Genomic DNA, 54561 nt, shown 5'->3' on the forward strand with positions numbered 1-54561 from the left:
CGCGTGGTCGACGGCCGGGCCCAGCTGCTGGGTGCCACGAGCCTGATCGAGGCGGCCGCGCTGGACAAGTACGCGTTCCTGCGCGATTCGTACCTGCAGCGCCGGGAATACCTGATCCACGACGGCAATCCGCCGTCGCAGGATGACGAGGACGCGCCGCAGCAACCCCAGCCGAAGGCGCCCCAGGAGCAGGACGGCGGCAGCAAGCCCGCGCCGGCCGGAGCCGATACCAAAGAGGGCTGAGGCGCCGTGGGCAGCACGAAGGTCTGCCCGCCAGCCTTGTCCCGACAGTGCCTGGGCCGCCTGTGAGCGCGCTGTGAGGCCTGAAACAAAGTGTATGAAAGTGGCGTTCCATGCATGTGCAGGTACCATGCCCGGCTGACGCCTGTGTTTCAATGATTTCCGATGGCGGTGCGTTGTTGCCCTGTCGGATGGGCGCGAACCTGCCGATACCCTGCAGGTGACGTCCCCGGAAAGAAAGGAAAAAATTCACATGATCAAGCGACTGCTGCTTCCCTTCCTCACTGTTGTTGCCTTTGCCGGCGCTGGCGCCGCGCACGCGCAGCAGGCCGACGCCTCGACGCCGGACGGCCTGGTCAAGGCCGTGGTGAACGACGTGATGTCCACCGTGCAGTCCGACAAGGACATGCAGGCCGGCAATATCGGCAAGATTACCCAGCTCGTCGAGCAGAAGATCCTGCCGCACGCCAACTTCACGCGCACCACGCAGATCGCCATGGGCCGCAACTGGTCGAAGGCCACGCCGGAACAGCAGAAGGTGATTACCGACGAGTTCAAGACGCTGCTGATCCGCACGTACGCCGGCGCCATCGCCCAGATCCGCGACCAGAAGGTGCAGTTCCGTCCCTATCGCGGCACGGCTGACGACACCGACGCCACGATCCGCACCCAGGTCATCAACAAGGGCGAGCCGATCCAGATGGATTACCGCCTGGAAAAGACGGCCGAGGGCTGGAAGGTCTATGACATCAACGTGCTGGGCGCCTGGCTGACCGAGGCGTACAAGGGCAGCTTCAACACCATCGCCAACCAGCAGGGCGTGGACGGCGTCATCAAGACGCTGCAGGACCGCAACCGCCAGCTGGCCAACGCCAAGGGCTGAGCGGCCGATCCGCGCGATTCTGGTTGCGCCGCAGCACGGCGCGGCCAAACTGGTCTACAATGGCCAGACGCTCCCGCCTCCGGGCGGGAGTTTTCATTTCGACAAGCCCGTTTCACGTTTCCAGCTCCCATCCATCCATGCCTGCCCTTGGCGCCTCGCTGACCAACCGCAACGCCGCCGTCGTGCTGCGTGACGGCCTGTCGCGCGTGCAGCAGGGCGACGTGACGGTGGATTGCAGCGCGCTGACGCAGGTGGATTCCTCCGCCGTCGCCGTGCTGCTGGCCTGGCAACGGGCTGCCGCCGAGCGCGGCCAGTCGTTGACTGTCGCCGGTGCGTCGCCGCAGCTGCGGTCGCTGGCCACCCTCTATGGGGTCGAAGGCCTGCTGGGCCTGGCTACCGCCACCGCTACCCACCCGGAACACCACCACCACCGACATTGAACCGGCATCCGTCGCCGCGCGTGCCATTGCGTGCGGCCATGCGATGCCACGGCGTCGGGCCGATGGCCTGGCGCCGCGCCGGGCAGAGCGGGGGAACCCCCTCATCCCCTATAATTCCGGGTTGTTCGTCCCCAAGTCGCCCCCAAGTGTCCTGACACGATCCACAGGTGCTGCGCGGCTAACCTCAGGGGCGCCCCCCCAATCCAGGTAAGGCTGACCGCCAAGCGGCCCCATCCCAAGACATTCGGCCATGAAAGCCATCGAAATTACCGATGTCCGCAAGCGTTACCGCAACCTGCAGGCGCTCAAGGGTGTCAGTTTCAGCGTCGAGCGCGGGGAATTCTTCGGCCTGCTCGGCCCCAACGGCGCGGGCAAGACCACGCTGATATCCATTCTGGCCGGGCTGAACCGCGCCGATTCGGGTACGGTCAGCGTGCTGGGCCACGATGTGGTGGACGACTACCGCATGGCGCGCCGCATGCTGGGCGTGGTGCCCCAGGAGCTGGTTTTCGATCCGTTCTTCACGGTGCGCGAGACCCTGCGGCTGCAGTCGGGCTATTTCGGCCTGTCGCGCAATGACGACTGGATCGACGAGATCATGGCCAACCTCGATCTCACCAACAAGGCCGACAGCAACATGCGCCAGCTTTCGGGCGGCATGAAGCGCCGCGTGCTGGTGGCCCAGGCGCTGGTGCACCGTCCGCCCGTGATCGTGCTGGACGAACCCACCGCCGGCGTAGACGTGGAGCTGCGCCAGACCCTGTGGAAATTCATTTCGCGGCTGAACCGCGAAGGCCACACGATCATCCTGACCACCCACTACCTGGAAGAAGCCGAGGCACTGTGCGACCGCATCGCCATGCTCAAGTTCGGCGAGGTGGTGGCGCTGGACCGCACCAGCAGCCTGCTGAACCAGTTCGCGGGCCTGCAACTGGTTCTGACGCTGTCGAAGGGGTCGCTGCCGGCCGAACTGGACGCACTGCGCACGCCGGGCAACCCGGGCGAGCGCGCGCATCGCCTGCGGCTGTCGGGCTACGAGGCCGTGGAACCCATCCTGGCCGCGCTGCGCGCCGCCGGCTGTGAAATCGAAGACATGGAAATCAGCAAGGCCGACCTGGAGGATGTGTTCGTGCAGATCATGCGCCGCGAGGGCGAGATGCCCGGCAGCACGCCGAACGCCGCCATGGAGGCCGCGGCATGAAGAATCCCGCCGAGATCAATGTGGCCCAGCGCGAGGAACGGCGTCTGGCATCGATGAAAGTCGGCGGCCTGGTCGGCTTCCGCACGCTGCTCTACAAGGAAGTGCTGCGCTTCTGGAAGGTATCGTTCCAGACCGTGGCCGCGCCGGTGCTGACCGCCGTGCTGTACCTGCTGATCTTTGGCCATGTGCTCGAAGACCGCGTGCGCGTCTACGACCAGATCAGCTATACCGCCTTCCTGGTGCCGGGCCTGGTGATGATGAGCGTGCTGCAGAATGCGTTCGCCAACAGTTCGTCGTCGCTGATCCAGTCCAAGATTACCGGCAACCTGGTGTTCATCCTGCTGCCGCCGCTGTCGCATTGGGAAATGTTCGGCGCCTATGTGGCGGCGTCGATCATCCGCGGGCTCTGCGTGGGCCTGGGCGTGCTGCTGGTGACCGCCTGGTTTGCACACCTGCATTTTGCGCATCCGCTCTGGATCCTGGTGTTCGGGCTGGCCGGCGCGGGCATCCTGGGCACGCTGGGCCTGATCGCCGGCATCTGGGCCGAGAAGTTCGACCAGCTGGCCGCTTTCCAGAACTTTCTGATCATGCCGGCCACGTTCCTGTCCGGCGTGTTCTATTCGATTCATTCCTTGCCGCCGTTCTGGCAGGCCGTGTCGCACGCCAACCCGTTCTTCTACATGATCGACGGCTTCCGCTTCGGCTTCTTCGGCGTGTCCGACGTGCCGCCGCTGCACAGCCTGGCCGTGGTGGTCGTGGCGTTCGTGGTGCTGGCCGCGCTGGCGCTGCGCCTGCTGCGCAAGGGTTACAAGCTGCGGCACTGATTTGCCGCAAATCACCGAATTCACAGAGACAGACATGCTGCCTACTCCGGAACAAGTCAGGGATTACATTGCCCAAGGATTGCCCTGCGAACATCTGCACGTGGAGGGCGACGGCCAGCACTTCTTCGCCACGATCGTGAGCGGGGAATTCGAGGGCAAGCGCCTGATCCAGCGGCACCAGCGCGTCTACGCGGCGCTGGGCGACCGCATGCGCGCCGAGATCCATGCGCTGTCGATGAAGACGCTGACGCCGGCCGAATGGCAGGCCGACGGCGCCAAGTAAGGCGTCGATCCCTCACAAGACAACATACCGGCGGGTCCGACGCCGCCGGCTGACAAGACAGAAACATGGACAAATTCCAGATCCAGGGCAACGGGCCGCTCAAGGGCGAAGTCCGCGTCTCGGGCGCCAAGAACGCCGCCCTGCCCATCCTGTGTGCCGGCCTGCTGACCGCCGATACCGTATCGCTTTCCAACGTGCCCGACCTGCAGGACACGCGCACCATGCTCAAGCTGCTGCGCCAGATGGGCATGCAGGCCGACATGGTCAATGGCGTGGCCACGCTGAACGGCGCCGACATCAATTCGCCTGAAGCTTCCTACGACCTCGTGAAGACCATGCGCGCGTCGATCCTGGTGCTGGGCCCGCTGGTGGCCCGCTTCGGCGAGGCCCGCGTGTCGTTGCCGGGCGGCTGCGGCATTGGCGCACGCCCCGTGGACCAGCACATCAAGGGCCTGCAGGCCATGGGTGCGGAAATCACCATCGAGCACGGCTTCATCCACGCCCGCGCCAGCCGCCTGAAGGGCGCCCGCGTGGTGACGGACATGATCACCGTGACCGGCACCGAGAACCTGCTGATGGCCGCCACGCTGGCCGAAGGCGAGACCGTGCTGGAAAACGCCGCCCGCGAGCCCGAGGTGACCGATCTGGCCGAACTGCTGGTCAAGATGGGCGCGAAAATCGAGGGCATCGGCACCGACCGCCTGATCGTGCAGGGCGTGGACAAGCTCCACGGCGCGCAGCACAGCGTGGTGGCCGACCGTATCGAGGCCGGCACGTTCCTGTGCGCGGCCGCCGCGTCGCTGGGCGACATCGTCGTGCGCGACGTCCCGCCGCTGATCCTGGACGCCGTGCTGATCAAGCTGCGCGAGACCGGTGCCACGGTCGAGACCGGCGACGACTGGATCCGCCTGGCCATGCCGCAACGGCCGCAGGCCGTGAGCTTCCGGACGTCGGAATACCCGGCCTTCCCGACCGACATGCAGGCCCAGTTCATGGCCCTGAACGCGGTGGCCGAAGGCACGGCGCGCATCACCGAGACGATCTTCGAAAACCGCTTCATGCACGTGCAGGAGCTGAACCGTCTGGGCGCGAACATCACGGCCGAGGGCAACACCGCGGTGGTGACCGGCGTGCCGCGCCTGTCGGGCGCCAACGTGATGGCCACCGACCTGCGTGCATCGGCCAGTCTCGTCATTGCCGGCCTGGTGGCCGATGGCGAAACGACGATCGACCGCATCTACCACCTGGATCGCGGCTACGACCGCATGGAAGACAAGCTGTCGGCCGTCGGCGCGAAGATCCGCCGGATCGCCTGAACCAGAAGCCGCCGCCCCAAGCCGCCCCGAACCTTGAAGAACTGACGATGAGTCCCGCTTTCAACGCCTCGCCCAACCAGCTGACGCTGGCACTGTCCAAGGGCCGCATCTTTACCGAAACGCTGCCGCTGCTGGCCGCGGCCGGCATTCAGGTGACCGAGGACCCCGAGACCTCGCGCAAGCTGATCCTGCCCACGTCGGACCCGGCCGTGCGCGTGATCATCGTGCGCGCGTCGGACGTGCCGACCTACGTGCAGTATGGCGCGGCCGACTTCGGCGTGGCCGGCAAGGACGTGCTGATGGAGCACGGCATGACCGGCCTGTACGCGCCGATCGACCTGAACATCGCGCGCTGCCGCATGTCGGTGGCGGTGCCTGCCGGGTTCGACTACGCCAACGCGGTGCGGCAGGGCGCGCGCCTGGCCGTGGCCACCAAGTACGTGCAGACCGCCCGCGAGCACTTCGCCAAGAAGGGCGTGCACGTGGACCTGATAAAGCTGTACGGCTCGATGGAGCTGGGCCCGCTGGTGGGGCTGTCCGATGCCATCGTCGACCTGGTCAGCACCGGCGGCACGCTGCGCGCGAACAACCTGGTCGAAGTGGAGGAGATCGTGCAGATCTCGTCTCGCCTGGTGGTCAACCAGGCGGCGCTGAAGCTCAAACGGGAACGGTTGGCGCCGATCCTGGAAGCATTCGAACGGGCCTCGGCGGCGCTCGCCTGAGGTACGCACAAGTTGAACCCGACCGGGAATCCGTCAGGGATTCCCCGAGGACAAGCAGTCATGAACGACACCGATATGGAAAACCTGTCGATCCGCCGGCTCGACTCGACCGAGCCCGGCTTTGCCGATGCCCTGCGCCAGGTGCTGGCGTTCGAGGCGTCGGAAGACGAGGCCATCGATCGCGCCGCTGCCGATATCCTGGCTGACGTGCGCCGCCGCGGCGACGAGGCCGTGCTCGAATACACGCGCCGTTTCGACCGCCTGGAAGCCCCCTCGATGGGCGCGCTGGAGCTGTCGCAATCCCAACTGGAAGCGGCGCTGGAAGACCTGGAGCCGAAGCGCCGCGCCGCGCTGGAGGCCGCCGCCGCCCGCGTGCGCGCCTACCACGAGAAGCAGAAGATCGAATGCGGCAGCCATAGCTGGGAATACACCGAGGCCGACGGCACCATGCTGGGCCAGAAGGTGACCCCGCTGGACCGCGTGGGCCTGTACGTGCCCGGCGGCAAGGCCGCTTACCCGTCGTCGGTGCTGATGAATGCGATCCCCGCGCGCGTGGCTGGCGTCAAGGAAGTGATCATGGTCGTGCCCACGCCCGGTGGCGTGCGCAACGAACTGGTGCTGGCCGCCGCGCAGATCGCCGGCGTGGACCGGGTGTTCACGATCGGCGGCGCGCAGGCCGTGGGCGCGCTGGCGTTCGGTACCGCCACGCTGCCGCAGGTGGACAAGATCGTCGGCCCGGGCAATGCCTATGTGGCCGCCGCCAAGCGCCGCGTGTTCGGCACGGTCGGCATCGACATGATCGCCGGCCCGTCGGAAATCCTGGTGATCTGCGACGGCACGACCGATCCGGACTGGGTGGCCATGGACCTGTTCTCGCAGGCCGAGCACGACGAACTGGCGCAGTCGATCCTGCTGTGTCCGGACGAGGCCTACCTGAACCGCGTGGAAGAGAGCATCCAGCGCCAGTTGCCGACGATGCCGCGCCGCGAAGTCATCGCCGCCTCGCTGGCCGGGCGCGGTGCCCTGGTCAAGGTGCGCGACATGGAAGAAGCCTGCGAGATCGCCAACGCCATCGCGCCCGAGCACCTGGAGATTTCGGCCGAACACCCGCGCCAGTGGAGCGAGAAGATCCGCCATGCGGGCGCCATCTTCCTGGGCCGCTATACCAGCGAGTCGCTGGGCGACTACTGCGCGGGCCCGAACCACGTGCTGCCCACCTCGCGCACCGCGCGCTTCTCGTCGCCGCTGGGCGTGTACGACTTCCAGAAGCGTTCGAGCCTGATCGAGGTCAGCGAGGGCGGGGCGCAGATGCTGGGCCAGATCGCCGCCGAACTGGCCTATGGCGAGGGGCTGCAGGCCCACGCGCGCAGCGCCGAGTACCGATTCAAGCGTTAAGACATGCCGCAAGGCACGAAACCATAGGACCATCATGCCAGCCGTAGACCCATCCCTGATCGAACGCATCATCCGTGACGACGTGCGCGCCATGGGCGCCTATCATGTCGCCGACTCGCACGGACTGGTGAAGCTCGACGCGATGGAGAACCCGTACCGGCTGCCGCCCGACCTGCGCGGCCAACTGGCCGCGCGGCTGGGCGAGGTGGCCCTGAACCGCTACCCGGTGCCCAGCAGCGAGGCGCTGCGCGCGCAGCTCAAGTCGGTCATGAAGGTGCCAGCCGGCATGGACGTGATGCTGGGCAACGGTTCGGACGAACTGATCAGCATCATTTCGCTGGCCGCATCGAAGCCGGGTGCCAAGGTGCTGGCGCCGGTGCCTGGCTTCGTCATGTATGCGATGTCGGCTCAGTTTGCGGGCCTCGGGTTTGTCGGCGTGCCGTTGCGTGCGGATTTCACGCTGGACCGCGCCGCCATGCTGGCCGCGATGGCCGAGCACAAGCCCGCCATCATCTATCTGGCCTACCCGAACAACCCCACCGGCAACCTGTTCGACGCCGCCGACATGGAAGCGATCGTGCGCGCCGCGCAGGGCGAGGTATGCCAGAGCCTGGTGGTGGTGGACGAGGCCTACCAGCCGTTCGCCCAGGAAAGCTGGATGCCGCGCCTGACCGGGTTCGGCAACCTGCTGGTGATGCGCACGGTGTCGAAGCTGGGGCTCGCCGGTATCCGCCTGGGCTACATGGCGGGGTCGCCGGAATGGCTGTCGCAACTGGACAAGGTGCGCCCGCCGTACAACGTCAACGTGCTGACCGAAGCCACCGCGCTGTTCGCGCTGGAACATGTGGATGTGCTGGACGACCAGGCCGCCCAGCTGCGTGCCGAGCGCGCGAAGCTGGCCGACGCCATGGCGGCCATGCCGGGCGTGACGGTCTACCCGAGCGCCGCCAACTTCCTGCTGGTGCGCGTGCCGGATGCGGCACAGACGTTCGAGCGCGTGCTGGCGCGGAAGGTATTGATCAAGAACGTGAGTAAAATGCACGCATTGCTGGCCAACTGTCTGCGCGTGACGGTCAGCACCCCCGAAGAAAACGCGCAGTTTCTTGAGGCATTCCGTGCCTCATTGCAGGATTAACCCCACCATGCGTGTTGCAGAGGTCACCCGCAATACCTCGGAAACGCAAATCCGCGTTTCGCTGAACCTTGATGGCACCGGCCGCCAGAAGCTGGCTTCCGGCGTGCCATTCCTCGACCACATGCTGGACCAGATTGCCCGGCATGGCATGTTCGACCTGGAGGTGGAGGCCACGGGCGACACCCATATCGACGACCACCACACGGTGGAAGACGTCGGCATTACGCTGGGCCAGGCCGTGGCGCGCGCCATCGGCGACAAGAAGGGCATCACCCGCTACGGCCACAGCTATGTGCCGCTGGACGAGTGCCTGTCGCGCGTGGTGATCGACTTCTCGGGCCGCCCGGGGCTGGAATTCCACGTGCCGTTCACGCGCGCCCGGGTGGGCAGCTTCGACGTCGACCTGACGATCGAGTTCTTCCGCGGCTTCGTCAACCACGCCGGGGTGACGCTCCATATCGACAACCTGCGCGGCATCAACGCCCACCACCAGTGCGAAACGGTGTTCAAGGCCTTTGGCCGTGCGTTGCGCATGGCGGTGGAGCTGGATCCGCGTGCGGCCAACCAGATTCCATCGACCAAGGGTACGCTCTGACCCATACTGGTGTCTGACCTGAAACACTGACCTGCGCCCCCATATAGCAGGCGTGCCGGCTGGTTGCGGCGACGCTGACAACCCCGGACACACCCGCATCCGATGGATACGCTCAAGTCTTTCATCTCGCTGCTGGCGCTGATCAATCCGATCGGGGCGATCCCGTTCTTCATCAGCCTGACCAGCCAGCAGACCGAGGCGGAGAAGCTGAAGACGATCAAGACGGCGTCGATTGCCGTGGCGATCGTGGTGGGCTTGTCGGCGTTGCTGGGCCAGCAGATCATCGAGTTCTTCAATATCTCGGTGGCGTCGCTGCAGGTGGGCGGCGGGCTGATCATGATCATGATGGCCATGAACATGCTCAACGCCCAGACGGGCCGGACCAAGGCCACGCCCGAGGAAGAGGACGAGGCCGAGGCCAAGACCAGTATCGCGGTGGTGCCGCTGGCGCTGCCGTTGCTGACCGGGCCGGGATCGATCAGCACCGTGATCGTGTATGCGGGCAAGACGAATCACTGGTACGAGCTGCTGATCCTGGTCGGGATCGGCGTGCTGCTGGGGCTGGTGGTGTATGGCACGTTCCGTGCGGCGGACCCCATCGCACGGGTGGTTGGCAGGACCGGGATCAATATCGGCACGCGCCTGATGGGATTGATCCTGTCGGCGCTGGCCGTTGAATTCATTGTGGACGGGCTGAAGACATTGTTGCCTGTTTTGAAATCATGACTACCATAGCAATTGTGGATTACGGCATGGGCAACCTGCGCTCGGTGGCGCAGGCTCTGCGTGCCGCGGCACCGGAAGCGGACGTGCAGGTTGTGGACCGCCCCGAGGCGATCCGCGCGGCGGACCGCGTGGTGCTGCCGGGGCAGGGTGCGATGCCCGACTGCATGGGCGCCCTGGGAGATTCGGGGCTGCAGCAGGCCGTGCTGGAGGCCGCGGCGTCGAAGCCGATGCTGGGTGTGTGCGTTGGCGAACAGATGCTGTTCGAACGCAGCAGTGAAGTCAGGTCGGGCGCGGCCAGCACGCCAGCCCTGGGCCTGATGCCGGGCGAGGTGATCCGCTTTGAACTGGAAGGGATGATGCAGCCGGATGGCTCGCGCTTCAAGGTGCCGCAGATGGGCTGGAACCGCGTGCGGCAGGCAATGGCGCACCCGATGTGGCAGGGCATCCCGGACAACAGCTGGTTTTACTTCGTGCACAGCTATTATGTGCAGGCGCAGGAGCCCGCGCATATTGCCGGCGAGACGGACTATGGCGTCGTGTTTACCAGCGCGGTGGCACGCGATAATATTTTCGCCACGCAGTTCCACCCGGAGAAGAGCGCCGCGATGGGTTTGCAGCTATACCGGAATTTCGTGCACTGGAATCCGTAAAGCGTCAGAAGCACCTGTTACCAGAAGCGCCACAAGATCAACAGCGATACCTGCCGTTCAGAGCCACCGACCCAGACTGCATCCACTGCAAAACTGACATGACCTGAGCGCCCGCGCAGCCCGCGCTGGCATCGCTGCCCTTTTCCTTTACACAACCACCACGCTCGTTACGCTATGTTGCTCATTCCGGCCATCGACCTGAAGGACGGTCAGTGTGTACGCCTCAAACAAGGCGATATGGACCAGGCTACCGTCTTTTCCGAAGATCCCGCCGCCATGGCACGTCACTGGGTGAACCAGGGTGCGCGTCGCCTGCATCTGGTCGACCTGAACGGCGCCTTTGTTGGCAAGCCCCGCAACGAGGCAGCCATCAAGGCCATCATCGCGGAAGTCGGCGACGAGATTCCGGTCCAGCTCGGCGGGGGTATCCGCGATCTGAACACGATCGAACGCTGGCTCGACGACGGCCTGTCGTACGTGATCATCGGCACCGCGGCCGTGAAGAACCCCGGATTCCTGAAGGACGCCTGCTCGGCGTTCGGCGGCCACATCATCGTCGGGCTCGATGCCAAGGACGGCAAGGTGGCCACCGATGGCTGGAGCAAGCTGACGGGCCATGAAGTGGCGGATCTGGCACGCAAGTACGAAGACTACGGCGTGGAAGCCATCATCTACACCGACATCGGCCGCGACGGCATGCTGCAGGGCATCAACATCGACGCCACGGTCAAGCTGGCCCAGTCGATGTCGATCCCGGTGATCGCCAGCGGCGGCCTGTCGAACATGGCCGACATCGACCAGCTCTGCGCCGTGGAAGGCGAGGGCGTGGAAGGTGTGATCTGCGGCCGCGCGATCTATTCGGGCGACCTGGTCTTTGCCGACGCCCAGGCGCACGCGGACAAGCTGACGGCCGAGTAACCGGCGGCCGCGTCACGCCACCAGGCAGGACGCCACAACCAGCCGTGCCCCGGGCGGGCGCGGCAGGCAAGGAACCACATGCTAGCCAAACGTATCATCCCCTGCCTCGACGTCACCAACGGGCGGGTGGTCAAGGGTGTCAACTTCGTCGAACTGCGCGATGCTGGCGACCCCGTGGAAATCGCTCGCCGCTATGACGAGCAGGGTGCCGATGAAATCACTTTTCTCGACATCACCGCGACCAGCGACGGTCGCGACCTGATCCTTCATATCATCGAGGCCGTGGCTTCGCAGGTGTTCATCCCGCTGACCGTGGGCGGCGGCGTGCGCGCCGTGGAAGACGTGCGCCGGCTGCTCAATGCCGGGGCGGACAAGATCAGCGTGAATTCGTCGGCCATCGCCAATCCGCAACTGGTTTCAGATGCGACCGGCAAGTACGGCTCGCAGTGCATCGTGGTGGCCATCGATGCCAAGCGCAGTTCGGCGCCGGGCGAGCCGGCCCGCTGGGAAGTCTTTACCCACGGCGGACGCAAGGCGACCGGCCTGGACGCCGTGGAGTGGGCCCGCGAGATGGCGCGCCGCGGCGCCGGCGAAATCCTGCTGACCAGCATGGACCGCGACGGCACCAAGAGCGGATTCGACCTGGAACTGACGCGCGCGGTCAGCGACGCCGTGCCGGTACCCGTTATTGCATCAGGTGGCGTGGGCGGCCTGCAGGATCTGGCCGATGGCATCAAGCTCGGTCACGCGGATGCGGTGCTGGCGGCCAGCATCTTCCACTACGGCCAGCACACCGTTGGCGAAGCAAAGGCATTCATGGCCCGCGAGGGCATCCCCGTCCGGATCTGATCATGGCAAAGAAGTGGTTGAACAAGGTGAAGTGGGACGACAACGGCCTGGTGCCGGTGATCGTCCAGGAGACGGGGTCCAATGACGTGCTGATGTTCGCGTTCATGAACCGCGAGGCGCTGCAGCGCACGGTTGAGTTGGGCGAGGCCGTGTTCTGGTCGCGCTCGCGCAAGCGCCTGTGGCACAAGGGCGAGGAGTCGGGCCACGTGCAGAAGGTGCACGAAATCCGGCTGGATTGCGACGAGGACGTGGTCCTGCTGAAGGTCACCCAGATCGACAGCATTGCCTGCCATACCGGCCGGCACTCGTGTTTCTTCCAGAAGTTCGAAGGCGACGTCGAGTCGGGCGACTGGCATACCGTCGAGCCGGTGATCAAGGACCCTTCGGCGATCTACGCGGCCAAGCCATGAGCCAGGACACGCAAACGACTGGCTCGGCCGACTCGGCAGACGTGCTGGCCCGCGTGGCCGCCACGCTGGAATCGCGCAAGCCCGAAAACGGCGGCGACCCCGACAAATCCTATGTGGCCAAGCTGTTCAGGAAGGGCGACGACGCCATCCTGAAGAAGATCGGCGAGGAAGCCACCGAGACCGTAATGGCGGCCAAGGACGCCCGCGCGGCCGGCCTGGCCGACGAAGCCGTGGGCAAGGTGGTCTACGAAGTGGCCGATCTCTGGTTCCACACGATGGTGCTGCTCTCGCATATCGGCGCCACGCCGGCCGACGTGGTCAACGAACTGGCGCGCCGCGAGGGGCTGTCGGGGCTGGTCGAGAAAGCCAGTCGCAAGGAGTAGCATTGAGCCTATGGCCGCCCGGAATGTTCCGGACACGGCATAACGCGGTGCAACGCTGGAGGGCACGATGGCGACGGACTACACCACGCAGGTGACGACAACCGCTGATGCGGACAAGCTCGACGGATTGCGCAAGCTGACGCACATCCTTTATGCGCTGTATGCGATCCACTGGTTTACGGGCGGCATTACGGCGCTGATCGCCATCATCGTCAACTACGTAAAGCGCGATGACACCCGGGGAACGGTGTATGCCTCGCACTTTGCGTGGCAGATCCGCACGTTCTGGTGGTCGATCGTCTGGTACGTGGCGGGCGGCATCATGTTCGTGACGGTGTTGCTGTTCCCCGTGGCAATCGCCGTTTTCTGCATTTTGTCACTGTGGATACTGTATCGTATCGTCAAGGGCTGGCTGTACCTGAACGACCGCAGGCCGATGTATCCGGGCGAGCCGTTCTGAAGCCAGACCGGCAAGATCGCGACAAAAGTGGCAGCAGGACGGCACAATTTGGTGCAGTGTGCTGACAAGCTGCAACAAGAACTTCATGAAATCCCAGGACAATTGCATTTTCTGCAAGATCGTGGCCGGTCAGATCCCGTCCAGCAAGCTGTACGAGGACGACGATCTGCTGGCGTTTCACGATATCCATCCCAAGGCGCCGGTACACTTTCTGGTCATTCCGAAATCGCATGTCGATTCGCTGGCTGACTGCGGGTCCGGCGATGCGGATGTGCTTGCTAGAATAATGCTCAAGGTGCCCGAACTGGCACGCCTTGCCGGCTGCAACAACGGCTTCCGTACGGTGATCAACACCGGCACGGACGGCGGACAGGAGGTGTTCCATCTCCATCTGCACGTACTCGGCGGCCCGCGCGACCAGTGGAAGTCACCGGCGTTCTGAACGCAGGTTCGGGAAGCCTGGCATGAGAAGGGGCTGGGGCAGCGATGTCCCGGCCAGATGTTGCGTCGGGTACCGTCGCCCCGACGCGGCCTTTGAAGGACGGAACTACGGGGCCGGGCGATCATATTCCGACGCCCGCGGCTTTATCAGGAGCAAGAAATGGGTTCGTTTAGCATTTGGCACTGGCTGATCGTGCTGGTGATCGTCATGCTCGTCTTCGGTACCAAGAAGCTGCGCAATATCGGCCAGGACCTGGGTGGCGCGGTGAAGGGCTTCAAGGATGGCATGAAGGACGGCAACGCCGAGGAACCTGGCGCCAAGCCCGCCGCCGCGGCCAAGGAACTGCGCGACGCCACCACGATCGACGTGGAAGCCAAGGAAAAGCAGCGCCAGGAATAATCCGCCGGCCGTTTTTTTCTTGTCAGCCATCCTCCCGGCGGCCGCGCACGGCGCGGCCCGCCAATCCTGTGTCTCAGTTCCGGTTTTCGCATGATCGATCTCGGCATTTCCAAGCTGGCACTGATCGGCGCCGTGGCGCTGATCGTGATCGGCCCCGAGCGTCTGCCAAAGGTGGCGCGCACGGTCGGCGCCCTAGTCGGTCGCGCACAACGCTATATCAATGACGTCAAGGCCGAGGTCAGCCGCGAGGTCGAACTCGAGGAACTGCGCAAGATGCGCACGGAATTCGAGAACGCCGCGCGCGACGTCGAGCAGACCATCCACAAGGAAGTCAACGAACACACCCAGGCGCTGAACGAGGCACTGGGCGGTGTGGAGGCTTCCGGCACGGGCGGATCCGACGCCAGCGGCGTCAGCGCCGGCTATGTGCCCAGCTGGGACAGCGCGCACAAATCCCATAACGGCCGCAAGAGCTGGCGCGTCAAGCAGGGCGCGCGGCCGATCTGGTTCAAGCGCCAGCAGAACGTGCGCGTGTGGGTGCAGTCCGGCGCGGCCCGCGTCAAGCGTCATCGCACGGCCAGCGGCCGTAACCGTTCCTTCTTCGAGTAAGCATGGCGGGCACCCAAGACCCCAACGACTCCCACGATCCCAACGACGAGTCCCAGCAAGAGACCTTCATTTCCCACCTGATCGAGCTGCGCGAGCGGCTGGTGAAGGCGGTGGCGGGGGTCATCATCGTCTTTCTTGGCCTGGTCTACTGGGCGGCGGAAATCTTCAACCTGTTCTCGGCGCCGCTGACGCAGTCGCTGCCCAAGAACGGCCGCATGATCGTGACCGATGTCACCGGTTCGTTTTTCGTGCCGATGAAGGTCACGATGCTGGTGTCGTTCCTGATCGCGCTGCCATGGGTGCTCTACCAGATCTGGCGCTTTGTCGCGCCGGGGCTGTACCAGCATGAGAAGAAGCTGATCCTGCCGCTGGTGAGCAGCAGCTACGTGCTGTTCCTGTGCGGCGTGGCCTTCGCATACTTTCTGGTGTTCCCGACGGTGTTCCACTTCATGGCGCACTACAACGCGCCGCTCGGGGCCGAGATGTCGACCGACATCGACAAGTACCTGAGCTTTGCCATGACGACCTTCCTGGCATTCGGCATCACCTTCGAGGTGCCGGTGGTGGTGATCGTGCTGGTGAAGTTCGGCGTGGTGGAACTGGAAAAACTCAAGCAGATCCGTCCGTACGTGATTGTTGGCGCATTCATCATCGCCGCCGTGGTCACGCCGCCTGATGTGATGTCACAACTGTTGCTCGCCGTTCCGCTAGTGGCACTGTACGAGCTGGGCCTGTTGATGGCCCGTTTTGTGACAAGGCAGCCGCTTGGCGCCCCTGCCGAAGGTGAAACGCAGGCAGACTGAGTTCCGGGACAGTTGTTAACGGGCTGTATCCGGATAGTCTGAATGCTGTGTTTTGCACCAAATTGGTGAAATCCCCCGTGTTTGCTGTTGCTTCGTCACAACAAGAAGCGTCGGTAAACCGTGTTTACGGCGAAAAAGACTTCTGACGCGCTGGGGGGGTGACACATAATACGACGCAGACGTGAAGGTTAATGCGTCGCCCAAGCACTTGGGCAACCAAGATTTCCCAATCAGTTGACAAGGAAAGTGTCGATATGAAGATGAAACTGTTTGCAGCTGCCGTTGCCGCTCTGGCCGCCGGCGGTGCCTATGCCCAGTCGAGCGTGACCCTGTACGGTGTGGTTGACGCTGGCGTTGAGTACGCTAACCACCAGCCGGGCGTGACCGGTAGCCACGACGTAGTTCGCCTGACCTCGGGCAACATGTCCGGCAGCCGTTGGGGCCTGCGCGGCGTGGAAGACCTGGGCGGTGGCCTGAAGGGCGTCTTCGTGCTGGAAAGCGGTTTCAACCTGGACACCGGCACGTCGGGTCAAGGTGGCCGTCTGTTCGGTCGTCAAGCTTTCGTGGGTCTGCAAAGCCAGTACGGTACGCTGAGCCTGGGCCGTCATCAGACGCCGTTCTATGACTTCGGTCTGGCCTTCGATCCGATGGCCATCTCGACGAACTACTCGATCACCGCTCAAGACGCTGGCTTCTCGAGCCGCGCTGACAACTCGATCAAGTACACCGGCACGTTCGGTGGCCTGACCGGCTCGCTGCTGTACAGCACCGGCGCCAACACCGTTGGTACGGCCAACGCCTTCCAAGGCGTTTCGGGAGAAATCCCGGGTAACTACCACACCGGTCGTGAGTACAGCGCCAGCCTGATTTACAACGGCGGCCCGTTCTCGATCGGCGCGATCTTCGACGAAACCAACCTGGGCGCTCCGGTGGCCGGTGCGGGTACGAACCCGAACGCCAAGATCCAGCGCGCTTCGGTGGCTGGTACGTATGCCTTCGGCCCGGCCAAGGTGTTCGCTGGTTATCGTTACGCCCACGCTCTGTCGGGCGCGATCCTGCCGGGTGGCGTGACCACCAACAACGGTACGCTGTCGAACGCTACGGTGTCGAACCTGTACTGGCTGGGTGCTGGCTACCAGCTGACCCCGGCTCTGTCGCTGACGGGCGCCGCTTACTACCAAGACTTCCGCAACACCAAGGCTGATCCGTGGTCGTTCGTGGTGTCGACGGACTACGCCTTCTCGAAGCGCACCGACGCGTACCTGAACCTGTCGTACGCCAAGAACAAGGACGGTTCGACCCTGGGCGTGTCGTCGGGTCAAACCGGCAACCAAGGTGGTTCGGGCTTCGGTACGACGCAAGGTTCGTACAACCAGTTCGGCGCTGTGGTTGGTGTTCGCCACAAGTTCTAATTTGATGCGGGTGTAAGCCCGCTTCAGATTCGGCTTGATCAAAACGCCGGTATCCGAAAGGATGCCGGCGTTTTGTTTTTGGCGCGGCGAATAGCTCTGCGCGTCACGGTTCACGGCTCACGTATGGGTGCGGTGGCTGGCGAGGCGAAATGCGGCGTGGGCCCGTATCGTGACGCCGGGGCGGCCCCCATCGACACCCCGCGCGCGCGGTTGCCCCAGCTGATCATTCCCGAGGGCATCTGTACAGCATCAAGGCGGTAGGAATGGTGCGCGCGTAATTCGATCTCGTGTAGCGTTCCTGTCCTGCGCCCTTGCCGCAGGTCTCACGCTACAAGATGCACACCTGGCACGAGGGGAGAGCGATCGCCGCAACTGTTTCCGGCGCGCTTCATCGGCTCGCAGCCCACATCGCATGTCATATCGACTGCCGCTGGACACCTGCCAGAATACAAAAAGCCCCGGCCATCACTGGCAGGGGCTTTCGCTTTGAAGCCGTAACGCTAAGGGTTCGGCTGAGCGTCAGCTAGAGCTAGCCGTAGGGCGGCAGCGAAACCGCCTGCTACCCATCACTCTTCCTCGTCCAGCGGCATGGCGCGGCGCGGCGGCGGCGGGCGCTTGCCGATCATCACCGCGATGTCGGCCGGCTTGCCACGGCGAATCACCTTCATCTTGACTTCGGCACCCGGCTTGAGCTGCGCGATGGCATTGAGCAGCGCAGTCGTATCCGAAATCACCTGGTTGTCGACCGATACCAGTACGTCGCCAGGCTTCACGCCGGCCTTGTCGGCTGGCCCGCCCTGGACTACTGCGGCGATCAGCGCACCTTCCTTCGCATCCAGGCCAAACGATTCGGCGATCTCCGGCGTCAGGTCCTGGGGCTCCACGCCGATCCAGCCGCGCGTCACGCTGCCGGTCGAGATGATCGATTCCATCACCTGCTTGGCCGTCGATACGGGAATAGCGAAACCGATACCCAGCGAGCCGCCGGAGCGTGAATAGATCGCGGTGTTGATACCCAGCAGGTTGCCCTGCGCATCCACCAGCGCGCCGCCCGAGTTGCCCGGGTTGATGGCTGCGTCGGTCTGGATGAAGTTTTCGAAGGTATTGATGCCAAGGTGGCTGCGTCCCAGCGCCGAGACGATACCCATCGTCACGGTCTGGCCGACGCCGAACGGATTGCCGATGGCCAGCACCACATCGCCCACCTTCACGTTCTCGATGCGGCCCAGCGTGATCGCGGGCAGATCCTTGAGCGTGATCTTCAGGACGGCCAGATCGGTCTCGGGATCGGAACCCACGACCTTCGCGTTGGCCTTGCGACCGTCGGTCAGCGCCACCTCGATTTCATCGGCGCCATCCACCACATGGTGGTTGGTTAGAATGTAACCCTCGGCGCTGACGATCACGCCTGAACCCAGGCTGGACACCGGCTCCTGGCGTTCCGGCAGCCGATCGCCAAAGAAGAACCGGAACCACGGATCCTCCGCCTGGGGGTTGGGCGACCGTTTCGTGCCGTTCTTGCTGGTGAAGATGTTGACCACCGCAGGCATCGCTTCCTTGGCGGCATCGCTATAGGAACCCTGCGCTGCAGAGCCGGCCACGCTGGGCACGACTTCCTTCAGTGCCACGATAGGCGACCCCGACTGCACGGCCACCCGCCCGCGTTGCAGCCATTCGGGTTTGAGCGTGGCTATCACAAACCACACGGCCAGCACGACCGTGACGGCCTGAGCAAAGAACAGCCAGAATCGGCGCAACATATCGGAGTTTTGACCAGAAAATGAAAACCAAAGAGCTGGAATTGTACTTGAACGACCTGCTGGAAGTTTCCCGCTTCAAGGACTATTGCCCGAATGGGCTCCAAGTGCAAGGTCGCCCCGAAGTCACCCACATCGTGACGGGCGTCACCGCCAGCCTGGCGCTGATCGACGCTGCCATCGAGGCCGGCGCCGACGCCATCCTGGTGCATCACGGTTACTTCTGGAAGAACGAAGATGCACGTGTCATCGGTCAAAAACACGCGAGATTGAAGAAACTCCTAGCGGCCGACATCAACCTGATGGCCTTCCACCTGCCGCTGGATAATCACGCGGAACTGGGCAACAACGCGCAACTGGGCCTGCAACTGGGCATCGCACCGAACGGTCGTTTCAGCGACGACCAACTGGGCTGGACGGGCACGTTGCCGCAGCCGATGCCGCTGCACGCCTTCGCCGCCCACGTGGGCGGCGTGCTCGACCGCGAACCGCTCACCCTTGGCGATCCGGATCAGATGGTTCGCAGCGTGGGTTGGTGCACCGGCGGCGCGCAGGGGTATTTCGCGGCAGCCGTCGCGGCGGGCGTGGATGTTTACCTGAGCGGGGAAGTGTCGGAGCCCACCACGCATCTGGCGCGAGAGAGCGGGGTAGCCTATATCGCAGCCGGCCACCACGCCACGGAACGGTATGGCATCCGGGCCGTGGGCGAACATCTGGTGCAACGTTTCGACCTGCGCCACACCTTTATCGATATTCCGAACCCGGTCTGAGCAGCCGGGCCCCGGAATTTTCGGCCAGATCGGACCCGCTCGGGCGCAATCAGGCGCGCGGGGCCTTCAGGCTGTCGCGAATTTCACGCAGCAGCTTGATGTCCTCGGGCGTTTCGGCCGGCTTCGGCGCTTCCTGCTCCTTCTCGCGCATCTTGTTGAACGCCCGGACCATCAGGAAGATGATGAACGCGAGGATGACAAAGTTGACCACAATGGTCAGGAAATTGCCGTAGGCGAACACCGGCACGCCTGCCTTCTTCAAGGCATCGAGGGTGTGCGGCACACCCGGCGGCGGCTCGGCCAGCATGACGAACATGTTCGAAAAATCGAGCTTGCCCACGACGCGGCCCACCAGCGGCATGATCAGGTCGTTGACGACAGAATCGACGATCTTCCCGAACGCAGCGCCGATGATCACACCCACAGCCAGGTCGATCACGTTGCCGCGCATCGCGAAAGTTCGGAACTCGCTCATCATTCCCATCGGTTTTTCTCCAATTTGTTGTTCCAGATTAACGTTTGTATTTGACAAAGCCTGCATCATCGCAACCTCGAGTGCAAGTCTGGATGCCGCATTAGAACGCTTTCCGCTGCGATTCCCCATCCGATCCCATGAACGATTATCGGCGCCACGGCTATCAGTAGTTCGCCTATCGTCGCCAGATGTGCCTCAGGTATAATTTTTTGTTGACGCAGGATTCAATTGATGACATCCCCTGGGGTTTGGAATGAGTGACCAGCAAGACGTGAAGAACGTAGACAAAGGTCGCCGCAATTGGTTGATCGCGACCTCAGTCGCGGGCGGCGTAGGAGGCGTTGCAGTAGCAGTACCGTTCGTCAGCACCTTTGCACCGTCGGAAAAGGCCAAGGCCGCCGGGGCGCCCGTCGAAGCCGACGTGGGCGGCCTGAAACCCGGCGAAATGATGACGGTTGAATGGCGCGGCAAACCGGTCTGGATCCTGCGCCGTACCCCCGAAATGCTTGCCTCGCTCAAGAAGACCGACGCAGAGGTAGCGGACCCCGGTTCGGACGTTCCCTTCACCATGAAGACGCCGGACTATTGCAAGAACGAGACCCGTTCGCGCGCCGAACACAAGGACCTGCTGGTCGTGGTCGGCATCTGCTCCCATCTTGGCTGTTCGCCCTCGGGCCCGTTTGCCTCGGGCGCCAACCCGCAGCTTGGCGCGGACCCCGGCTTCCTGTGCCCCTGCCACGGTTCCACCTTCGATCTGGCAGGCCGCGTGTTCAAGAACAAGCCTGCCCCGCAGAATCTTGACGTACCCCCGTACCAGTTCCTGTCCGACACCAAGATCGTGATCGGCAAGGACGAGAAAGGAGAAGCGTGATCATGGCGGCCGAAAAAGAAGTCAAGACTACCGGGCTGCTGGGCTGGATCGACGCCCGTTTCCCCGCGACGCAGCTTTGGGAAGACCACCTCTCCAAGTATTACGCACCGAAGAACTTCAACTTCTGGTACTTCTTCGGATCGCTGGCGCTGCTGGTGCTGGTCATCCAGATCGTCACCGGCATCTTCCTGGTGATGAACTACAAGCCAGACGGCACGCTCAACGCGGCCGGCATTCCCGTGGCGTTCGCCAGCGTGGAGTTCATCATGCGCGAGGTCCCGTGGGGCTGGCTGGTGCGCTACATGCATTCCACCGGCGCCTCGGCGTTCTTCGTCGTGGTGTACCTGCACATGTTCCGCGGGCTGCTGTACGGCTCGTACCGCAAGCCGCGCGAGCTGGTCTGGATCTTCGGCTGCCTGATCTTCCTGTGCCTGATGGCCGAAGCGTTCATGGGCTACCTGCTGCCGTGGGGCCAGATGTCGTACTGGGGCGCGCAGGTGATCGTGAACCTGTTCTCGGCGATCCCGGTGATCGGCCAGGACCTGTCGCTGTTCATCCGCGGCGACTACGTGGTGAGCGATGCCACGCTGAACCGCTTCTTCTCGTTCCACGTCATTGCCGTGCCGCTGGTGCTGCTGGGCCTGGTAGTGGCGCACATCATCGCGCTGCATGAAGTGGGTTCGAACAACCCGGACGGCGTGGAGATCAAGGCGAAGAAAGACGAGAACGGCATCCCGCTGGACGGTATCCCGTTCCACCCGTACTACTCGGTGCATGACCTGCTGGGCGTGACCGGCTTCCTGATCATCTTCTCGGCCGTGATCTTCTTCTTCCCGGAAGTTGGCGGCTACTTCCTGGAAGCCAACAACTTCTTCCCGGCCGATCCGCTGAAGACGCCGCCGCACATTGCGCCGGTGTGGTACTTCACGCCGTTCTACTCGATGCTGCGCGCCACGACGTCGAACTTCCTGCCGATCCTGTGGCTGTTCTTCGCGGTCGTGCTGGGCATGGTGTTCCTGCGCACGAAGGACGCACGCATCCGCATCGGCTCGATCGCCGTGCTGGTGGTGCTGGCCGTCGGCTTCTATTTCATCGACGCCAAGTTCTGGGGCGTGCTGGTGATGGGCGGCTCGGTCATCGTGCTGTTCTTCATGCCGTGGCTCGACTGCTCGCCGGTCAAGTCCATCCGCTATCGTCCCGCTTTCCACAAGTCGATCCTGATCGTCTTCGTGGTGGTGTTCCTGGTCCTCGGCTACCTCGGCGTCCAACCGCCGTCGCCGGTGGGCGAGAAGGTGTCGCAACTCGGTACGCTGCTGTACTTCGCCTTCTTCCTGACCATGCCGCTGTGGAGCCGTGCCGGCACGTTCAAGCCGGTGCCGGAGCGCGTCACGTTCCATCCGCACTAAGACGCTGCGACCCTACAAGAGGACAAGGACACAAGATGAAAAAGTTGCTTTCGATCTTCGCACTGGTCGGCGCATGCCTTGCCGCGCTGCCCGCGATGGCCTCAGAAGGCGGTTATCCGCTGGAACCGGCCCCGCTGGACACGAGCGACGTATCGTCGCTGCAGCGTGGCGCCAAGCTGTTCGTCAACTACTGCCTGAACTGCCACGGCGCGTCGATGATGCGCTACAACCGGCTCAAGGACTTGGACCTGACGGACGATCAGATCCGCCAGAACCTGCTGTTCTCGGCCGACAAGGTTGGCGAAACGATGACGATCGCCATGCCGCCGAAGGATGCCAAGGCCTTCTTCGGCGCCATTCCGCCGGACCTGTCGGTTATCGCGCGTGCCCGCGGCAACGACTGGCTCTACACGTACCTGCGCACCTTCTACCGAGACGACGCGCGCGCCACGGGCTGGAACAACCTGGTCTTCCCGAGCGTGGGCATGCCGCATGTGCTGTGGGAACTGCAGGGTCAGCGCGCGCCCAAGTACACCGAGGTGGAAGAACACGGCGAAAAGGTGCACAAACTGGCCGGATGGGAGCAGATCACGCCGGGCAAGATGAGCACGCAGGAATACGACCAGGCCGTGGCCGATCTGGTGAACTACCTGAACTGGATGGCCGAGCCGGCCCAGAGCCACCGCAAGCGCCTGGGCGTCTGGGTACTGCTGTTCCTGGGCGTGCTCACCGTGTTCGCTTGGCGCCTGAACGCCGCGTACTGGAAAGATGTGAAGTAAGCCCGCGCGCGCGAGGGCCGGCAGTTGTAACGCAATATGTAACAACGCAGGACTCGCCACCCAAAGGGCCGGCGCGGAAGTTGCAGCAGTGCAGCACCGCGCCGGCCCTTTCGTTTTGCGCTATCCGGGTCGAAAGCGTCGCAGAAGACACCTGCAAGCCCGATCGGCTATTTGTAACTAATTTGCTTTTCAATGGGCCGTTCTGACAGAATGTTTGCCCTGTCCAGAGTTAGCACCGCCAAGTTCGTCAAATTTCAATAGATTTGGCGCACTTCACACCCAAGGAATTCAACCATGATGGTGTTGTATTCGGGTACCACTTGCCCGTTTTCCCAACGTTGCCGCCTTGTCCTGTTCGAAAAGGGCATGGATTTCGAGATTCGCGACGTTGACCTGTTCAACAAGCCGGAAGACATTTCGGTGATGAACCCGTACGGCCAGGTGCCGATCCTCGTCGAGCGCGACCTGATCCTGTACGAATCGAACATCATCAACGAGTACATCGACGAGCGATTCCCGCACCCGCAGCTGATGCCGGCCGACCCGGTGCAGCGTGCGCGCGCTCGCCTGTTCCTGTTCAACTTCGAAAAGGAACTGTTCACCCACGTCTACGTGCTGGAGAACGAAAAGGGCAAGGCCGCCGAGAAGAACCACGAGCGTGCCCGCGCCGCCATCCGCGACCGCCTGACGCAGCTTGCACCAATCTTCGTCAAGAACAAGTACATGCTGGGCGAAGAGTTCTCGATGCTCGACGTGGCCATCGCCCCGCTGCTGTGGCGCCTCGACCATTACGGCATCGAACTGTCGAAGAACGCCGCGCCGCTGCTGAAGTACGCGGAACGCATCTTCAGCCGCCCGGCCTACATCGAAGCACTGACCCCGTCTGAAAAGGTCATGCGTCGCTAAGACGGACCCGACGCCACCGCACAAGCGTAATGCCAGAAACTTCCACCAAGCCCTACCTGATCCGCGCCATTTACGAATGGTGTACCGATAACGGCTTCACGCCGTATATCGCAGTCTTTGTCGACGGCAACACCAACGTGCCGCGCGAGTTCGTAAAGAACAACGAAATCGTGCTGAACGTGAGCTTCGACGCGACCAGCGGCCTGGACATGGGCAACGAGTGGATTACCTTCAGCGCACGCTTCGGTGGCGTTTCGCGCAAGATCGACGTGCCCGTGGAAAACGTGCTGGCGATCTATGCGCGCGAAAACGGCCAGGGCATGGCATTCCCGGTGGAACGCAGCGTCCCCGAAACCCAGGCCGCCACGGAACGCGAAAACAACCCGCCCCCGAAACTGGCCCCGGTAGACGCCGACACGCCAGCACCGGTCACGGCGGAAGAGGGCGCAGAGGGCTCGGACGACGACCCGAACCCGCCGCCCGTACCCCGCATCGGCGGCAAGAAGCCGTCCCTGAAGGTGGTCAAATAAGCCATCGCCAAGACACACCGCATGCAGTAGAATCGCGGTCTGCACCAAACATGCCGGCTTAGCTCATCAGGTAGAGCAGTTGATTTGTAATCATCAGGTGGCGGGTTCGAGTCCTGCAGCCGGCACCAAAGAATTCAAGGGGTTACGCAAGTTTTGCGTAACCCCTTTGTTTTTGGAGTGACCGGAAGTAAAAGGGTCAGTACAGTGTTGAGGTTCTTGATGCTGTTTGACGACTGCGACGCGTGCGCCGTTGGAACCGAGGCCGGTCCGTGACCACAAGTCCTGCTCCTGTAGCTATATCCTCCAAAGCCTCCACTACTCGGGGAATCACTGCTTACATTGGCGACCATCTGATAAAGTCGGGGGCATTGGTTTGCCACGTTTGCAGCGGTGCTCATCTGTCACGCGCTTCGTCTGAGAAGCCCACAGCATCCGCAGCGCAGAAGCGCTGCGCCAGACGCCAATGTTGCCGACTTCGCATGCCTTTGCCATGGTCTAGGCCACAAAATACGCGGAAAATCGACCGGGGCTCCATGACCATATTTCTGCGGCGCCGCGTTTTGCAAGTCGCGTCCTCTTATATCTGCCCACTTGTTATTTTGGGCTGTTGATCTCCGCTATTACCCTGAATGGCTCCCACCCACAACATATCGGGGGAGATTTAAAAATACCTGTAGAGGCAATCGCCATGATCCTGGCAGCACAGCCAATGCTGCTAACCGGCGGGAAGACCCCAGTAGGACTGCGGGCGCATGATAGATTAGAGGACTGAAATTCCAAGGTCCTGATTTATGGCAACGGCAACCATCGTTCCCTCACTCTCCTCTTGTGTTGGCAAAATGTGGCCGGGTGAGAGGCGTCTTGCGGAGCGACTCGAGCAGAAGCTCGATGACGATTACAAGATCTGGTACGACGTACGGATCGCCTCGCTCGAGAAATATCCGGATTTTGTAATCCTGCACCCATTACATGGTCTGCTTGTGCTCGAAGTGAAGGACTGGAAGCCGAGCACCATTGCTCGGGCGACGCTCGGAGATTGGACTATCCAAGGTGATTATGGCCTCAAGGATGTCACTAATCCGCTTGAGCAGGCCAGACGTTACACCACGGATATCATTCACGCCCTCGAACGTGATCCGCAGCTTGTGAATCCGCCAGGACACCCGTATCAAGGAAAGTTGCGGTTTCCCTGGACGTACGGTGTAGTGTTTCCGTTCATGACGCGCAAGCAGTTCACGGATGGGCATTTGGATAATGCAATTCCGCCTGCTCGCGTGATCTGCTCCGATGAGATGACCGAATCGGTGGATGCGGAGCGTTTCCAGGAGCGCCTGTGGAACATGTTCCCGTACCGGTTTCGAGATAAGCTGACCGTGCCGCAAATTGACCGGATTCGCTGGATTCTTTTTCCGGAGGTCCGCATATCAGCCAAGCAGCAAGAACTGTTTGGCAATGAGCCCGAGTTGCCGGACATCATGGCGGTGATGGATATTCAGCAGGAGCAGCTTGCACGAAGCTTGGGTGATGGCCATCGCGTCATCCATGGCGTCGCCGGCTCGGGCAAGACGATGATCCTGGGCTACCGTGCCGAGTACCTTGCCGGCACGTCGGAGAAGCCAGTCTTGATTTTGTGCTTCAGCGAACCGCTGTCGAAGCGGCTGAAAAGCTGGATGGAGGCCAAGGGCCTGTCGGAGAAAGTCTCCGTCCGCCACTTCCACGGATGGTGCTTCGATCAGCTGAAGACCTACAACCAACCTCGTCCCAATGCGGAGGGCGAGGCCTTCTTTCCGGCGTTGGTCCAGCGTGTGATCGACAGTGTTGATCGTGGCCATATCCCGAAAAATCAGTACGGAGCGGTGCTGATTGATGAGGGGCACGATTTTGAGCCGGGCTGGTTCAAGCTCGTGGTGCAGATGGTATCGCCCGAGAGCAATCACCTGCTGGTCCTGTATGACGATGCGCAATCGATCTTCAAGCGGTCAAGCCATCGCGGCTTCAGCTTCAAGAGTGTCGGCGTGCAGGCGCAAGGTCGCACGACGATTCTCAAGATCAACTACCGCAACACCCGGCAGATCCTCGAATTGGCAGCGCTGATCGCCAAGGACATCCTTGACCCGAAGGCCACCGATGACGACGGCGTGCCGCTGATCCGACCGGTCAGCTGCGGCCGTGACGGACCACCTCCGCAGCTGATCAAGCTGCCGTCCATCAAAGACGAGGCGGCTGAGATCGCTCGCCGTATGGCGCAGGCCCATCAACAAGGGGTTGCGTGGCAGGACATGGCGATCGTTTATCGCACCTGGTCGGTGGGGCAAACCTGCGTTGATGCATTGGCTCGAGCCAAGATCCCTCACCAATGGCAGCAGCGTGACAAGAAGTCCTATTCACCGACTGCTGACGCTGTGACAGTGCTGACGATGCATGCCAGCAAGGGGCTGGAGTACCCCTTTGTCGCGATTCCTGGGGCGGGGTTGCTGTCTGCTGAGGAAGCAGACCTCGAACAGGAGGCACGATTGTTCTATATCGCCGCCACACGGGCTACGCATCAATTGGTGGTGACGGGCAGTGGCGATTCCTTGTTCATGACGAAGCTGTTTCCAGCGGCGGCATAGGGTGTTATCCCATAAGTGCAAGGGCACGCACGCGTTGTGCTGGGCTGTCATAGCGTAGCGGCCCGCAGGGAACGTCCGCCAGCCGCATTGAAAGATCGTGAAGATCAAGCGCACCGTGCTGATCACGCCATACCTGTGCCAGGAACGTGAACTCATTGAGCATGCCCACTACGCTTCGGTTGGTGGTCTTAGCGATTTCGCATTCCCGCATGTGCCATATTTCCGGTTCAATCTGCATGTCGCCCCAACCGTGCGATCGGAATGCGGCCGCCAGTGAGGCCGGAAAGCGTGTCGTCAGTGTTGCGGCGGGTGCCAGGGGCATCAGCACCGGTAGGAGGGTGTGCTCGTTAACAAATAGCGCTGCCTGTGGCCGCCAAAACAATGCCGTTGCATACCAGTTTCCCAGTGTTGACGCTGCCGCATCGCCGGTTGTATCGACAGGCTTCTGGTTCAACCGGTTCAGTAGCTTGCGTGTGCAGTGAAGATGGAACATGGCTGGGGCCGTTCTTGTTGGTTGAGATCCTATGGTGCTCTGACGATTCGCCGCGAGTTGCGCTTGACCTGCCACTGTCGGCAACCAGTCGATTCGATGACCGATACGCCCACCGATGACAGTGCGATGCTTCTGCTTGGCGGTAGCCGTGGCGGGATTGTAAGAGCCAGCCATCAGGATAGCCGCGTCCGGCGCCTCGTCATTGCCCTCGGCCTGCTGCTCGATTTCCAGAATGTGTCCGTTTAGCTACTGAACGACTGCTCATTCAGCCCCTGACAGCCGTTACGCGCCCCCCTTCGAAGAATGCTCCAGTTTCCATGCGCGCATCCGATATCGCTAAAGCAGGCAAGCCCCAACGGGGATTGCGGAGTCCGGTGCCATCGCTGAGGCGGTCAACCTCAAGGCGATGGCATCGGCGCTTGTCTCGCGCATAATCGGCGTCACGCCAGATTGACCCTTTCCAAAAAGGGCAAGACATCAGTGGTAGTGCTTTGTTGGGTACAACAGGAGAGGTCAAACATGCATAGCAAACTGGCAGGCCGTCGCCCGGTGCGTCTGGCCCTGGCAAGTCTCGTCGCCACGCTGGCCGCTTGCGGCGGGGGTGGGGACGATAGTGGCGGATCGGTGGTGCGCGTGTCCGAGGCGTCCACGCTTTCCAGGCAGGCCGTCAGCAGCAATGTCACCGCCAATGTCACGGCCAGTCCCACGCGGTGGATGCCCTCGCTCACCGACACGTGGCAGCTTCAGCTGCAAGGCGCGATCAACACCAGCTACAACGTCGCGGTGTACGACATCGACCTGTTCGATACACCGCAAGCCACTGTCGATGCGCTGAAGGCGCAGGGCAAGCGGGTGGTGTGCTATTTCTCTGCGGGCAGCAGCGAGGACTGGCGCCCCGACTACGCGAAGTTCAAGCCCGCGGACATGGGCAACGCGCTCGATGGCTGGGCGGGCGAACGCTGGCTCGATACGCGCTCGGCCAACGTACGCGCCATCATGCAGGCGCGCATGGACCTGGCGATATCGAAGGGCTGCGATGGTATCGACGCCGACAACGTCGATGGCTATACCAACAACCCGGGCCTGCCGCTCACCGCCGCCACGCAGCTCGACTACAACCGCTTCCTGGCCGATCAGGCGCATGCCCGGGGCCTGGCCATTGGCCTGAAGAACGCCGTCGCGCAGTTGAGCGACCTGGCGCCGTCGTTCGATTTCGCGGTCAACGAGCAGTGCTTCCAGTACAACGAGTGCAGCGGCTATTCGGCCTTCACCGTGCAGGGCAAGCCCGTGTTCAACGTCGAATACCAGTCGAAGTGGAAAGATGCCGCCACGCGGCAGAAGCTCTGTGCCAAGGCCCAGGCGCTGAACCTGCACACGCTGGTGCTGCCGCTCGCGCTGAACGACAGGTTCCGCTACAGCTGCGACTGAGGATCTGAAATTTGAAGAATCGACTGCGAGCAGTAGTCGGCGGACTCACGGGCGGGCAGCTTCGCGGCTGTCCGCCTTGTCCGTTTCCCGCCACGCCAGGAACAGGCGCGTATCGAATTCCAGCTGGTGATACTGCGGTTCCATATGCTCGCAGAGCCGATAGAACGCCTTGTTGTGGTCCGATTCCTTCAGGTGCGCCAGTTCGTGCACCACGATCATCCGTAGAAATTCGGGCGGCGCCTCCTTGAATAGCGACGCCACGCGGATTTCCTTCTTCGCCTTCAGCTTGCCGCCCTGCACGCGCGAGATGGCCGTGTGCAGGCCCAGCGCGTGCTGCGCGGTGTCGAGCCGCGCGTCGTAGCCCACCTTGTGCAGCGGCGGGGCGCTGCGCAGGTATTCCTGCTTGATCTCGGCCGTGTATTCGTAGAGCGCGCGGTCGGTCTGGATCGTGTGACGCCCGGGGTAGCGGCGCGCGATGTGGTCGCCCAGCGTGCCGGCCGCCATCGCGGCGCGCACTTGGTCGAGCACGTTGGGCGGATAGCCGCCCAGGAATCGCATCGGGTCTTTCACGCCCGGCCGCCAGCCTTCGGTCATGTCAGTGGTGGTGATGGTGGTGATGCATCCAGCTGTTATCCATCGAATGCACGAACGACTCCACGGCATCCTTGTCGCCCAGGGCGTGGCGCATCATCTCGCCGCACTTGCAGAAGCCCTGGTACGGGGTGATGTGCGAGCACGCCGACGTCTTCTGCAGATACAGCGTGACGGGTTTTGCGCACTTCTTGCACTTGAACTTGAGGGTCAGGGCGGGTTTGCTCATGGGAATCGGGGTAAAAACTGCGTCGATGCGAAACCCGCCATTGTACCGGCCGCGGCCATCGGCCGCCGGGCCGGGCGAGTAGCGGCCGATGGGGGGCCGATGGGGGCCGGTCCGTTTGCTACACTCCCGCCATTCCCCGCATTCCAACCGAATCCAACCGAACACGCTCCATGGCACAGTACGTTTTCACCATGAACCGCGTGGGCAAGATCGTTCCGCCCAAGCGTCACATTCTCAAGGACATCTCGCTGTCCTTCTTCCCCGGTGCCAAGATCGGCGTGCTGGGCCTGAACGGCTCGGGCAAGTCCACGCTGCTGAAGATCATGGCCGGTCTCGACAAGGAGATCGAAGGCGAGGCCACGCCGATGCCGAACCTGAACATCGGCTACCTGCCGCAGGAACCGCAGCTCGACCCCGAGCAGACCGTCCGCGAATCGGTGGAAGAAGCCCTGGGCGGCGTGTTCGAGGCCCGCAAGAAGCTTGACGAGATCTACGCCGCGTACGCCGAGCCGGACGCAGACTTCGACGCGCTGGCCGCCGACCAGGCCAAGTACGAGGCGATCCTGGCCGCCAGCGACGGCAACAACGTCGAACTTCAGCTCGAAATTGCCGCCGACGCGCTGCGCCTGCCGCCGTGGGACGCCAGGATCGGCCATCTGTCCGGTGGCGAGAAGCGCCGCGTGGCGCTGTGCCGCCTGCTGCTGTCGCGCCCCGACATGCTGCTGCTCGACGAACCGACCAACCACCTGGACGCCGAATCGGTGGACTGGCTCGAACAGTTCCTGACGCGCTTCCCGGGCACCGTGGTGGCCGTCACCCACGATCGCTACTTCCTGGACAACGCCGCCGAGTGGATTCTGGAACTGGACCGCGGCCACGGCATCCCCTGGAAGGGCAATTACAGCTCGTGGCTGGAGCAGAAGGAAGACCGCCTGAAGCAGGAAGAGGCCACCGAGTCGGCCCGCCAGAAGGCGCTGAACAAGGAACTGGAGTGGGTGCGCCAGAACCCGAAGGGCCGCCAGGCCAAGTCCAAGGCGCGTCTGGCCCGTTTCGACGAACTGAACAGCCAGGAATACCAGAAGCGCAACGAAACCCAGGAAATCTTCATCCCCGTGGGCGAGCGCCTGGGTAACGAGGTCATCGAGTTCGACAACGTCAGCAAGGGCTTTGGCGACCGCATGCTGATCGAGAACCTGAGCTTCAAGGTGCCGCCGGGCGCCATCGTCGGCATCATCGGCCCGAACGGCGCCGGCAAGTCGACGTTCTTCAAGATGCTGACCGGCAAGGAACAGCCCGACAGCGGCGAGATCAAGATCGGGCCGACCGTGAAGATGGCATTCGTCGACCAGAGCCGCGACGCGCTGGATGGCAGCAAGACCGTGTTCGAGGAAATCTCGGGCGGGTCGGACATCCTGACCGTGGGCCGCTACGAAACGCCGTCGCGCGCGTACATCGGCCGCTTCAACTTCAAGGGCGGCGACCAGCAGAAGACCGTCGGCACGCTGTCGGGTGGTGAACGCGGCAGGCTGCACATGGCCAAGACGCTGATCGCGGGCGGCAACGTGCTGCTGCTCGATGAACCGTCGAACGACCTCGATGTGGAAACGCTGCGTGCGCTGGAAGACGCGCTGCTGGAATTCGCCGGCTGCGTCATGGTGATCTCCCACGACCGCTGGTTCCTGGACCGCATCGCCACCCACATCCTCGCCTTCGAAGGCGATTCGCATGTGGAATTCTTCCCGGGCAACTACCAGGAATACGAAGCCGACAAGAAGAAGCGCCTGGGCGAAGAAGCCGCCAAGCCGAAGCGCATCCGCTACAAGCCGATTACGCGCTGATCGGCGACAGGTTCGGTTTTCTCCCCTCTCCCGCACGCGGGAGAGGGGAGACCCCCCAAGCCTCAAGCCCGAACGAGTCTCACCAGCGTGATCTCCGACGGCGCGCCAAACCGCTTTGGCGGTCCCCAGTAGCCCGTTCCGCGGCTCACGTAGATCCACATGTTTTCATGCCGGTTCAGCCCATGCACATAGGGCTGCTGCATCGGCACGAACAGGTTCCACGGCCAGAACTGGCCGCCATGGGTGTGTCCGGACAGTTGCAGGTCGAATCCGGCCGCGGCGGCCGCTGGGGCCGAGCGGGGTTGGTGGGCCAGCAGCACGCGTGCCGCGGCGTTGGCCGGTGCCCCGTGCAGCGCGCGTGCGGGGTCGCTGCGATGGCTCTCGATAAAGCCGCCGGCCGTGAAATCGGTCACGCCGCCCAGCACCAGCGATGCCCCACCGCGCGCCACCACCACGTGCTCGTTCATCAGCACGCGCAGGCCCAGCCGGGTCAGTTCCTCGATCCACGGCTCCGCGCCCGAGTAATACTCGTGGTTGCCCGTCACCACGTAGGCGCCATGCGGCGCCGACAGCCGCGCAAACGGTGCCGTGTGGGCCGACAGCTCCCGCACCGAACCATCCACGAGGTCGCCGGTAACGGCGATGGCGTCGGGCTTCAGCGCGTTCACGCTGTCGACGATGCGGTTCAGGTAGGGCGCCTTGATGGTCGGCCCCACGTGAATATCGCTGATCTGCGCGATCGTAAAACCTTCAAATTCCTGCGGCAGGTTGGCGATCGGCACATCGACCCGCTTCACCCGCGCCAGGCCGCGCGCATTGAAGTAGCCGATTACCGACACCGCCACCGCCAGCCCCACCACCGTCGACGCGCTGTAAAACGCCAGCCCGGCCGGCTGCCAGCGGGCCAGCATCGCCACCAGCAGGAAGATGTCGCGCGCAAAGGTCAGCACCAGCAGCGATGAGAAGAATCCCATCGCGAGCATGCCGAACCAACTCAGCCGATCGGCCCAGTCGCCGGCCAGGCGCCGCGCCATCAGCGCGGCCGGAATCAGCAATGTCGAAGCGATCAGCCACAGCACGGCCAGCATATGGACAACGGCCGGCAGCGGCAGGGCGGGCAGCAGCCGCGCGCCGATATAGGCGTGCAGCGCGGCAACGATCGCAGTGGGAACCAGCAGGGAACGGCGGGAGCGCCTGGTACTCATGGCAGGGGCGTCAGAGTCGGATTCGAGTGTAGGTGAGGCTGTGCAGGCTCTGCTTCAAGGGCGGGCTTCCAATGAAAAATGCCCCGTGCACCACTTTGAGGCGCCCATGTGATCTGTCCGGTTTGCGCAGGGCCGATGAATGTTTTTGCCGCACATTGTTCCGGCCACCGCACTAATTTAGATTCATCTGACGCCGAATGTTGGAGATTCCATGTCCTGTGCGAAGCCCGCCCGTCTGGGCCTGACCTTGCTTGCCGTGGCGCTGTTGGCCGCCCTGCCGCCGGCGGGGGTGTCCGCCAAGTCCGCGTCCGCAGCCAGTGCCGCGCAAAAGCTGGCGCCGCTGACCTGGCCGCGCAATTTCGAGGTGGCTGGCGACCACGTGGAGCTCTACCAGCCCGACCTCGAGAAATGGGACGGCAACCGGCTGTCGGGCCGGGCCGCCGTGGCCATCGGCGCCAGGGAGGGCACGCCGGTCTATGGCGTGGCGCGCTTCTCGGCGCAGGCCGATATCGACAAGCCGTCATCGCTGGTGCAACTGACGAATATCCAGATCGACAGCGTTGACGTGCCCACCCGCCCCGACGCCGCCGACAAGGTGCGGCAGGCGCTGATCGGCCGGCTGTCGCCCCAGGGGCTGACCGTGCCGCTCGAAGAGCTGCAGGCCAGCTACGCGGTGTCGCAGCAGCTGGCAAAGGCGCAGCGCGTGCCGGTAAGGAACGACGCGCCGGAGATCCTGTTTGCCACCACGCCCACGCTGATGGTCCATGTCGATGGCGACCCGGCCTGGCGCCAGGTGGCCGGCACATCGTACGAGCGGGCCATCAACAGCCGCGCGCTGCTGCTGCGCGATACCGGCGGCGAACTCTGGCTGCAGGCGGCCGGCTACTGGTATCGGTCGGACTCGGCCGGCGGCACCTGGGAGCCCGTGCCCAGCCCGCCTGCCGCGCTGCTGGGGGCAGCCAGCAAGATCGGCGCATCGAAGGACGAGCCGAAGCCCGACCCGATGATGCCCGCCGACGGCAAGAAACCGCCGCGTGCCCCGGTGGTGCTGATGGCCACGCGGCCGGCCGAACTGATCCAGACGTCGGGCGAACCGCAGATGACGCCCGTGGGCGGCACCAGCCTGCTGACGATGTCGAACGCCGACCATGCGGTGCTTATCGATCCGTCGAGCAACCAGACCTACGTGCTGATCTCGGGCCGCTGGTTCCGCGCGGCGATGCTCAATGGCCCGTGGCAATACGTGCCGGGCGCCCAATTGCCGGCCGAGTTCGCGAAGATCTCGCCCCAGGACCCGAAGGCCAATGTGCTGGTGTCGGTGCCTGGCACGCCGCAGGCCCGCGAGGCCGAGATCGCGGCGACGATTCCGCAGACGGCGTCGGTATCGCGCACCAAGGCCGCAACGGCCGTGGTCTACGACGGCACGCCGAAGTTCGAGTCGATCACCGGCACGTCGCTGCGCTATGCCGTCAACACGGCCACGCCCGTGATCGAGGTCGATTCGTCGCACTACTTCGCGGTGGTCAACGGCGTCTGGTTCACGGCCGGCACGCCGGGCGGCCCCTGGCAGGTGGCCACCGAGGTGCCATCGGCCATCTACACGATCCCGCCCAGCTCACCGCTGTACTACGTGACCTACGTCCGCATCTACTCGGTCACGCCGACCACGGTGGTGGTCGGCTACACGCCGGGCTACCTGGGCGTGGTGGTGAACCCGGACGGCACGGTGGTCTACGGCACCGGCTATGTCTATCCGCCGTATGTCGGCGCGTACTACTACGGCTACCCGGTGACCTACGGCTATGGCGCGGGATTCGGCATCGGCGTGGCCGAAGGATTCGCCTTCGGCTTCGCGGCCGGCGCGATCTGGGGCGCGGCGGCGCCGTACTGGGGCCCGTACTGGTATGGGGGCGGCAGCTTCGTCAATATCAACCAGGCGAACTTCTACGGCCGCTGGGGGCAGGGCACCGTGACCCATGCCGAAGGCTGGAACGCCTGGACGGGCACGCAGTGGCGCGGCACGGCCGGCGCCGGTTACAACCCGGCCACGGGCGCGCGCTTCCAGGGCAGTCAGGGCGCCGCGTTCAATCCATACTCGGGCAACTACGCGGCGGGGCGGCAGGGATCGTTCGCCAACCCGTCAACGGGACGCGAGGGTGCCGGGCGCGGCGGCGTGGCCGGCAACGAATACACGGGCAACTATGCGGCGGGCCGGCAGGCGGCCGGATACAACGCCCAGACCGGCCGCATCGGCGCCGGCGAAGCCGGCATCGCCGGCAACACGCAGACCGGCCAGTACACAGCGGGCAGCCGTGGCTTTGTCGCCAATCCGGGCAAGGACAACGCCGTGGTCTGGAACAACGGCAACGTCTACGCAGGCCATGACGGCAACGTCTACCAGCACACCGACGACGGCTGGCAGAAGCACACCACCAATGGCTGGGAACCGATGCAGCAGAACAGCGAAATGCAGGGCCGGCTCGATCAGCAGCGCCAGGCGCGGCAGGCCGGGCAGCAACGCTTCAACACCGCGGCGGCCCAGCAGTGGCAGGGACGTTTTGCCGGCGGCGGCGGAAGATTCGGCGGCGGCGGCGGCCGCTTCCATGGCGGGTTCCGGCGATAGCTACTGCACGCGCGAGCGCCTTTCGCCCCTCTCCCGCCCAGCGGGAGAGGGGCCGGGGGAGAGGGCAAAGTGGCGCAAATGTCAGAGGAAAGAGTAAAAGCCAAGAGCCTCGGCAACACCGCTGTCTGTCTCCCCTCTCCCGCCCGGCGGGAGAGGGGCCGGGGGAGAGGGCAAAGCGGCGCAAATGTCAGAGGAAAAAGAAAATGCCAAGAGCCTCGGCAACACCGCTGTCTTTCTCCCCTCTCCCGCCTAGCGGGAGAGGGGCCGGGGGAGAGGGCAAAGCGCTGCAAATCGAGACCCCCGCAGCCAGAGCCCCCGCCCCCCAAGTCGAAAGCCCACCCGTCATCCATTACGCGGCGACCACTCCCCCTTGCGCACCCCCATCGCCGTGACCAGCCCATAAGCGGTAATCCCCAGCGCAACGCCCAGGAAATGGCCGTCGAGGCCCATCCCGGCCACGTTGGCCAGTACCCAGCCGCCGCCCGCGGCCAGGCCGATCCGGCTCAGGCCGGCGATGATTGGCCAGCGCATGCGCGCGGCGCCCAGCGACGCGAAGTACAGCGCCATGCCCAGCCCGAATCCGCCGAATGCCGGGCCGACCCACGACAGCGCCCGCGCCGCGATGGCGGCCACCTCCACATCCTTGGTGAACAGGGCGGCGAACTGCGCTGGCGCCAGCCCCACGGCGGCGCCGACGCTGCCCGCCAGCAGCAGTGCCAGCAGCGCGCCCACCCAGGCGGTACGGCGCGCCGTGTGCCAGTCGCCAGCGCCCACCGAGCGGCCCACCAGCGCCGTGAGCGCCGATCCCACGCCGAATGCCAGCGGAATCATCAGGAATTCCAGCCGCGCCGAAATGCCATAGGCCGCCACGGCCGTGGTGCCGTAGTGACGCAGCTGCGCCGTGACCAGGATCGTCGTCAGGTTGGCCACCGATGCCAGCGCGCAGGCAATCAGTCCAACCGCCAGAATGCGATGGAACAGCGCACCCGACAGCTTCACGCGCAGCGTCGGCACAAAGCCGGCGCCGCCGCGCATCACCACCCAGGCCATCATCAGCGCCGCCGCCCACGATGCCGCCGCCAGCCCCGCGCCAATACCAGCCAGTCCCATGCCCAGTCCTTCGGCAAACCACCACGCCAGCACGGGAAACACGATCCACATGCCGGCCAACACGCGCGCGGCCAGCGCATGGCGTCCGCCACCGCGCAGCACCGACGCCAGCGTATTGGCCAGCCACGCCGGCACCGCACCCAGGCCGAACAGCCAGATCGCATAGGTCGCGGCCGCTTCGGCCGCCGTGCTGCCGCCAACGGCGCCAAACACCTGATGCGGGAAGCCGGCCAGCGCAATGGCGAAGACCAGGCCCGCTGTCAGCGCGATGATCATCGCGTGCATGACCAGCGACGACGCATCGTCGCGCTTGCCGGCACCGAGCGCGCGGGCGATGGCCGACACCACGCCGCCGCCCATCGCACCGGTCGACATCTGCTGCAGCAGCAGCGCGAACGGCAGCACTACCGCCCAGCCGGCCAGCGCCTCCGTGCCCTGGCGCGCGGCGAGCCATGTTTCGATCAATTGGGAACCGGCCTGCAGGAAGGCCACCAGGCTGGTGGGCGCGGCCAGCACGGCAATGCGCCGGGCGATCTCGCCGTTGGAGACCGGCTCCGCGGCGGCGGCCCGGCCGTCCAGCGTCAATGCGTCAGGCTTGCTCATCGGCGGCCTCCGTGGTGGGTTGCGTGCCAAAGCGTTCGCGCAGATACCGGCCGGCGCCGGGGCCGGGCCGCACACGCAGGTCATCGACGGTGATCGTGCTGCCATCGGCACGGGTCAGGCACCCGGCCACGATCTCGCCGCCGTCGCGCTTGTCTTCCAGCACGGTCAGCGGCCCCTTGTCGTCGGCCAGCCAGCGGTCGGCCCAGGCCTTGAGCGACACGTAGACGGGGAAGAAGTCGCGCCCCATCTCGGTCAGCTGGTACACCTGCCGCGCGCCGCCGCCAGGTGCCGGCACCTTTTCCAGCAGCCCATGCTCGACCAGCGTCTTGAGCCGCGCGCTCAGGATGTTGGGCGCAATGCCCAGGTGCTTCTCGAAATCGTCAAATCGCGAGCTGCCGTAGTAGGCCTCCCGCATCAGCAGGATCGCCCATCGCTCGCCCAGCACCGCCATCGACCGCGCCACCGGGCACGGCATATTGGCAAAGTCCGTATGTGCCATCGTCTCCTCGTTTTACTTTTGATATGCAAGTAAAGGAGATAATAGCTTGCGATTTGAAAGTCGACAGGCGATTTTTGTCAGGCTTGTGCGAATACCGGCAACCCCGTCACCGCCTCGCGCAGGAGCCCGATCAACGCCCGCGTGGCCATCGACAGATGCGGGTTTGGCGTGGTGATGATGTACAGGCGGTTGCCAAGGCCTTCGGGCTTCCAGTCGGGCAGCACCGGCACCAGCGTGCCCCGGCGCACATCTTCCCAGCCCATGTAGACCGGCAGCAGGCTGATGCCATGGCCCTGGCGCACGGCGTTCATCAGGAACGGAAAGTGTTCGGATTGCAGGTAGGGCGTGATCTCCACATCGTGCCGCTCCGGCCCGCACGCGGAATCGCGGCCCAGCGTCAATAGGAAACGTCTCGAAGTGTAGGGCGGGCAAACGAACCGGCACGCCGACAGATCGGACGGCTTTTGCAACGGTGGGGTGCGCGCCAGATATTCCGGCGACGCGCACAGCTGCCAGCGGATGGCGCAGACCTCGCGCGCCACGGTGTCCAGCGGCGGCAGCGACGTCACTTTCAGCGCCACATCGATCTCGGCGGCGATCAGGTCGGTCACGCGATTGGCAAAGAACACGCGCAGCGAGATGCCCGGGTGCAGTTCGGCAAAACGCAGCAGCAGCGGGGCGATAAACGCGTCGCCCAGCCCGGTGGGCACGCTCACGCGCACATGGCCGCGCAGCGTCTTGCCCAGACTGTCGATCTCGGCCTGCGCGGCGGCCATCTCCTGCAGGATGCGCAGCCCGTGCTCGTAGAGCGACTGGCCCGCATCGGTCATCTCCAGGTGGCGCGTGGTCCGGCGCAGCAGCATGGCACCAGCCTGTTCTTCCAGCTGCCCAAGCTGCCGGCTGATCTGCGACCGCGTGACGCCGCGCCGGCGTCCCGCTTCGGCCAGGTTGCCCGCTTCGACGATATCCACGAAGGCCTGCACAAGGTTGAGGTCCATGCGACGACTCTGAAAGCAATGTCAAGTTTGACGCAACATTGTGATTCGGTCAGATGGGATTGTCGATGCTGGCGTGCATCGCTAAAGTGGCCAGTCATCGGCAGACATTCGCGATTCCATCGCCGCCGGCAGCCAATACAAGGAGACCCCGCATGCCCGCAGACCTCTGGTTCGAATCGTTGCAGCGCCCCGGCGCGGAGGTGCTGGACCGCGGCATGCGGCTGGCCGGCGGGCTGAGGCGGCTCGGGCTGGAAGAGGGCAACGTGGTGGCGGTGCTGCTGCGCAATGACCCGGTATTCGCCGACGTGGTGTTCGCGTGCCGCGCGGCAGGCACCTATTACTGCCCGATCAACTGGCATTTCATGGCCGAGGAAGTGCGTTACCTGCTGGAAGACAGCGGTGCACGCGCGCTGATCGTCCATGCCGATCTGCTGCCGGCCGTGCGGGCGGTGGTACCTGATGGCGTTGCGGTGCTGGTGGTGGGCGGCGCGCATCCCGATGCGATCGAATACGAGCCGTGGCTGGCCGCGCAGACCGCCTACGACGGGCCGCGCGTGGCGCCGCGCGGGCACCTGGCTTACACGTCGGGCACCACCGGCCGGCCCAAGGGCGTGTTGCGCCAGGCGATGCCGCTGGCGGACCTGGACGCGCAGCAGGACCGCCTGCGATCGCTGATCCGGCAGGCTTACGGCATCGTGCCCGGCTGCCGTGCGCTGATGACGGCGCCGCTCTATCACAGCGCGCCGAGCGTGTACGTGCAGAACGCGCTGCAGATGGCCGAGCGGCTGGTGCTGGCGCCGCGCTTCGATGCCGAGCAGGTGCTGGCGCTGGTGGAAAAGCACCGCATCGACGTGCTCTACCTGGTGCCGATCATGTACGTGCGGCTGCTGAAGCTGCCGCCCGAAGTGCGCGCGAAGTACGACCTGTCGTCGATCCGCTTTGTCGCGTCCACCGGCTCGCCGTGCTCGCCGGAGGTGAAGCGTGCGATGCTTGACTGGTTCGGGCCGGTGATCCACGAAACCTACGCGTCGAGCGAGGCTGGCCTGGTCACCGTGGCCACGCCAGAGGATGCCGCGGCCCGCCCCGGTACGGCCGGGCGCCCCGTGGGCGACGCCAGCGTGCGCATCATCGACGAGAACGGCCGGCCGTGCGCGCCGGGCGAGGTGGGGCTGGTGTACGTGCGGCAGCCCGCCTACCCCGACTTCACCTACCTGAACAACGACAAGGCGCGCCGTGCGATCGACATCGACGGGCGCGTCACGCTGGGCGACATGGGCTACGTCGATGCCGACGGCTATCTGTTCATCTGCGACCGGGCGTCGGACATGGTCATCTCGGGCGGCGTGAACATCTATCCGGCCGAGATCGAGCATGAACTGGTGCGCTATCCGGGCGTGGCGGACTGCGTGGTGTTCGGCGTGCCGGACGACGAGTACGGCGAACGCCTGCACGGCGTGATCGAGCCGGTGGCGGGCGCCGACGTGGAGTCCGCTGCGGTGATCGAATGGCTGCGCGGCCGGCTGTCGGGCTTCAAGGTGCCGCGCTCGATCGAGGTCGTCCAGCGGCTGCCGCGCGACGAAACCGGCAAGCTGGCCAAGCGCCGGCTGCGGGACCAGCACTGGGCTGGCCGCCAGCGGCGGGTCTGATCACGACTTGCCCCACGGTTCTTGCCCTTCTCCCGCTCGGCGGGAGAAGGGCGGGGGAGAGGGCAGGCGCGGCACCGCGATTCGATTCCTATAAAGCAGGAGACAACCATGCACCGTATTTCCCTCACCCTCTGCGCCGCCTTGTTGGGGGTCGCGTTCACTGCGCCCACCCTGGCCGCCTATCCCGACCGACCGGTCAAGCTCGTCGTCCCATACACGCCGGGCGGCTCGACCGACCAGTTTGGCCGCGCGATGGCCGAAGGCATGGCGCGCGAGCTGAAGCAGCCCGTGGTGGTGGAGAACCGCCCCGGCGCCAATACGATGGTGGGCACGCAGGGCGTGGCACGGGCGCAGCCGGATGGCTATACGGTGCTGATGGGCAGCAGCGCCAGCATGGTGCTGAACCCGATGCTCTACAAGAAGACCGGCTACGACCCGAAGGACTTCAAGGTCATCCTGATCGGCATCGAGGTGCCGTTGGTGGTGGTCACCAACAACCAGGTGCCGGCCAGCAACATCAAGGACTTCGCCGCATACGCCAGGGCCGCGGGTGGCAAGCTCAACTATTCGTCGGTGGGGCTTGGCAATCCGCTGCAACTGGCCACGGAAATGCTGAAGTCGGAGCTGGGCATCGAGATGACGCACGTGCCGTACAACGGCAGCGCGCCGGCGCTGGCGTCGCTGCTGGCCAACGACACGCAGCTGATGGTGGATGTGGTCAGCACCTCGCTGCCGCATATCAAGGCCGGCAAGCTCAAGGCGCTGGCCGTGACGGGCCGCTCGCGGCTCGATGTCCTGCCCAATGTGCCGACGGTGGCCGAAAGCGGATACCCCAACTTCCATGCGGCGACATGGTTCGGCCTGGCCGTGCCGGCCCAGACGCCGCCGGAGGCTGTCGCCAAACTGCAGGCTGCCGCGTCGCACGTGCTGACCGAGACGCCGTTCCGCAACACGTTCAACGCGCTGGGACTGATCGTGCAACAGCCGCGCAGCCAGGCCGAGATCGACCGCTATGTGCAAGCCGATCGCGACAACTGGGGCAAGGTGATTCGCGCCAACAGCATCAGCCTGGACTGAGCCGGCGCGGCGGACCCGTGCGTGGCGGAAAATCAGGGGCGTATAGTTGAGGGCGTTTTTTACGCCCCCGCATGCTTTCCGCATCGACGCCATGACCGACCCTGTCGAGCCGCCTGATTCCAACCTTCCCGACGCCAACGCGCCATCCGGACCTGCCGCGCGCCGCGACAGGCTTGGCGAACTCCGCGTTCACGCGCGCCGCGCGGCGAATCGCAAGACGCGCCAGGTGGGCCGTATCTCGCGCACGTCGATGCGCTATGCGGCGTTCATGTGCGGCGCCGGCGGGGTGGCGCTGTTCTCGATGGTCTTTGCCTACATCGCCGAGATTGCGCTGCGCTGGAACGCGAAGCTGACCACGGCCACGCCGTGGCTGGCGTTCGTGATGCTGCCCTTCGGGCTGGCCGCGCTGCGCTGGCTGACGATCCGGCTGGCGCCGCAGGCGCGCGGCTCCGGCATTCCGCAGGTGATCGCGGCCGTGACGCTGCCACCGGCCGGCGTGGCGCAGACCGTGCTGGTGTCGTTCCGGCAATCGATGTGGAAGGTGCTGCTGACCGCTGGGGCGCTGCTGGCGGGCGCGTCGGTGGGGCGCGAGGGGCCTTCGGTCCAGGTGGGCGCCGCTGCCATGCTGGCCTGGGGACAGTGGTGCCAGCAGAAGCTGCGCTTCCGCATCGGCTTTCATCCCAGTTCGCTGATCGCGGCCGGCGCGGCGGGCGGCCTGGCGGCTGCGTTCAACACGCCGCTGGCCGGCGTGGTCTTCGCCATCGAGGAACTGGGTCGCGGCACGTCCGTGCGGTGGGACAGGCTGGTGCTATCCGGTGTGCTGACAGCGGGCTTCCTGTCGCTGGCCGTGCTGGGCAACAACCCGTACTTCAGCGTGAAGGTGCCGATGCTGGTGCTGCACGACGCGTGGGGCCCGGTGTTGCTGTGCGCGGTAGTCAACGGCGTGGCCGGCGGCCTGTTCGCCAAGCTGCTGATTCGCGGCGTGCCCGGCCTGGTGCCGTCGGCCTGGCGCGGCTGGACGACCGCGCATCCGGTCTGGCTGGCCTTCCTGTGCGGGCTGGTCGTGGCCGTGGTGGGCTGGGCCACCGCCGGCGCCACGTTCGGCACGGGCTACGAGCAGGCGTCCGGCCTGATCAATGGCGAGCCGCACAGCACGCTGTGGTTCGGGCTGGCCAAGTTCGTGGCCACGGTGGTGTCGTACTTCGCGGGCATCCCGGGCGGGATCTTCACCCCGGCGCTGGCCATCGGTGCCGGCATCGGCGCGAACATTGCCGATTTTGTGACCCATTTCATGTCCGGCATGGCCGAGCCGCGCGTGCTGGCGCTGGTGTCGATGGCGGCCTTCCTGGCGGCGGCTACCCAGGCGCCCATCACCGCCAGCGTGATCGTGATGGAAATGACGCGCACGCAGGACTTGACCATCTTCCTGCTGGCGGCATCGCTGCTGGCGTCGTTCCTGTCGCGCCAGTTCAACCCGCATCCGTTCTATCACCATATGGGTCATGCGTTCCGCCGTGAAGCGATGGCCATCGCACGGAAGGACCCACCGGCATGACGCCCCCTTGAGCGCCCGGATAGTGGCGCAAGCGGCCCTTCGTCGTGGCCGTAACAGCTGGTTACAAACTTCCCTGTGCGGCCCCTCGCCAAAGTGTGGGTTCGGCATTGAAGCGCCGTAGCGGACGCATGGCCGATGTCTTAACATCTGCTGCGCATTGAACGGCGGCAGCAGATTGGCCGGCAACGCATGTGTACCGGCGGCACAAGACCTCGTCGGACAGGCATTCGATGCATTTTCGGGGAGCAGAAGATGGCCACACAACGACCGGGCGGCACGCGCCCGACCACGCCGAGCGCCGACGAGCCGCACACCAGCACGTCCCGTCACAGCGCCACATGGCACGACCTTGGCGCGGATACCGCCATCTGGCATACACGCGGGCTGCAGTCCAGCACCCGCATGCGCGCACCCGCCCCCCGACGCACGCCGGCACAGCCATTGCCGCCGAGCCCGGTGCCAAAGCTGATCCTGTGGGCAGTGCTGATCGGCATCGCGCTGGTATGCTTCCATGCCGTGAAGCGTATGCTCTGACCCCCTGTCGATCCGGCATCACATCGCTGATGCCCGGTATTTCCCGGCAGGAACCCTCGGGACGGAGCCGGCTCCAATGCGGAGCCGTTTTCAGGAGTGTGTTTTGAGATTTCCTCTTGCCGGGCTGGCAGTTGCCGCCCTGCTGGCGACGTCTGTCGCCCAAGCCGCCACGGCTGCAACGGCCGCACCGGCCGCGCAGCCTGCCATCAAGGCCCCCAATGCCACCGCCACGCCGGCCCCCGACGGCAAGGACCGTTTTTCGACGATGCTCGATACGCTCGAGATCGGCAGCCCGCTGCCCGCGTTGCCCGATTGCGCCGACCACCGGACCCCGGATGGCAAGGATGTGACCGCATACTGCGTGGAACTGCGTGGCGACGGCGTGATGCGCCAAGTGGGCGTGCCGCGCGACCAGCGACCCGCGTTCATGGACGGACCGCGCCTGGTGGCGCTGGTCGATGGCAATGCGCTGGTGGGCGTCATCGTGCCGACCGACGGCATCCGCTCGCAGGACGCCGCCGCCCAGGCGCTCAATGCCCGCTATGGCAAGCCGTTCCGCCAGGAAATGGTGGACATGAAGGACAAGGCCGGCAAGGACGTGCGAAGCATCCACGCGGGCTGGATGCGCAAGCCGCTGACCGTCGAGCTCTACGCGATTCCCGAGAACCCGGCCGAAGGCACGATCGAACTGCTGCTGCCGCAGGCGCGCGCGCTGATGGCCAACCGCGATGCCGAAGTGGCCAAGTCGCTGGCGCCGCCTCCCGCGCCGGCAGGCAAGGGCGGCAAGGCAGACAAGGCTGAAAAGACGGACAAGGCCGAGAAGACGGAAAAGTCCGACAAGTCCGACAAGGCCGAAAAGAAAGCCCCGGCCAAGCCGATCAATCCGGGCAGCTGGTAAATCGACCGCCTGGCGGCAGGACAGCGCGCCGTCAGACCATCAGGCCGTCAGATCGATGGACCGGGGCGCGCCAGCGTCAGAGGCCTTCCATCACCTTGTCCAGGCCGCGCACCACACCGCGCACGGTATGCACCTTGCGGATGGCCAGCAGCGCGCCGGACACATAGGGCTTGGAGCCGTCGCCGGCTTCGTGCCTGATGTGCAGGCGCTGGCCGTCGGCGCCGAAGATCACCTCGACCCCCAGCTGGTATCCCGGCAGCCGCACGGCATGCACCTGCGTGCCGGACATCGTGGCGCCGCGCGTCTCCTTCGGACCGCTGACCTGGTCCACGGGCACGGCCTGCGCCGCCTGCTTGACCTGGCCTAGCCGGAACGCCAGTTCGCGCACCGTGCCGGACGGCACATCCACCTTGCCCGCCTTGGCGTAGTCGATGATTTCCCAGTGGTCGAGATGGCGCGCCGCCATCTCGGCAAACTTTTGCAGCAATACCACCGTGATCGCAAAGTTGCCGCAGGCCAGCACGCCGCGGTCGGCCTTGCGTGCCGCGGCGTCGATCTCGGCATAGTCGTCGTCCGACAGCCCCGACGTGCCCACCACCACATGCGCGCCGTGCGCCAGCGCCTGCAGGATGTTGTGCTTGGCGACCACCGGCTTCGTGTATTCGACATAGACGTCATACGGCGTCTTGCCCAGTTCCTCGATGCTGGCTGCCGCCACGCCGGGCGTGTCCTTGTGGCCCGTCAGGCTGGCCAGCGTCTGGCCCGCCGCGCCCCGCGACAGGCCGGCCACCAGCGTCATGTCGGCGGCGTGGGCCACGCCCCGCGCCAGCTCGCCGCCGGCCCAGCCTGTGACGCCGCCCACGGCAACGCGAATCGTCTCGTTCATCGTTCTCTCCCGCTCCGGTTGCAAGGAGGGCAAGCATAGCGCGCCCGTTTCAATCGCGCTGGCGATGCCGAACGCTTCGGGCCGGCACCGGCTACCCGGCAGCACGCCGCCGGTCGATCTTGCGCGCCAGCACGATCGACGTGGTGGTGTGGTTCACGCCGTCGAGCATGCCGATCTCGTCCAGCAGCTTGTCCAGCCGCGCGTGGGTATCGCACCGGATCACGGCCATATAGTCCACCGGGCCGCTGACCGAGTTGAGTTCCTCCACCTCGGGGAACCGCCGCAGCGCGCGCACCACGGCCGGCGCCGCCTTCGGCTGCACCGACAGCCCGCAGAACGCCAGGATGGCGTTGTCCTCCATCTGGCTGCCCAGCCGCACGCCGTAGCCGGCGATCACGCCCGTGCGTTCCAGCCGCGCGATGCGGGCCACCACGGTCGTGCGCGCAATGCCCAGCGCGCGCGACAGATTGGCCGCGCTCTCCCGGGCGTTGGCCTGCAGCAGGGCCAGCAGGTGGCGATCGGTCTGGTCGAGGTCAGCCATGGGTGTCGATGACGATTCGTCAAAATACTATGTCAATGTGACCGATTATGCCGGGGTTTCGTCAATCTTGTGGCTATAAAACGTGCGCGCGGCTGCCCATACTTCAGTCACCCCCCCACACGTTTCTGACGGAGTCCGCCATGCAAGCTTCCACGCTCGGTCCCGCCGCGGTGCGCGACCTGACGCTCGTCCCCCGTCCGCTTTCGGTGGTCGTGCTCGGTGCCGGCAAGATCGGCCGCGTGATGGCCACGATGCTGGCCAATGCCGGCGACTACCGCGTATGCCTGGTCGATCGCGACGCGCACCGGCTCGAGGGCGTGCCGCGCGGCATCGACGTACGGGCCGGCGATCCGACCGAACCCGGCACCTGCGCGGCGCTGCTGGCCGGAGCCGATGCCGTGATGAACGCGCTGCCGTTCCATGCCGCCATCCCGGTGGCCACGGTGGCCGCGCGCCTGGGCGTGCATTACTTCGACCTGACCGAGGACGTGGCGGCCACCCATGCCATCCGCGCGCTGGCCGGCGGCGCGCGATCAGTGCTGATGCCGCAGTGCGGGCTGGCGCCGGGCTTTATCGGGGTGGTCGGGCACGACCTCGCGCAACGCTTTCTGCGCGGCGGCGGTGAACTACACGACCTGCGCATGCGCGTGGGCGCGCTGCCGCGCTACCCCAGCAACGCGCTCAAGTACAACCTGACGTGGAGCACCGAGGGGCTGATCAACGAATACTGCAATCCGTGCGAGGCCATCGTGGACGGCCGCCGCGTGGAACTGCCCGCGCTGGAGGGGCACGAGTCCTTCGCACTGGACGGCGTCGAGTACGAAGCCTTTAATACCTCTGGAGGGCTGGGCACGCTGCCCGATACGCTGGCCGGACGCGCGCGCCAGGTCGATTACAAGTCGATCCGCTATCCCGGCCACTGTGCCCAGATGAAGCTGCTGCTGAACGACCTGCGGTTGCGCGAACGGCGCGACTGGTTGCGCGAGATCTTCGAGCACGCCATTCCGGTGACGGCGCAGGATGTGGTGGTGGTGTTTGCCAGCGCCACCGGTCATCCGCCCGGCGCGCGCGGCGACGGCGGGCGCGGGCCGCTGACGCAGGCATCGTTCTCCGCGCGGATCGGCGGCATGGACGATTTCGCCGGCATTGGCCATGTCAATGCGATCCAGCTGACCACGGCGGCCGGTATCTGCACCGCGCTGGATCTGGTGGCCACCGGGGTGCTGCCGCAGTCCGGATTCGTGAAACAGGAAGCCATGCCGCTCGACAGCTTTCTGGCCAACCGCTTCGGCCAGCATTACGCGCGGCACCCTCTTCAGGAGACGCTCGCATGAAAGCGCAGGAATTTGCCGATTGCTGGCAGGCGATGGGCCTGCCGTTGCCATGGCGCTCGACGGGTGCCGCCGCGGCGGGCACGCTGGACGTGCGTTCGCCGATCGACGGCGAGGTGTTCGGCCAGGTGCCGGTGAGCTCGCCGGCCGATGCCGACGCCCGCATCGCCCGCGCCCGCACGGCGCAGAGCGTCTGGGCGCTGATGCCGGCGCCGGCGCGCGGCGAGGTGGTACGCCGCCTGGGCGAGGCGCTGCGTGTCCACAAGGTGGCGCTGGGCCGGCTGGTGTCGCTGGAGACCGGCAAGATCCTGCAGGAAGGGCTGGGCGAAGTGCAGGAGATGATCGATATCTGCGACTTTGCCGTGGGTTTGTCGCGCCAGTTGCACGGGCTGACGATTGCCTCCGAGCGGCCCGCGCATGCCATGCGCGAGACCTGGCATCCGTACGGGCTGTGCGGCGTGATCTCCGCGTTCAACTTCCCGGTGGCGGTGTGGGCCTGGAATGCCGCGCTGGCGCTGGTGTGTGGCAATGGCGTGGTGTGGAAGCCTTCGGAAAAGACGCCGCTGTGCGCGCTGGCCGTGCAGGGGCTGCTCGACCGGGTGTTCGACGACCATGCGCCGCAGCTTGCGGGGCTGTGCTGTGTGCTGACCGGCGGGCGCCAGCTGGGGCAGGCACTGGTGCAGCATCCTTCGGTGCGGTTGATGAGCGCGACCGGCTCCACGCGCATGGGCCGCGAAGTCGGCATGGCCTGCGCCGCGCACTTCAAGCGCGCCATCCTGGAGCTGGGGGGCAACAACGCGGCGATCGTCGCGCCTTCGGCCAACCTGGAACTGACCATCCGCGCGATGACGTTCGCGGCGGCGGGTACGGCCGGGCAGCGTTGCACCACGTTGCGCCGCGCGTTCGTGCACGCGGACAGGATCGAGGCCGTGACGCAGCGTCTGCGCCAGGTGTATGCGCGCCTGCCGGTGGGCGATCCGCTGCAGGACGGCACGCTGGTCGGGCCGTTGATCGATGCGCCGGCTGGCGACGCCATGGCCAATGCGCTGGCCAGTTGCCGCGCGCAGGGCAACGTCGTGCATGGCGGCGAGCGGCTGCTGGCCGACCGCTTCCCGCGCGCCTGCTACGTGCGGCCGGCGCTGGTGCTGACCGACACCCAGCATGACACGATGCTGACCGAGACCTTCGCGCCCATCCTCTACCTGATGCCGTACACATCGCTGGACGAAGCCATCGCGCTGAACAACGCGGCATCGCATGGCCTGTCGTCGTGCATCTTTACCGAGTCGTTGCGCGAGGCGGAGGTGTTCCTGTCGGCGGCGGGCAGCGACTGCGGCATCGCCAACGTCAACATCGGCACCAGTGGGGCGGAGATCGGCGGCGCGTTCGGCGGCGAAAAGGCGACGGGCGGCGGCCGGGAGTCGGGTTCCGACGCGTGGAAGGGCTATATGCGCCGTGCCACCAATACGATCAACTACGGCGACACCCTGCCGCTGGCACAGGGCATTCGCTTCGACGTCTGAAACGGCATGCCGCTTACATGCATGAAGACGTTGCGAATCGTAACAAGGGTTACAGCGCCTTGACGCTGTATTACCAGACGCACCCGTATAACGTTCTTGAGGACAGCGCATTGAGATGACGCAATGCCTGGGACAAAAAGGACGTTGTGATGAGAACGAAAGCGATTGTGTTGGGTCTGGCAGTGACTGGCGCGGCCATGCTTGGCGGCTGCGCGGTATATCCCACGCCGTACGGGCCAGAGGTCGGCCCGGCCCCGGTCGCGGTAGCGCCCGCGCCGGTGTACGTGGCCCCGCCGGCCGTGGTGGTGCGGCCATCGTATGGCTACTACGGTGGCGGGTACTACGGTGGCTATTACGGGCGCCGGTACCGGCACTGGTAAGCCGTTGGAAAGGTTGGCAAGAGAGAACTCCCTTGCTTAGTCGCTCGCGCCGCTGTTCAGCCCGCCCCATCCCGGCGCGAGCGTTTCACCGATGTCGCGCAGGTCCACCAGGTCGAGCACGCGGCCGACGGTATGGTCGACCAGCTCGGCGATGCTTTGCGGCTTCTGATAGAACCCCGGCACTGGCGGAAATACGATGCCGCCCATCTCGGTGACGGCGGTCATGTTGCGCAGGTGGGCCAGGTTCAGCGGGGTTTCACGCACCATCAGCACCAGCTTGCGGCGTTCCTTGAGCGTGACGTCGGCCGCGCGGGTGATGAGGTTGTCCGAGAGGCCGTGGGCCACGGCGGCCAGTGTGCGCATCGAGCACGGCGCCACGATCATCGCGTGGGCACGGAACGATCCGCTGGCAATGGTGGCGCCGATATCGCGCACGTTGTGAACCACATCGGCCAGCGCCTCGACTTCCGCGCGGCCGATGTCGAGTTCGTGCTGCAGGTTCATGATGCCGGCCGGCGACATCAGCAGGTGGGTTTCCACGCCGCGCACATCGCGCAGCACCTGTAGCAGCCGGACGCCGTAGACGGCGCCCGTGGCACCCGTGATGGCGACGATCAGCCGTTGCGGCACGCCGCCCTGATTCACAGGCATGGCAGTTCCAGACAGGCTCAGGCCTTCAGCAGCGATTGCAGTTCGCCGTTCTGGTACATCTCCATCATGATGTCCGAGCCGCCGACGAACTCGCCGTTCACGTACAGCTGCGGAATGGTCGGCCAGCTTGCGTATTCCTTGATGCCCTGGCGGATGGCGTCGTCTTCGAGCACGTTGACCGTGGTCGGCGCGTCAACGCCGCAGGCCTTCAGGATCTGGATCGCACGGCCCGAGAAACCGCACATCGGAAACTGGGCGGTGCCCTTCATGAACAGCACGACGGGGCTGCCCTTCACGATCTGGTCGATCTTCTGTTGTACGTCACTCATGATGAAAACGGTCCGGTTGCATGGGGATCAGCGGATTTTACCGGAATCGGGCTCCGGCATCAGATAGGGGTATCAGCCAGGCGTCAGCCCGGCAGCCGGCCGCCGCTGCAGCGTTCGTTGCCGCCCAGGTCGCGTGCCGTGAACACCTCGGCAAAACCCGCGCTGGTCAGCAGGTGGCGGGTGGCGTAGCCCTGGTCGTAGCCGTGCTCCATGAGCAGCCAGCCCTGTGGCAGCAGCCGCTGCGTGGCGCCGGCGACGATGGCCCGCAGGTCGGCCAGGCCGTCCTCGTGATCGGTCAGCGCGTCGATCGGCTCGAAGCGCAGGTCGCCTTCGGCCAGGTGCGGGTCGCCCGCCGCGATATAGGGCGGATTGCTGACGATGAGATGAAACCGCTGCCCGGGCGGCAGCGCGTGATACCAGTCGGACACCAGGAAGCGGATATTGTCCGCCTGCAGCGCACGGGCGTTGTCCTGCGCCACCATCAGGGCGCCGGGCGAGATGTCGGTGGCCCAGACTTCGGCGTCGGGCCGCTCGCGGGCGATGGTCACGGCCAGGATGCCCGAGCCGGTGCCCATGTCCAGCACGCGCGGCGCGTGGATGCCGGCCAGGCGGGCCAGCGATGCCTCGGCCGCCACTTCGGTGTCGGGGCGCGGAATCAGCACATCGGGCGTGACCCGGAACGTGCGGCCGAAGAATTCGCGTTCGCCCAGCAGGTACGCCATCGGCACCCCGGTCAGCCGCCGCGCCAGCAACGTGGAAAATGCATCACGTTGTGCATCGTTGAGATGGTCCTGGTCGCGGGTGATCAACTGCGTGCGCGTGAGCCCGGTAACGTGGGACAGCAGCATGCGTGCCTCCAGCGCCGGCAGGCCGGCCATGGCGGCAAGCGTTTGCGCTTCGCGCAGGGTGGGCGTGGACGGCAGGGGCGGAAAATCGCCCGGAGGATTCGAGGACATCGGCGGTGCGTCTGGACAATCGGCGGCCGGCTCGCAAAAAACCCCGTCGGACCTGGGCCTGACGGGGTTTTCGCGTGGCTCTGCTTCAGGCGCCTAGTGTAAGCCCATTCGGGGCCGGCTTCCGCGCGCGCCTGCGTAGGGCTATTACTTGTTGACGGCGTCCTTGGCCTTGTCGGCCGTGGTGTTGACGGCGTCCTTGGTGGCTTCCTTGGCGTGGGCCATGGCATTGCCGGCGTCCTGGCGGGCCTTGTCGGCGGCGGCCGAGACATCCGAGGCCACGCCGCTGGCGGCGGCCTTGGCGGCGTCGGCGGCATTTGCAGCGGCAGCGGCGGCGTCGCTGGCAGCGGCCTTGGCCGATTCGGCGGCGCTCTGCATGGCGGTGTCAGCGTTGGTTTGCGGGGCCTCTTCCTTCTTGCCGCAGGCGGCAACGGAAATGGCGGCGGTAAGCATCAGCACGGCGAGCAGCTTGTTCATGATTTCGTCCTTGTGTGTCTGTTGGAGGAGTGACATCCACCCAGACTTCGATGCCCCCAACGCGCCGATCTCAGCAAAGTGACGTATTGGGGTGGTCTGGTCGAAATCGATTATAGACAGCGCGTTTTTACAAGCCAGTGCTGTTTCAAGCATTTACCTAGGTTACAAACTTCGGGGACGCCCGCTCCGGTCAGGCATCGTCGCCCAGCGCCGCCAGCTGGTCGGCCTGGTGTTCGGCGGCCAGCGATCCCAGCAGTTCGTCGAGGTCGCCGTCCATGATCATGTCGATCTTGTACAGCGTCAGGTTGATGCGATGGTCGGTCACCCGGCCCTGCGGGAAGTTGTACGTGCGGATGCGGTCGCTGCGGTCGCCCGAGCCGATCAGGTTGCGCCGCGTGCTGGCTTCCTTGGCCTGCGCGGCACGCATCTGGCCGTCCTTGATGCGCGCGGCCAGCACCTTCATGGCTTTTTCCTTGTTGCGGTGCTGGCTGCGATCGTCCTGGCACTCCACCACGATGCCGGTGGGCAGGTGGGTCAGGCGCACGGCGGAGTCGGTCTTGTTCACGTGCTGGCCGCCCGCGCCCGACGCGCGGAACGTATCGACCCGCAGGTCTGACGGGTTGATCTCGACCTCGCCCACTTCGTCGGCCTCGGGCATCACGGCCACGGTGCAGGCCGACGTATGGATGCGGCCCTGCGCTTCGGTGGCCGGCACGCGCTGCACGCGATGGCCGCCCGACTCGAACTTGAGCTTCGAGAACGCGGCATCGCCGGCAATGCGCACGATCACTTCCTTGTAGCCGCCCAGGTCGGACGCGGATTCGCTCATGACTTCCACCTGCCAGCGCCGGCGTTCCGCATAGCGCGTGTACATGCGCAGCAGGTCGGCCGCGAACAGCGCGCTTTCCTCGCCGCCGGTGCCGGCGCGGATTTCGAGCAGCAGGTTGCGGTCGTCGTTGGGGTCCCGGGGCAGCAGCAGCGTCTGCAGCGACGTTTCCAGCGCTTCGAGCCGGTCGCGCGCGGCGGCGATCTCGTCGGCGGCAAAGTCCTTCATCTCGGGATCGTCCAGCAGCGCCTGCGCGGTGGCCAGGTCGTCCTGCGCCTGGCGATACTGCGCGTACTGCTCGGCCACCGGCGACAGTTCGGCATGTTCGCGCGACAGCTTGCGGTACTGGTCCATGTCTGCCGTGGCCGTTTCGCTGGCGAGCAGGGCGTTGACTTCGTCGAGTCGCTCGGCCAGCTGGTCGAGCTTGTGGAGCATGCTGGGTTTCATCGGTAGCGGAATCGGGAGGCTGGGGGCCGCGGTGGCGTGGCCACGGCGCGGATCGGCGGGCGGATGCCCGGCGGCGCCGGCGGACGCCAGCGCGGGATGGACAACGCGGCTAGCGTTCCGAGTGACTGCTGTGGCGGAACAGGCCCGGCACCAGGCGCAGCAGCGCCTCGCGGTCTTCGCCCTGGGTGTGGTTCAGCGCGTGCGTGGGACCGTGCAGGAACTTGCGGGTCAGCGCGCCCGAGAGGGCTTCGAGCACGGCGGCCGGATCGTCGCCACGCGCCAGCATGCGGCGCGCGCGCTGCATTTCGGCCTGGCGGATGGCTTCGCCGCTGGCCTGCAGGTCGCGGATCACGGGCACGACGCTGCGCGTTTCGATCCAGTGCATGAAGTGCTGCACGCGCGATTCGATGATGGCCTCGGCCTGGGCCACGGCGGCCTGGCGCATCGCGTTGCCCTCGCGCACCACGGCGCCCAGGTCATCGACGGTATAGAGGAACACGTCGTTCAGGCGCGCCACTTCGGGTTCGACGTCGCGCGGCACGGCCAGATCGACCATCATGATCGGGCGGTGCTTGCGGCGCTTGACCGCGCGCTCCACCGCACCCAGGCCGATGATCGGCAGCGAGCTTGCGGTGCATGACACGACGATGTCGAATTCGTGCAGGCGCTCGCCCAGGTCCTGCAGGCGGATGGCCTGCGTGGTCAGGCCCTGCCCGGCCAGCTGCTCGGCCAGCTTCTCGCCGCGTTCCACGGTGCGGTTGGCCACCACCACCTGGCGCGGCTTCTGCGCGGCGAAGTGCGTGGCGCACAGCTCGATCATCTCGCCGGCGCCGATGAACAGCACGCGCTGCGTCGACACACTTTCGAAAATCCGCTGGGCCAGGCGCACGGCGGCGGCCGCCATCGATACGGAGTGCGCGCCGATCTCGGTCTGGCCGCGCACTTCCTTGGCCACCGCGAACGTGCGCTGGAACAGCTGGTTCAGGTAGGTGCCCAGCGCGCCGGCTTCGCCAGCGGTACGCACCGCGTCCTTGAGCTGCCCCAGAATCTGGGTTTCGCCCAGCACCATCGAATCGAGCCCGCTGGCCACGCGGAAGGCATGGCGCACGGCTTCGGACTGGGGCAGGGCGTACAAATGCGGCGCCAGATCCCCCGCGGGCACGTTGTGATGCTGGGCCAGCCAGCGCAGCGTGTGCTCGAAGCCTTCCTGACCCGGCTGCAGCACATCGGTGGCGCAGTAGATCTCGGTACGGTTGCAGGTGGAAAGAATGGCGGCCTCGGTGCCGTTGCGCCCAGCCAGGTGGGTGCGCAGCGCGCCGAGTGCGGGTTTGATCTGCTCAAGCGGAAACGCCACACGCTCGCGGAGCGAGACGGGTGCCGTGGTGTGATTGATACCGATCGCGAGCAGTTGCATTTGTGGGGTTGGATTGCCATCCGGAACGGTGCCGGAAGCGGTGGTCATTATACCGCCCCGTTACAAAGTTGCAGGGAACCCCGAGCGGCGCCGGCCACGTGCAGTATCGTTACGACACATCCACTTTTGCTGTGGATCAAAAGACAGGGGAGTTGTCATGTTGGGACTGGCAGTGGTGGGCGCAGTAGTCGGATTCGCTGGACGGCTGCTGCACCCGGCCGGCCGCGTGGTTACGGTTCCCACCGCGCTATGGCTGGGCGTGCTGGGCGCGCTGG

The 54561-nt window shown here is 65.0% G+C and carries 60 protein-coding genes and 1 tRNA gene (2 of these 61 only partly in view); 44 read left to right on the forward strand and 17 right to left on the reverse strand.

Features of this window, described 5'->3' with window-relative positions; genetic code table 11:
* The 23 genes from AC3G88_RS25045 to AC3G88_RS25155 form a co-directional block, all read left to right on the forward strand.
* On the forward strand, nucleotides 1-243 hold the final stretch of the coding sequence (locus tag AC3G88_RS25045) for an MlaA family lipoprotein (protein WP_488774010.1). 552 nt of this gene lie to the left of the window's left edge; 243 of the gene's 795 nt are visible here — the last part of the coding sequence; the start codon falls outside the window, past its left edge; it ends in the stop codon at nucleotides 241-243.
* A gap of 250 nt (nucleotides 244-493) precedes the next feature.
* Nucleotides 494-1123 (forward strand): MlaC/ttg2D family ABC transporter substrate-binding protein, encoded by a 630-nt coding sequence (locus tag AC3G88_RS25050; RefSeq protein WP_400391777.1) that lies wholly within the window; start codon nucleotides 494-496, stop codon nucleotides 1121-1123.
* A gap of 137 nt (nucleotides 1124-1260) precedes the next feature.
* A complete protein-coding gene (locus tag AC3G88_RS25055; protein WP_153949113.1) occupies nucleotides 1261-1563 on the forward strand; it encodes an STAS domain-containing protein in 303 nt (100 codons plus the stop codon).
* Between the two features lie 250 nt (nucleotides 1564-1813).
* Complete coding sequence (locus AC3G88_RS25060) at nucleotides 1814-2764, forward strand: ABC transporter ATP-binding protein (RefSeq protein ID WP_488774011.1); 951 nt, start codon at nucleotides 1814-1816, stop codon at nucleotides 2762-2764.
* Nucleotides 2761-3588, forward strand: a complete 828-nt coding sequence (locus tag AC3G88_RS25065; protein WP_488774012.1) for an ABC transporter permease — start codon at nucleotides 2761-2763, stop codon at nucleotides 3586-3588. The genes AC3G88_RS25060 and AC3G88_RS25065 overlap by 4 nt, the downstream gene beginning before the upstream one ends.
* A 34-nt stretch (nucleotides 3589-3622) precedes the next feature.
* On the forward strand, nucleotides 3623-3871 hold the full coding sequence (locus AC3G88_RS25070) for a BolA family protein (RefSeq protein WP_092602220.1): 249 nt from the start codon (nucleotides 3623-3625) through the stop codon (nucleotides 3869-3871).
* A 65-nt stretch (nucleotides 3872-3936) separates the two neighbouring features.
* Complete coding sequence (murA, locus tag AC3G88_RS25075; RefSeq protein ID WP_488774013.1) at nucleotides 3937-5187, forward strand: UDP-N-acetylglucosamine 1-carboxyvinyltransferase; 1251 nt, start codon at nucleotides 3937-3939, stop codon at nucleotides 5185-5187.
* Nucleotides 5188-5234: 47 nt separating this feature from the next.
* A complete protein-coding gene (gene hisG, locus AC3G88_RS25080) occupies nucleotides 5235-5909 on the forward strand; it encodes an ATP phosphoribosyltransferase (protein WP_153949116.1) in 675 nt (224 codons plus the stop codon).
* A 60-nt stretch (nucleotides 5910-5969) separates the two neighbouring features.
* The gene (gene hisD / locus AC3G88_RS25085; RefSeq protein WP_400391793.1) at nucleotides 5970-7304 is read left to right on the forward strand and encodes a histidinol dehydrogenase; all 1335 of its coding nucleotides are present in this window, start codon (nucleotides 5970-5972) and stop codon (nucleotides 7302-7304) included.
* A gap of 34 nt (nucleotides 7305-7338) precedes the next feature.
* A complete protein-coding gene (gene hisC / locus AC3G88_RS25090) occupies nucleotides 7339-8439 on the forward strand; it encodes a histidinol-phosphate transaminase (protein WP_488774014.1) in 1101 nt (366 codons plus the stop codon).
* Nucleotides 8440-8446: 7 nt separating this feature from the next.
* On the forward strand, nucleotides 8447-9034 hold the full coding sequence (gene hisB / locus AC3G88_RS25095) for an imidazoleglycerol-phosphate dehydratase HisB (RefSeq protein ID WP_066731163.1): 588 nt from the start codon (nucleotides 8447-8449) through the stop codon (nucleotides 9032-9034).
* Between the two features lie 102 nt (nucleotides 9035-9136).
* Complete coding sequence (locus AC3G88_RS25100) at nucleotides 9137-9760, forward strand: YchE family NAAT transporter (RefSeq protein ID WP_488774015.1); 624 nt, start codon at nucleotides 9137-9139, stop codon at nucleotides 9758-9760.
* Complete coding sequence (gene hisH / locus AC3G88_RS25105; protein ID WP_488774016.1) at nucleotides 9757-10410, forward strand: imidazole glycerol phosphate synthase subunit HisH; 654 nt, start codon at nucleotides 9757-9759, stop codon at nucleotides 10408-10410. The genes AC3G88_RS25100 and hisH overlap by 4 nt, the downstream gene beginning before the upstream one ends.
* A 174-nt stretch (nucleotides 10411-10584) precedes the next feature.
* Nucleotides 10585-11328 (forward strand): 1-(5-phosphoribosyl)-5-[(5-phosphoribosylamino)methylideneamino]imidazole-4-carboxamide isomerase, encoded by a 744-nt coding sequence (hisA, locus tag AC3G88_RS25110; protein WP_153949121.1) that lies wholly within the window; start codon nucleotides 10585-10587, stop codon nucleotides 11326-11328.
* 78 nt (nucleotides 11329-11406) lie between these two features.
* On the forward strand, nucleotides 11407-12177 hold the full coding sequence (gene hisF / locus AC3G88_RS25115) for an imidazole glycerol phosphate synthase subunit HisF (protein WP_066731152.1): 771 nt from the start codon (nucleotides 11407-11409) through the stop codon (nucleotides 12175-12177).
* Between the two features lie 2 nt (nucleotides 12178-12179).
* A complete protein-coding gene (gene hisI, locus AC3G88_RS25120; RefSeq protein ID WP_488774017.1) occupies nucleotides 12180-12587 on the forward strand; it encodes a phosphoribosyl-AMP cyclohydrolase in 408 nt (135 codons plus the stop codon).
* Nucleotides 12584-12970 carry a phosphoribosyl-ATP diphosphatase gene (locus AC3G88_RS25125; protein WP_488894096.1) on the forward strand — a complete coding sequence of 129 codons (387 nt, stop codon included), beginning with the start codon at nucleotides 12584-12586 and terminating at the stop codon, nucleotides 12968-12970. The genes hisI and AC3G88_RS25125 overlap by 4 nt, the downstream gene beginning before the upstream one ends.
* Before the next feature lie 67 nt (nucleotides 12971-13037).
* Entirely contained in the window at nucleotides 13038-13430 is a 393-nt protein-coding gene (locus AC3G88_RS25130; RefSeq protein ID WP_488774019.1) for a DUF4870 family protein, read from the forward strand.
* A gap of 85 nt (nucleotides 13431-13515) precedes the next feature.
* Nucleotides 13516-13872: a histidine triad nucleotide-binding protein gene (locus tag AC3G88_RS25135; protein WP_153949125.1), complete on the forward strand. Its 357-nt coding sequence runs from the start codon at nucleotides 13516-13518 to the stop codon at nucleotides 13870-13872.
* Between the two features lie 159 nt (nucleotides 13873-14031).
* A complete protein-coding gene (tatA, locus tag AC3G88_RS25140; RefSeq protein WP_488774020.1) occupies nucleotides 14032-14271 on the forward strand; it encodes a Sec-independent protein translocase subunit TatA in 240 nt (79 codons plus the stop codon).
* 90 nt (nucleotides 14272-14361) lie between these two features.
* Nucleotides 14362-14880: a Sec-independent protein translocase protein TatB gene (gene tatB, locus AC3G88_RS25145; RefSeq protein WP_488774021.1), complete on the forward strand. Its 519-nt coding sequence runs from the start codon at nucleotides 14362-14364 to the stop codon at nucleotides 14878-14880.
* A gap of 2 nt (nucleotides 14881-14882) precedes the next feature.
* Nucleotides 14883-15683, forward strand: a complete 801-nt coding sequence (gene tatC / locus AC3G88_RS25150; RefSeq protein ID WP_488774022.1) for a twin-arginine translocase subunit TatC — start codon at nucleotides 14883-14885, stop codon at nucleotides 15681-15683.
* 254 nt (nucleotides 15684-15937) lie between these two features.
* Nucleotides 15938-17095, forward strand: a complete 1158-nt coding sequence (locus AC3G88_RS25155; protein ID WP_488774023.1) for a porin — start codon at nucleotides 15938-15940, stop codon at nucleotides 17093-17095.
* A 566-nt stretch (nucleotides 17096-17661) separates the two neighbouring features.
* Here the strand turns inward: AC3G88_RS25155 and AC3G88_RS25160 are convergent.
* Nucleotides 17662-18855 (reverse strand): Do family serine endopeptidase, encoded by a 1194-nt coding sequence (locus AC3G88_RS25160; RefSeq protein ID WP_153949130.1) that lies wholly within the window; start codon nucleotides 18853-18855, stop codon nucleotides 17662-17664.
* Nucleotides 18856-18875: 20 nt separating this feature from the next.
* Between AC3G88_RS25160 and AC3G88_RS25165 the strand changes: the two genes are divergently transcribed.
* Nucleotides 18876-19622, forward strand: coding sequence for a Nif3-like dinuclear metal center hexameric protein (locus AC3G88_RS25165; protein WP_488774024.1), 747 nt, complete (start codon nucleotides 18876-18878; stop codon nucleotides 19620-19622).
* Between the two features lie 49 nt (nucleotides 19623-19671).
* Here AC3G88_RS25165 and mscL read toward each other — a convergent pair whose 3' ends face one another.
* Complete coding sequence (mscL, locus tag AC3G88_RS25170) at nucleotides 19672-20106, reverse strand: large conductance mechanosensitive channel protein MscL (RefSeq protein WP_488774062.1); 435 nt, start codon at nucleotides 20104-20106, stop codon at nucleotides 19672-19674.
* 244 nt (nucleotides 20107-20350) lie between these two features.
* Here mscL and petA point away from each other — a divergent pair, with 244 nt between their 5' ends.
* The 7 genes from petA to AC3G88_RS25205 all read left to right on the forward strand — a co-directional run bounded on the left by petA (nucleotide 20351) and on the right by AC3G88_RS25205 (nucleotide 27201).
* A complete protein-coding gene (gene petA, locus AC3G88_RS25175; RefSeq protein WP_092602085.1) occupies nucleotides 20351-20968 on the forward strand; it encodes a ubiquinol-cytochrome c reductase iron-sulfur subunit in 618 nt (205 codons plus the stop codon).
* Between the two features lie 2 nt (nucleotides 20969-20970).
* Nucleotides 20971-22374 carry a cytochrome b gene (locus AC3G88_RS25180; protein ID WP_092602083.1) on the forward strand — a complete coding sequence of 468 codons (1404 nt, stop codon included), beginning with the start codon at nucleotides 20971-20973 and terminating at the stop codon, nucleotides 22372-22374.
* A 35-nt stretch (nucleotides 22375-22409) separates the two neighbouring features.
* Nucleotides 22410-23153 carry a cytochrome c1 gene (locus tag AC3G88_RS25185; protein WP_400394392.1) on the forward strand — a complete coding sequence of 248 codons (744 nt, stop codon included), beginning with the start codon at nucleotides 22410-22412 and terminating at the stop codon, nucleotides 23151-23153.
* 294 nt (nucleotides 23154-23447) lie between these two features.
* A complete protein-coding gene (locus AC3G88_RS25190; protein ID WP_008643086.1) occupies nucleotides 23448-24059 on the forward strand; it encodes a glutathione S-transferase N-terminal domain-containing protein in 612 nt (203 codons plus the stop codon).
* A 29-nt stretch (nucleotides 24060-24088) separates the two neighbouring features.
* Complete coding sequence (locus tag AC3G88_RS25195; protein ID WP_066731122.1) at nucleotides 24089-24589, forward strand: ClpXP protease specificity-enhancing factor; 501 nt, start codon at nucleotides 24089-24091, stop codon at nucleotides 24587-24589.
* 52 nt (nucleotides 24590-24641) lie between these two features.
* Nucleotides 24642-24717, forward strand: a tRNA-Thr gene (locus AC3G88_RS25200).
* A gap of 663 nt (nucleotides 24718-25380) precedes the next feature.
* Entirely contained in the window at nucleotides 25381-27201 is a 1821-nt protein-coding gene (locus tag AC3G88_RS25205; RefSeq protein ID WP_488774026.1) for a 3'-5' exonuclease, read from the forward strand.
* Between the two features lie 4 nt (nucleotides 27202-27205).
* Here AC3G88_RS25205 and AC3G88_RS25210 read toward each other — a convergent pair whose 3' ends face one another.
* A complete protein-coding gene (locus AC3G88_RS25210; RefSeq protein ID WP_488774027.1) occupies nucleotides 27206-27694 on the reverse strand; it encodes a DUF6933 domain-containing protein in 489 nt (162 codons plus the stop codon).
* Nucleotides 27695-27790: 96 nt separating this feature from the next.
* Here AC3G88_RS25210 and AC3G88_RS25215 point away from each other — a divergent pair, with 96 nt between their 5' ends.
* Both AC3G88_RS25215 and AC3G88_RS25220 read left to right on the forward strand, forming a co-directional pair.
* Entirely contained in the window at nucleotides 27791-27940 is a 150-nt protein-coding gene (locus AC3G88_RS25215; protein WP_488774028.1) for a hypothetical protein, read from the forward strand.
* A gap of 273 nt (nucleotides 27941-28213) precedes the next feature.
* On the forward strand, nucleotides 28214-29122 hold the full coding sequence (locus AC3G88_RS25220; protein WP_488774029.1) for an endo alpha-1,4 polygalactosaminidase: 909 nt from the start codon (nucleotides 28214-28216) through the stop codon (nucleotides 29120-29122).
* A 45-nt stretch (nucleotides 29123-29167) separates the two neighbouring features.
* Here AC3G88_RS25220 and AC3G88_RS25225 read toward each other — a convergent pair whose 3' ends face one another.
* Together AC3G88_RS25225 and AC3G88_RS25230 are read right to left on the reverse strand one after the other, a co-directional pair.
* The gene (locus tag AC3G88_RS25225) at nucleotides 29168-29680 is read right to left on the reverse strand and encodes a M48 family metallopeptidase (protein ID WP_400396287.1); all 513 of its coding nucleotides are present in this window, start codon (nucleotides 29678-29680) and stop codon (nucleotides 29168-29170) included.
* A 37-nt stretch (nucleotides 29681-29717) separates the two neighbouring features.
* Complete coding sequence (locus AC3G88_RS25230) at nucleotides 29718-29942, reverse strand: hypothetical protein (RefSeq protein WP_092602214.1); 225 nt, start codon at nucleotides 29940-29942, stop codon at nucleotides 29718-29720.
* Nucleotides 29943-30112: 170 nt separating this feature from the next.
* Here AC3G88_RS25230 and ettA point away from each other — a divergent pair, with 170 nt between their 5' ends.
* A complete protein-coding gene (ettA, locus tag AC3G88_RS25235; protein WP_092602075.1) occupies nucleotides 30113-31780 on the forward strand; it encodes an energy-dependent translational throttle protein EttA in 1668 nt (555 codons plus the stop codon).
* A 62-nt stretch (nucleotides 31781-31842) separates the two neighbouring features.
* On the opposite strand, the gene AC3G88_RS25240 is transcribed toward ettA, so the two are convergent.
* Nucleotides 31843-32985, reverse strand: a complete 1143-nt coding sequence (locus AC3G88_RS25240; protein ID WP_488774031.1) for a metallophosphoesterase — start codon at nucleotides 32983-32985, stop codon at nucleotides 31843-31845.
* Nucleotides 32986-33196: 211 nt separating this feature from the next.
* Here AC3G88_RS25240 and AC3G88_RS25245 point away from each other — a divergent pair, with 211 nt between their 5' ends.
* Complete coding sequence (locus AC3G88_RS25245) at nucleotides 33197-35608, forward strand: carbohydrate-binding family V/XII (RefSeq protein ID WP_488774032.1); 2412 nt, start codon at nucleotides 33197-33199, stop codon at nucleotides 35606-35608.
* Nucleotides 35609-35950: 342 nt separating this feature from the next.
* Here AC3G88_RS25245 and AC3G88_RS25250 read toward each other — a convergent pair whose 3' ends face one another.
* The 3 genes from AC3G88_RS25250 to AC3G88_RS25260 all read right to left on the reverse strand — a co-directional run bounded on the left by AC3G88_RS25250 (nucleotide 35951) and on the right by AC3G88_RS25260 (nucleotide 38818).
* Nucleotides 35951-37321, reverse strand: coding sequence for an MATE family efflux transporter (locus tag AC3G88_RS25250; protein WP_488774033.1), 1371 nt, complete (start codon nucleotides 37319-37321; stop codon nucleotides 35951-35953).
* Nucleotides 37308-37820 carry a winged helix-turn-helix transcriptional regulator gene (locus AC3G88_RS25255; protein ID WP_488774034.1) on the reverse strand — a complete coding sequence of 171 codons (513 nt, stop codon included), beginning with the start codon at nucleotides 37818-37820 and terminating at the stop codon, nucleotides 37308-37310. The genes AC3G88_RS25250 and AC3G88_RS25255 overlap by 14 nt, the downstream gene beginning before the upstream one ends.
* 77 nt (nucleotides 37821-37897) lie before the next feature.
* Nucleotides 37898-38818, reverse strand: a complete 921-nt coding sequence (locus AC3G88_RS25260; protein WP_488894097.1) for a LysR family transcriptional regulator — start codon at nucleotides 38816-38818, stop codon at nucleotides 37898-37900.
* 152 nt (nucleotides 38819-38970) lie between these two features.
* On the opposite strand from AC3G88_RS25260, the gene AC3G88_RS25265 reads away from it, so the two are divergent.
* The 5 genes from AC3G88_RS25265 to AC3G88_RS25285 all read left to right on the forward strand — a co-directional run bounded on the left by AC3G88_RS25265 (nucleotide 38971) and on the right by AC3G88_RS25285 (nucleotide 44528).
* A complete protein-coding gene (locus tag AC3G88_RS25265) occupies nucleotides 38971-40464 on the forward strand; it encodes an acyl-CoA synthetase (RefSeq protein ID WP_488894098.1) in 1494 nt (497 codons plus the stop codon).
* Nucleotides 40465-40572: 108 nt separating this feature from the next.
* Nucleotides 40573-41541 (forward strand): Bug family tripartite tricarboxylate transporter substrate binding protein, encoded by a 969-nt coding sequence (locus AC3G88_RS25270; RefSeq protein WP_488774037.1) that lies wholly within the window; start codon nucleotides 40573-40575, stop codon nucleotides 41539-41541.
* A 91-nt stretch (nucleotides 41542-41632) separates the two neighbouring features.
* Nucleotides 41633-43096 (forward strand): chloride channel protein, encoded by a 1464-nt coding sequence (locus AC3G88_RS25275; protein ID WP_488774038.1) that lies wholly within the window; start codon nucleotides 41633-41635, stop codon nucleotides 43094-43096.
* Nucleotides 43097-43348: 252 nt separating this feature from the next.
* Nucleotides 43349-43630, forward strand: coding sequence for a hypothetical protein (locus AC3G88_RS25280; protein WP_488774039.1), 282 nt, complete (start codon nucleotides 43349-43351; stop codon nucleotides 43628-43630).
* Nucleotides 43631-43733: 103 nt separating this feature from the next.
* Complete coding sequence (locus AC3G88_RS25285; RefSeq protein WP_488774040.1) at nucleotides 43734-44528, forward strand: hypothetical protein; 795 nt, start codon at nucleotides 43734-43736, stop codon at nucleotides 44526-44528.
* A gap of 76 nt (nucleotides 44529-44604) precedes the next feature.
* Here AC3G88_RS25285 and dapB read toward each other — a convergent pair whose 3' ends face one another.
* Together dapB and AC3G88_RS25295 are read right to left on the reverse strand one after the other, a co-directional pair.
* On the reverse strand, nucleotides 44605-45414 hold the full coding sequence (gene dapB / locus AC3G88_RS25290; protein WP_488774041.1) for a 4-hydroxy-tetrahydrodipicolinate reductase: 810 nt from the start codon (nucleotides 45412-45414) through the stop codon (nucleotides 44605-44607).
* Between the two features lie 91 nt (nucleotides 45415-45505).
* Nucleotides 45506-45955, reverse strand: coding sequence for an Lrp/AsnC family transcriptional regulator (locus AC3G88_RS25295; protein ID WP_153949147.1), 450 nt, complete (start codon nucleotides 45953-45955; stop codon nucleotides 45506-45508).
* A gap of 140 nt (nucleotides 45956-46095) precedes the next feature.
* Between AC3G88_RS25295 and AC3G88_RS25300 the strand changes: the two genes are divergently transcribed.
* The 3 genes from AC3G88_RS25300 to AC3G88_RS25310 all read left to right on the forward strand — a co-directional run bounded on the left by AC3G88_RS25300 (nucleotide 46096) and on the right by AC3G88_RS25310 (nucleotide 49189).
* Nucleotides 46096-47289: a saccharopine dehydrogenase family protein gene (locus AC3G88_RS25300; protein ID WP_488774042.1), complete on the forward strand. Its 1194-nt coding sequence runs from the start codon at nucleotides 46096-46098 to the stop codon at nucleotides 47287-47289.
* Nucleotides 47286-48809: an L-piperidine-6-carboxylate dehydrogenase gene (gene amaB, locus AC3G88_RS25305; protein WP_488774043.1), complete on the forward strand. Its 1524-nt coding sequence runs from the start codon at nucleotides 47286-47288 to the stop codon at nucleotides 48807-48809. The genes AC3G88_RS25300 and amaB overlap by 4 nt, the downstream gene beginning before the upstream one ends.
* A 149-nt stretch (nucleotides 48810-48958) precedes the next feature.
* The gene (locus AC3G88_RS25310) at nucleotides 48959-49189 is read left to right on the forward strand and encodes a hypothetical protein (protein WP_488774044.1); all 231 of its coding nucleotides are present in this window, start codon (nucleotides 48959-48961) and stop codon (nucleotides 49187-49189) included.
* Nucleotides 49190-49225: 36 nt separating this feature from the next.
* On the opposite strand, the gene AC3G88_RS25315 is transcribed toward AC3G88_RS25310, so the two are convergent.
* The 6 genes from AC3G88_RS25315 to hemA form a co-directional block, all read right to left on the reverse strand.
* A complete protein-coding gene (locus AC3G88_RS25315) occupies nucleotides 49226-49840 on the reverse strand; it encodes a UbiX family flavin prenyltransferase (protein WP_488774045.1) in 615 nt (204 codons plus the stop codon).
* Between the two features lie 17 nt (nucleotides 49841-49857).
* Nucleotides 49858-50169 (reverse strand): Grx4 family monothiol glutaredoxin, encoded by a 312-nt coding sequence (grxD, locus tag AC3G88_RS25320; protein ID WP_153949151.1) that lies wholly within the window; start codon nucleotides 50167-50169, stop codon nucleotides 49858-49860.
* A gap of 83 nt (nucleotides 50170-50252) precedes the next feature.
* The gene (prmC, locus tag AC3G88_RS25325) at nucleotides 50253-51125 is read right to left on the reverse strand and encodes a peptide chain release factor N(5)-glutamine methyltransferase (RefSeq protein WP_488774046.1); all 873 of its coding nucleotides are present in this window, start codon (nucleotides 51123-51125) and stop codon (nucleotides 50253-50255) included.
* A gap of 144 nt (nucleotides 51126-51269) precedes the next feature.
* Entirely contained in the window at nucleotides 51270-51599 is a 330-nt protein-coding gene (locus tag AC3G88_RS25330) for a hypothetical protein (protein ID WP_400393550.1), read from the reverse strand.
* A 190-nt stretch (nucleotides 51600-51789) separates the two neighbouring features.
* Nucleotides 51790-52872, reverse strand: a complete 1083-nt coding sequence (gene prfA / locus AC3G88_RS25335) for a peptide chain release factor 1 (protein ID WP_488774047.1) — start codon at nucleotides 52870-52872, stop codon at nucleotides 51790-51792.
* Between the two features lie 109 nt (nucleotides 52873-52981).
* Nucleotides 52982-54286, reverse strand: a complete 1305-nt coding sequence (hemA, locus tag AC3G88_RS25340) for a glutamyl-tRNA reductase (RefSeq protein ID WP_488774048.1) — start codon at nucleotides 54284-54286, stop codon at nucleotides 52982-52984.
* 157 nt (nucleotides 54287-54443) lie between these two features.
* Between hemA and AC3G88_RS25345 the strand changes: the two genes are divergently transcribed.
* On the forward strand, nucleotides 54444-54561 hold the start of the coding sequence (locus AC3G88_RS25345; protein ID WP_488774049.1) for a hypothetical protein. 125 nt of this gene lie beyond the right edge of the window; the window shows 118 of its 243 coding nt (coding positions 1-118); its start codon is at nucleotides 54444-54446; the stop codon falls past the right edge of the window.

Source organism: Cupriavidus sp. 86D6, from assembly GCF_057815095.1.

Coding starts and splice junctions, on each gene's coding strand:
- AC3G88_RS25050 (WP_400391777.1), top strand. CDS start 494: ATGATCAAGCGACTGCTGCTTCCCTTCCTCACTGTTGTTGCCTTTGCC.
- AC3G88_RS25055 (WP_153949113.1), top strand. CDS start 1,261: ATGCCTGCCCTTGGCGCCTCGCTGACCAACCGCAACGCCGCCGTCGTG.
- AC3G88_RS25060 (WP_488774011.1), top strand. CDS start 1,814: ATGAAAGCCATCGAAATTACCGATGTCCGCAAGCGTTACCGCAACCTG.
- AC3G88_RS25065 (WP_488774012.1), top strand. CDS start 2,761: ATGAAGAATCCCGCCGAGATCAATGTGGCCCAGCGCGAGGAACGGCGT.
- AC3G88_RS25070 (WP_092602220.1), top strand. CDS start 3,623: ATGCTGCCTACTCCGGAACAAGTCAGGGATTACATTGCCCAAGGATTG.
- murA (WP_488774013.1), top strand. CDS start 3,937: ATGGACAAATTCCAGATCCAGGGCAACGGGCCGCTCAAGGGCGAAGTC.
- hisG (WP_153949116.1), top strand. CDS start 5,235: ATGAGTCCCGCTTTCAACGCCTCGCCCAACCAGCTGACGCTGGCACTG.
- hisD (WP_400391793.1), top strand. CDS start 5,970: ATGAACGACACCGATATGGAAAACCTGTCGATCCGCCGGCTCGACTCG.
- hisC (WP_488774014.1), top strand. CDS start 7,339: ATGCCAGCCGTAGACCCATCCCTGATCGAACGCATCATCCGTGACGAC.
- hisB (WP_066731163.1), top strand. CDS start 8,447: ATGCGTGTTGCAGAGGTCACCCGCAATACCTCGGAAACGCAAATCCGC.
- AC3G88_RS25100 (WP_488774015.1), top strand. CDS start 9,137: ATGGATACGCTCAAGTCTTTCATCTCGCTGCTGGCGCTGATCAATCCG.
- hisH (WP_488774016.1), top strand. CDS start 9,757: ATGACTACCATAGCAATTGTGGATTACGGCATGGGCAACCTGCGCTCG.
- hisA (WP_153949121.1), top strand. CDS start 10,585: ATGTTGCTCATTCCGGCCATCGACCTGAAGGACGGTCAGTGTGTACGC.
- hisF (WP_066731152.1), top strand. CDS start 11,407: ATGCTAGCCAAACGTATCATCCCCTGCCTCGACGTCACCAACGGGCGG.
- hisI (WP_488774017.1), top strand. CDS start 12,180: ATGGCAAAGAAGTGGTTGAACAAGGTGAAGTGGGACGACAACGGCCTG.
- AC3G88_RS25125 (WP_488894096.1), top strand. CDS start 12,584: ATGAGCCAGGACACGCAAACGACTGGCTCGGCCGACTCGGCAGACGTG.
- AC3G88_RS25130 (WP_488774019.1), top strand. CDS start 13,038: ATGGCGACGGACTACACCACGCAGGTGACGACAACCGCTGATGCGGAC.
- AC3G88_RS25135 (WP_153949125.1), top strand. CDS start 13,516: ATGAAATCCCAGGACAATTGCATTTTCTGCAAGATCGTGGCCGGTCAG.
- tatA (WP_488774020.1), top strand. CDS start 14,032: ATGGGTTCGTTTAGCATTTGGCACTGGCTGATCGTGCTGGTGATCGTC.
- tatB (WP_488774021.1), top strand. CDS start 14,362: ATGATCGATCTCGGCATTTCCAAGCTGGCACTGATCGGCGCCGTGGCG.
- tatC (WP_488774022.1), top strand. CDS start 14,883: ATGGCGGGCACCCAAGACCCCAACGACTCCCACGATCCCAACGACGAG.
- AC3G88_RS25155 (WP_488774023.1), top strand. CDS start 15,938: ATGAAGATGAAACTGTTTGCAGCTGCCGTTGCCGCTCTGGCCGCCGGC.
- AC3G88_RS25160 (WP_153949130.1), bottom strand. CDS start 18,855: ATGTTGCGCCGATTCTGGCTGTTCTTTGCTCAGGCCGTCACGGTCGTG.
- AC3G88_RS25165 (WP_488774024.1), top strand. CDS start 18,876: ATGAAAACCAAAGAGCTGGAATTGTACTTGAACGACCTGCTGGAAGTT.
- mscL (WP_488774062.1), bottom strand. CDS start 20,106: ATGGGAATGATGAGCGAGTTCCGAACTTTCGCGATGCGCGGCAACGTG.
- petA (WP_092602085.1), top strand. CDS start 20,351: ATGAGTGACCAGCAAGACGTGAAGAACGTAGACAAAGGTCGCCGCAAT.
- AC3G88_RS25180 (WP_092602083.1), top strand. CDS start 20,971: ATGGCGGCCGAAAAAGAAGTCAAGACTACCGGGCTGCTGGGCTGGATC.
- AC3G88_RS25185 (WP_400394392.1), top strand. CDS start 22,410: ATGAAAAAGTTGCTTTCGATCTTCGCACTGGTCGGCGCATGCCTTGCC.
- AC3G88_RS25190 (WP_008643086.1), top strand. CDS start 23,448: ATGATGGTGTTGTATTCGGGTACCACTTGCCCGTTTTCCCAACGTTGC.
- AC3G88_RS25195 (WP_066731122.1), top strand. CDS start 24,089: ATGCCAGAAACTTCCACCAAGCCCTACCTGATCCGCGCCATTTACGAA.
- AC3G88_RS25205 (WP_488774026.1), top strand. CDS start 25,381: ATGGCAACGGCAACCATCGTTCCCTCACTCTCCTCTTGTGTTGGCAAA.
- AC3G88_RS25210 (WP_488774027.1), bottom strand. CDS start 27,694: ATGTTCCATCTTCACTGCACACGCAAGCTACTGAACCGGTTGAACCAG.
- AC3G88_RS25215 (WP_488774028.1), top strand. CDS start 27,791: ATGACCGATACGCCCACCGATGACAGTGCGATGCTTCTGCTTGGCGGT.
- AC3G88_RS25220 (WP_488774029.1), top strand. CDS start 28,214: ATGCATAGCAAACTGGCAGGCCGTCGCCCGGTGCGTCTGGCCCTGGCA.
- AC3G88_RS25225 (WP_400396287.1), bottom strand. CDS start 29,680: ATGCGATTCCTGGGCGGCTATCCGCCCAACGTGCTCGACCAAGTGCGC.
- AC3G88_RS25230 (WP_092602214.1), bottom strand. CDS start 29,942: ATGAGCAAACCCGCCCTGACCCTCAAGTTCAAGTGCAAGAAGTGCGCA.
- ettA (WP_092602075.1), top strand. CDS start 30,113: ATGGCACAGTACGTTTTCACCATGAACCGCGTGGGCAAGATCGTTCCG.
- AC3G88_RS25240 (WP_488774031.1), bottom strand. CDS start 32,985: ATGAGTACCAGGCGCTCCCGCCGTTCCCTGCTGGTTCCCACTGCGATC.
- AC3G88_RS25245 (WP_488774032.1), top strand. CDS start 33,197: ATGTCCTGTGCGAAGCCCGCCCGTCTGGGCCTGACCTTGCTTGCCGTG.
- AC3G88_RS25250 (WP_488774033.1), bottom strand. CDS start 37,321: ATGAGCAAGCCTGACGCATTGACGCTGGACGGCCGGGCCGCCGCCGCG.
- AC3G88_RS25255 (WP_488774034.1), bottom strand. CDS start 37,820: ATGGCACATACGGACTTTGCCAATATGCCGTGCCCGGTGGCGCGGTCG.
- AC3G88_RS25260 (WP_488894097.1), bottom strand. CDS start 38,818: ATGGACCTCAACCTTGTGCAGGCCTTCGTGGATATCGTCGAAGCGGGC.
- AC3G88_RS25265 (WP_488894098.1), top strand. CDS start 38,971: ATGCCCGCAGACCTCTGGTTCGAATCGTTGCAGCGCCCCGGCGCGGAG.
- AC3G88_RS25270 (WP_488774037.1), top strand. CDS start 40,573: ATGCACCGTATTTCCCTCACCCTCTGCGCCGCCTTGTTGGGGGTCGCG.
- AC3G88_RS25275 (WP_488774038.1), top strand. CDS start 41,633: ATGACCGACCCTGTCGAGCCGCCTGATTCCAACCTTCCCGACGCCAAC.
- AC3G88_RS25280 (WP_488774039.1), top strand. CDS start 43,349: ATGGCCACACAACGACCGGGCGGCACGCGCCCGACCACGCCGAGCGCC.
- dapB (WP_488774041.1), bottom strand. CDS start 45,414: ATGAACGAGACGATTCGCGTTGCCGTGGGCGGCGTCACAGGCTGGGCC.
- AC3G88_RS25295 (WP_153949147.1), bottom strand. CDS start 45,955: ATGGCTGACCTCGACCAGACCGATCGCCACCTGCTGGCCCTGCTGCAG.
- AC3G88_RS25300 (WP_488774042.1), top strand. CDS start 46,096: ATGCAAGCTTCCACGCTCGGTCCCGCCGCGGTGCGCGACCTGACGCTC.
- amaB (WP_488774043.1), top strand. CDS start 47,286: ATGAAAGCGCAGGAATTTGCCGATTGCTGGCAGGCGATGGGCCTGCCG.
- AC3G88_RS25310 (WP_488774044.1), top strand. CDS start 48,959: ATGAGAACGAAAGCGATTGTGTTGGGTCTGGCAGTGACTGGCGCGGCC.
- AC3G88_RS25315 (WP_488774045.1), bottom strand. CDS start 49,840: ATGCCTGTGAATCAGGGCGGCGTGCCGCAACGGCTGATCGTCGCCATC.
- grxD (WP_153949151.1), bottom strand. CDS start 50,169: ATGAGTGACGTACAACAGAAGATCGACCAGATCGTGAAGGGCAGCCCC.
- prmC (WP_488774046.1), bottom strand. CDS start 51,125: ATGTCCTCGAATCCTCCGGGCGATTTTCCGCCCCTGCCGTCCACGCCC.
- AC3G88_RS25330 (WP_400393550.1), bottom strand. CDS start 51,599: ATGAACAAGCTGCTCGCCGTGCTGATGCTTACCGCCGCCATTTCCGTT.
- prfA (WP_488774047.1), bottom strand. CDS start 52,872: ATGAAACCCAGCATGCTCCACAAGCTCGACCAGCTGGCCGAGCGACTC.
- hemA (WP_488774048.1), bottom strand. CDS start 54,286: ATGCAACTGCTCGCGATCGGTATCAATCACACCACGGCACCCGTCTCG.